The organism is Stenotrophomonas rhizophila (assembly GCF_003751305.1).
In the GTDB taxonomy this organism is placed as follows: domain Bacteria; phylum Pseudomonadota; class Gammaproteobacteria; order Xanthomonadales; family Xanthomonadaceae; genus Stenotrophomonas; species Stenotrophomonas rhizophila_B.
The window spans coordinates 400,054-456,077 of the sequence record NZ_RJKV01000002.1; the positions used below are offsets into that span (position 1 = coordinate 400,054).

The following is a 56,024-nucleotide window of genomic DNA, read 5'->3' on the forward strand; positions in this document are numbered from 1 at the left end:
TTCCCCGGCCGCGCGCGTAAGATATCGGGCCGCAACCCGGTGCCTGTGCCCTCCGCGCGCGACCGTAGTTGCTGTCTGTGACGTCCATGTCTACCGCTTCCTCCACGCCGCGCCTCTCCCGGGAAGTGCGCGCCACCGGTCTGCTCGCGCTGCCGCTGGTTCTGGGCCATGTCTCCACCGGCCTGATCTCCTTCGTCGACAACGTGATCGCCGGTCACCACGGCACCGACACGCTCGCCGCCGTCACCATCGGCACGGCGCTGCTGTGGCTGCCGATGCTGATCCCGATCGGCACCCTGATCTCGCTGACCGCCTCGGTCTCGCAGCTGCACGGTGCTGGCCGCGAGCGCGAGATCGGCCCCCTGTTCCGCCAGGCGTTGTGGCTGGCGCTGGGCCTGGGCCTGATCATGTTCACCTTCCTCACGGTGGTGCCGCCGTTGCTGCCGGCGTTCGGCATCGCGCCGGACATCGTGCCCGGCGCGACCGCGTTCCTGCATGCCGTGCGCTGGCGCGGCCCGGCGCTGACGCTGTACTTCTGCATGCGCTACCTCAGCGAGGGGATGCACTGGACGCTGCCGACGATGCTGCTCGGCTTTGGGGGCCTGCTGGTGCTGGCGCCGCTGGGCTACGTGCTCTGCTACGGCAAGCTCGGCTTCCCCGAGCTGGGCGCCGAAGGCCTGGGCATGGCCTCGGCGATCATGATGTGGCTGCAGGCGCTGTGCTTTGCGGGCTATCTCTGGAAGACCAAGCGTTTCGCCCATCTGCAGCTGTTCGCGCACTTCGAGGCGCCGCGCTGGAGCGCGATCTGGGACCTGCTGCGGACCGGCCTGCCGATCGGCATCACCGTGCTGATGGAAGGTGGGTTGTTCATCGTCACCGCGCTGTTGATCGGGCGCCTGGGTGCGACCGAAGCGGCGTCGCACCAGATCGCCATCAACGTCGCCCAGCTGTGCTTCATGATCCCGATGGGCGTGGCCGAGGCCACCACGGTGCGGGTCGGTCACGCCGTCGGCAGTGGCAACGGGCTGGGCGTGCGCCGCGCGGCGATCGCAGGATTGCTGATCATCCTGGGCACGCAGACCCTGTCCGCGCTGGTGCTGCTGTTCGGCCATGACGCCATCGTTGGCGTTTACACGAACGATCTGGGCGTGGCCGCCCTGGCCTCGACCCTGCTGCTGTATGCGGCCGCGTTCCAGTTCCCGGATGGCGTCCAGGTGCTCTCGGCCGGCGCGCTGCGCGGGCTGAAAGACACCCGCGTGCCGATGTTCATCGCCATGTTCTCGTACTGGGGCCTGGGCATGCCGCTCGGCGCCGGGCTGGGCCTGGGGCTGGGCATGGGCCCGCAGGGCATGTGGCTGGGGCTCATTCTGGGCCTGACCGCCGCCGCCATCCTGATGGCCTGGCGCCTGCGCGTGAGCAGCGCCCGCGCCGGCCTCCCTTCGACACCCTGACTTGTGTCCGATGCCGGCGCGCCCGGCACCGGCTATTCTGGCACCACGGCAAGAAGCCACTTTGGAGTTACCCCCATGAATCAACCCGCGCGTCGCAATCCCGTCGCCAGCTTCTTCATCGGGCTGTGGGATGTGATGAACTTTACCCGCCGGCTCATCCTCAACCTGGTGTTCTTCGGGTTGCTGTTCCTGATCCTGATCGTGTTCATCGTCGCGATGGGCAAGAGCGCGACCTCGAAGACGTCGCTGCAGGACCGCACGACCCTGGTGATCGCACCGGAAGGCCGGCTGGTTGAACAGTTCAGTGCTGATCCGGTCAGCCGCGCGCTGGGCAAGGCGGTGGGCGACAAGAGCGCCGAAGAAATCCAGCTGCGCGATCTGATCCGCGCGCTGGAGGCCGCCAAGACCGACAAGAAGATCGAGCGCGTGGTGCTGGAGCTGGACAAGCTGCAGCCGAGCGGCTTCGCCTCGATGCGCGAAGTGACGGTTGCGCTGCAGGAGCTGCGCGCTGCCGGCAAGCAGGTCGTGGCGTTCAGCGAGAACATGAGCCAGTCGCAGTACCTGCTCGCCTCGCAGGCCAACGAGGTCTACCTCGACCCGATGGGGGGCGTGGTGCTGGAAGGCCTGGGCCGCTACCGCCAGTACTTCCGCACCGGCCTGCAGGACAAGCTGGGCGTGGACGTGCACCTGTTCAAGGTGGGCGAGTACAAGTCGGCCGCCGAGCCGTACGTGCTCGATGCCGCTTCGCCGCAGGCCAAGGAAGCCGATCTGTTCTGGATGAACGATGTGTGGCAGCGCTACCTGGCCGACATCGCCAAGGCACGCAAGTTGGATCCGGCACAGCTGGCCGCCGGCATCGACACCATGCCCGAAGGCATCGCCGCTGCCGGTGGCGACCTGGCCAAGTTCGCCCTGCAGCAGAAGCTGGTGGACGGCCTGAAGACGCGCGAGGAAGTGGATACCCTGCTGACCGAGCGTGGTGTCGCCGATGATGACGCTGACGGTGGTTACCGCAACGTCGATCTGGATGCCTACCTGAGCGTGCTCGATGGCCGTCGTTCGCCGGTCGATTCGCGTCCGCAGGTGGCGGTGATCGTGGCGGCCGGTGAAATCTCCGGTGGCGATCTGCCGGCCGGTCGCATCGGTGGCGAGTCGACCTCGGCGCTGCTGCGTGAAGCACGCGACGACAAGGATGTGAAGGCCGTGGTGCTGCGCGTGAGCTCGCCGGGCGGTGAAGTGTTCGCCTCCGAGCAGATCCGCCGCGAAGTGGTCGCGCTGAAGGAAGCCGGCAAGCCGGTCGTGGTCTCGATGGGCGATCTGGCCGCCTCGGGCGGTTACTGGATCAGCATGAATGCCGATCGCATCTACGCCGACCCGTCCACGATCACCGGTTCGATCGGCATCTTCGGCATGATCCCGAACGTGGCGCGCTCGCTGGACAAGATCGGCGTGCATACCGATGGCGTGGGTACCACCCGCTTCGCCGGCGCGTTCGACATCACCCGCCCGATGGACCCGGCCGTGGGCCAGGTCATCCAGTCGGTGATCAACAAGGGCTACGCCGATTTCACCGGCAAGGTCGCCGCCGCGCGCAACAAGCCGGTGGAAGCGGTTGATGAAGTCGCCCGCGGTCGCGTGTGGAGCGGTGCGCAGGCCAAGGAACGTGGCCTGGTCGATGACTTCGGCGGTCTGAAGGCTGCCGTGGCCGACGCCGCCAGCCGTGCCAAGCTGGGTGCGGATGACAAGTTCCGCGTGCGCTACATCGAGAAGGGCGCGACCCCGTTCGCGCAGTTCCTCAGCGGCTTCGCCGGCAGTCATGCCGGTGCCTGGATGCTGGGCGAATCGGGCATGGCCCGCCTGATGCTGGCCCGTTCGATGCCGGAGCTGGACACCCAGCTGCGCTTCGTCGAAGAGGCTGCACGCGATCCGCGCAACAACGCCGCGCCGGTCAAGACGCTGGTGTACTGCTTCTGCGGTCTGTAAGCGGCATCAGCGGTTCGGTGTGACACAAGAACGCCCGGCCTGTGCCGGGCGTTCTGCTATCTGGTCGCTGGGCTCACGGCCGGGGCGGGGTGTCGCCGCCGGTGGCGCGGTCCACCTCGGCAGCTTGCGCGTCGGCGGTCTTCTGCAACGTATCGCCCACGCTCCTGGCGCGGTCGATCGGCTGCTGGATGGCCTCGCGCAGTTCGGTGGCCTGCGGTTCCGGCGGTGTATCCGGCGCCGGGGGCACCGGGCGGTTGCAGGCGCTCAGCGCGATCATCGCGAGCAGCGGCAGGGCAGTACGGATCGTCATGGCAACCTCCCTCGTTGAGCGGGTAGCGGAGCATCAGTGTCCCACCGCCTCGCGCATCGCGCGTGACGGCGTCCGGCGTGCCGGCCATCGCGCGTTATCCTATCCGGGCCGCACCATGGGTGCCGCATCCCATGGATCACCGCAGGAGAAGCACGTGAGCGCGCAACGTTGGCGACTGGATGGACAGACCGCATTGATCACCGGCGCCAGTGCCGGCATCGGCTTGGCGATCGCGCGCGAACTGCTGGGCTTCGGTGCGGACCTGCTGATCGTCGGCCGCGATGCCGATGCGCTGGAAATGGCCCGCGACGAACTGGCCGATGCCTTCCCGGACCGCGACATCCATGGCCTGGCTGCCGACGTGTCCGACGACGAGGACCGCCGCGACATCCTGGACTGGGTGGAAGACCACAGCGATGGACTGCACATCCTGGTCAACAATGCCGGTGGCAACATCAGCAAGCCGGCCACCGAATACACCGAAGACGAGTGGCGCGGGATTTTCGAGACCAACCTGTTTTCGGCGTTCGAGCTGTCGCGTTATGCGCATCCGCTGCTGGCGCGGCACGCGGCCTCGGCGATCGTCAACGTCGGCAGCGTGTCCGGCCTGATCCACGTGCGCAGCGGCGCGGTGTATGGCATGACCAAGGCCGCGATGCACCAGATGACCCGCAACCTGGCCGTGGAGTGGGCCGAGGACGGAATCCGCGTCAACGCCGTCGCGCCGTGGTACATCCGCACCCGGCGTACGTCCGGGCCGTTGTCTGATCCGGACTACTACGACCAGGTGATCGAGCGGACCCCGATGCGCCGTATCGGCGAACCGGAAGAGGTGGCGGCGGCGGTCGGTTTTCTGTGCCTGCCGGCCTCCAGCTACGTCACCGGTGAGTGCATCGCGGTGGATGGCGGGTTCCTGCGCTACGGGTTCTGAGCCGGCCAGCGACCGGCACTGCCGGTCACGGCACCGGGCAATCGCTGTCGGCCAACACCGCTTCCAGACGCGCGCGCTCGGCGGTCGCCGCGGCCTGGTTGTCCGGGGCCGCGAAGCGCTCGCGGCCCCGCGCATCGCGGAAGCGCTGCTGCCAGCCGCTGCATCGCTGTTCCTCCGCCATCGGCTGGCAGGCGTCGCGCACCACTTCGCAGCTCGCCGCATTGCTCGGCGCATGACTGCCCCCCAGGCCGGTAAGGGCCAGCGATTCGCAGCGAGACGGGGCGGGCTCGCGCTCATGCAGGTAGCGGCCGCCATCGGCGGAGACGCACTGATAGATCTCCGGCAGCGGTGGCCTGGGCGGCCCTGCAGCGTCCTGCACGGCCGTGGAGGGCTCAGGGCGCAGCGCAGCGCTGTCGAGCAGACCACTGGCTTCGTCGCCGTCCTGCGGCAGCGGCGGCATGCTGTATTCGGTGGTGGGGGCGGTCGGCGCATTCCCGGTCACGGCCGGGCCACGCACCGGCGCGCTGATCCGCTGGATGCGCTGTTCGCTGCCAGCGGGGCACGCGACGCTCTGGATGGTCAGGCTGCCGCCGGCATCGGTGCAGCGAAAGAACACCGATTCGTCCGCCGCAGCGGGCAGGCTCACCAGCACCATAAGCAGCAGGGACCGTTTCATGCCCCGCCGCAGTCCTGGTCCAGGCGCGCATCGATCCCGCGCTGCTCGCGGGTCAGCGCGTCGCGCTCGCCCTGCAGCGCACTGTTGTAGCGGCGGATCAGGTCCCAGCGCCGGTCCTTCAACCGCGAACAGACTTCATGAGCGGGCAGCGCATGGCATTCGTCGCGCACCAGCACGTTGCCGGCAGGCATCACCACGCTGTTTTCCACGCCGGGGTACGGATAACCGCCACCTTCCCAGTGCGAGCTGCCACCGCCGATGTTGATGCTGCCGCCGACCCGTGAGCCGCTGCCGCTGACGGAGAGCGAGCCGCCGCTGCTGCGCACCGAACCACTGCCCATCGGCGCGATTGGTGGCAGCGGGCGTGACGGTGGATAGCCGCCCGATGGCGGCCTCGGTCCGGGACGATAGGGCAGATAGGCATTGGTCCAGATCGGGACCCAGCGCGGATTACCTTCGTTGCTGTCGCTGACGTAGGTGTCGCCCTCGCTGGTGCTGCACTCGTACATCGGCTGCGGCGGCTGCACGTGCACGTAGCGCACTTCGCGCTCGGGCGCTCGCGGTGCAGGCGCCGGGTCGGGCCCGCGGTCGCTGCGTACCACGCGCGGGGCGGGATCGCGCGGGCGCTGCAGGTCGCGCACTTCCTGCCGGCCTTCGCGGCACGGTGCGTCCTGCAGCGAGACGGCGCCACTGCTGCCGACGCAGCGATACACGCGCACGTTGTCGCTCTGCGCCGCCGCAGGCACGACAGGGCTCAGCAGTGCGGACAGGAACAAGCACAGGGCAGGGCGCAGGGTCATGCGCTCAGTGTGCGGGTTTGCTCCCCGCCACGCAAAAGCCGGCTCAGCTGCGCAATACCTGGCCGCTGAGCGCATCGCGGATCGGCGTGGGCTGTGCCAGGCCACCGGTCTGGCCATCGATCAGGCCATCGAGCATTGCCAGCAGGCGCGGGTCCAGTTCGGCGCGTGTGCGTGCCGGCGGCTCGCCGGCGAGGTTGGCACTGGTGGAGACCAGGGGGCCTCCCCAAGCGCGGCACAGCGCGGCGACCAGGGGGTGCGCGCTGATGCGCACCGCGATGCCGCTGTGCTCGCCGGTGATCCAGCGCGGCGCACGTTCGCCGGCGGGCAGGATCCAGGTATTGGCGCCGGGCCAGCTGGCCAGCACCGCGCCTTGGCGATCCAGCGGCAGCGCGTCCATCCGTACCCAGCCGTCCAGCTGGGCGGGATCGGCGGCGACCAGGATCATCCCCTTCTCGACCGGCCGTTGTTTGAGCTGCAGCAGCTTCATCACCGCCGCTTCGTGCGCGGGATCGCAGCCCAGGCCCCAGACGGCTTCGGTGGGATAGGCGATCACCCCGCCGGCGCGCAGCGCAGGCAGGGCAGTGTCCACAGTGAGTTCGTTCATGACAGGCGGGCCGGATGCATGGCCCGCATTATCCTCCCGCCGTGGCGGGAGGGGTCAACCAAGGCGATCAGGAGGCCTTTTTGACGGCCTTCTTCACGGCTTTCTTGGCCACCTTTTTGGTTGCCTTCTTTGCCGTGGCCTTCTTGGCGACCTTCTTCACCGCGGCCTTCTTGGTGGCGGTCTTCTTGGTCGCGTCGCCAGTGGCCGCTTTCTTGGCCGGTGCCTTCTTGGCCACGACCTTCTTGGCGGCCTTCTTGCCGAAGCCCTTGCGCACCGGCTTGCCGGTGTCTTCCATCAACTTCTGCACTTCGGCCAGGGTCAACGAGGCGGGCTCACGATCCTTCGGGATCTTGCCGTTCATCTTGCCGTCGCTGATGTACGGGCCGAACCGACCGTTCAGCACCTGGATTTCGCTGCCCTCGAACTCCTTGATGATCCGGTTGCGCGCGATCTCTTCCTTCTCTTCGATCAGGAACACGGCGCGGGCCAGATCGATGGTGTACGGGTCGTCTTCCTTCTTCAGCGAGGCATAGGTGCTGCCACGCTTGGCGAACGGACCGAAGCGACCGATGCCGACGCTGACGTCCTCCTCCTTGTCCTGGCCGAGCGCACGCGGCATCAGGAACAGCTCCAGCGCGTCTTCCAGGGAGATGGTGTGCATCGACTGGCCGGGGCGCAGCGAGGCGAACTTGGGCTTGTCCTCGGCGTCCTCGGCGGTGCTGCCGATCGCCGCGTACGGCCCGAAACGGCCCAGGCGCACGCTGACCGGCTTGCCGGTCTTGGGATCGGTGCCGAGCTCGCGCGCGCCACTGGCCTCGGCGCGGTCGACCGATTCGTTCTTTTCGCCGACCAGCTTGTGGAAGGGTTCCCAGAACCGCGCCATCAGCGGGATCCAGTCTTCCTCGCCACGCGACACCGCATCGAGCTCATCTTCGAGCTTGGCGGTGAAGTCGTAATCCACGTACTGGGTGAAGTGGCTGGACAGGAACTTGGACACTGCACGGCCGACGTCGGACGGGCGGAAGCTGCGGCCTTCCATCTCCACGTACTTGCGGAACAGCAGGGTCTGGATGATCGAAGCGTAGGTCGAGGGGCGGCCGATGCCGTACTCCTCGAGCGCCTTGACCAGTGCCGCTTCGGTGAAGCGCGGCGGCGGCTGGGTGAAGTGCTGTTCGGCCAGGATGCGCTCGAGCGGCACGCGGTCGCCGGGCTTCATCGCCGGCAGCTTGCGGCCTTCATCGTCGTCCTCGGCACTCTTGTTGTCCTTGCCTTCCTCGTACACGGCCAGGAAGCCGGGCACGACCACGGTGGTACCGCTGGCGCGGAACACGTGCTCGCTGCCGGCCGACAGGTCCACGCTGACGGTGTTGAGCGTGGCCGGGATCATCTGGCAGGCGACGGCGCGCTTCCAGATCAGCTCGTACAGCTTGCGCTCGTCGTCGGTGAGGAAGCGCGCCACCTGGGCTGGGGTGCGCAGCGCCGAGGTCGGACGCACGGCTTCGTGCGCTTCCTGGGCGTTCTTGGATTTGGTCTGGTAGGTGTTCGGCTGGTCCGGCAGCGAGCCGATGCCGTAATCGCGTGCGATCACGTCGCGGATTTCAGCCAGCGCATCCTGCGAGAGGTTCACCGAGTCGGTACGCATGTACGAGATCAGGCCGACGGTGCCTTCTTCTTCACCGATCGCCATGCCTTCATACAGCTTCTGCGCGACCTGCATGGTCTTGCGCGTAGTGAAACCGAGCTTGCGCGAGGCTTCCTGCTGCAGCGTGGAGGTGGTGAACGGCGGTGCCGGGCGGCGCTTGCGCTCCTTGCTGACCACATCAGTGACGTGCAGGGCGCCCTGGGCGGCCTGCTGGATGCGCATGCGCGCGGCTTCGGCGGTGTCGCCGTCGGTCACGGTGAACTGTTCGAACTTCTGCCCGTCCAGCTTGATCAGGCGCGCATTGAAGTGCTGCGAGGGATGCGCGCACAGCGCATCGATGCTCCAGTACTCGCGGGCGATGAAGGCTTCGATCTCTTCTTCGCGCTCGACGATCATGCGCAGTGCCGGGCTCTGCACGCGGCCGGCGGACAGACCGCGCTGCACCTTGCGCCACAGCACCGGGGACAGGTTGAAGCCGACCAGGTAGTCCAGCGCGCGGCGCGCCTGCTGGGCATCGACCAGGTCGCCGGCGATCTCGCGCGGGTGGCCCATCGCTTCCTTGATGGCGCGCGGGGTGATCTCGGTGAAGACCACGCGCTGCATCGGCTTGTCCTTGACCAGCCCGCGTTCCTTCAGGATTTCGGCGATGTGCCAGCTGATCGCTTCACCCTCGCGATCCGGATCGGTCGCCAGGAAGATGTCGTCGGCGCCTTTGGCGGCCTTGACGATGGCATCGACGTGCTTTTCGTTCTTCTCGATGAGGTCGTACCGCATCGCGAAGTTGTTGTCGGGGTCGACCGCGCCTTCCTTGGGCACCAGGTCACGCACATGCCCATACGAGGCCAGGACAGTGAAGTCCTTGCCGAGGTATTTGTTGATCGTCTTGGCCTTGGCGGGCGATTCGACGATGAGCAGGTGCTTGGGCATGGCGTCAGGATTCTATGGGCAGGGCCCCGGGGAGGGCCGCTAGGGTGGAGCAAATGGCCGCATTAGTGAAGCGGCGCGGGCGATATACATAAACCGAACGCCCGGGGGTGGGCCGGGCGTTCAGCTTTCTTGCCTATTAGTGGAATCACGCCGGGGCCGCTTGTGTCAAGCGGCCGGGTGTGAGGATTGCCTGGATCAGGACATCGAGGCGATCACGCCGATCATGGCCAGCATCACGCCGAACAGGGCCACCACGGCCAGTGCGGCGATGACCAGGATCACGATGGTGACCGTGCCCAGGCCGCGCTGCTGCAGCTCCGGATGCTCGGTGAAGGCCCACTTGTCGACCACCAGGGTGTCGCACATCATGTCGTGCAGCGCCTGCTTGCGCTCGGTGAAGGCGGCCATGATGAAACCGATCATCAGGATCAGGCTGCTCACGATGGTGGCCAGGTAGCGGCAGAAGGCCCGCAGGAAGCTGATCCGCTCGCCATTGCCGCGCACGACCTTGATGCCGACGGCCATCTTGCCCAGCGTGGCGCCACCGCGCGAGGCGTGGAAGCCGGCGTAATAGCCGATGCTGATCACCATGCTGAGCAGCATCACCACCAGCGTCAGCGCGACCTGGACGCCCTCGTTGCCCGAGCTGACGCCCATCACGTTGATGATCATGCTCAGCGGCAGGGTGACCACGGTCAGCAGGATGTAGTCGATGAAGTAGGCGGCGTAACGTTTCCAGAAGCCGGCATAGACCACCTCCTGGCCACTGACCACGGCGGTGTTGGCATAGCCGGTGGCCGCGGCAGGCGCGGTGTACGGCGAGTAGGTACCACCGCCGGTGCCCGGCAGTGGCGCAGTGCCGTTGTCGATGGCGGTGTAATCGCCGCGCAGGTCGATGCCACTGCCGACCGTGCTGGCCGTACTGGCCAGATGCTGCAGCTGCAGCTCATCGACGGCCTCGGACAGCGGTGCCCACTGCGCGAACCCTTCCCGCCACACCAGCGTGGTCAGGGTGATCTCACCCCGCTGGAAGCGCTGGCGCATGTCGTCTGCGCTCAGCGGTCCCTGACGTTCCTGGCCATCGGCGAAATACCACTCAGTCATTGCTTCAATCCCCTGTTGGGTGCATCCATGGACATCTGTCCGTTATCAGCCGCGGCAATCCTGCGGCAGGTACGTGTCGTCGGGCTCGCCGCTGCATTCCCAGTGCTGCTGCTCACCGTCGTAATCCAGCCACAGCAGCTTGCCGTCCAGCGAGGTGCTGCCGGGTACGGTCAGTTCGGCTTCCACGCCGCAGTGGCCATTGTCGAAACGGCCGATCCGCACGGCGCCGACGGCACCGGCGGCGTAGCTTTCGGCTGGCTGGAAGCCCTCGTCATCGTTGACCGGGCAGCGGCCATGTTCGCTGGCGAACTCGGCCACGGCGGACTTGATCGGGGCCAGCGTGGCGATCGCCTCGGTGGTCTTGCTACGAGCGACATACTCGCGGTATGCCGGTACCGCCAGCACCGCAAGCACGCCGCCGACGATCAGCACCAGCACGGCGAACACAGCCGCGATGATGCCCACGATCGCACAGCCGCTCAGGCCCTTGCGGGGCGGCGGCACGGCGGTAGGGTCGATGCTCGGAGCGGGCGTGATGGGCGCGACGGGCGCGGCAGGCAGTGCCGGCGGGACAGCGGGATCAGGCGTGATCGCCTCCACCGCCTCGGTGGCAGGAGCGATGTCCAGACCGATCTCGGCCGCCACGGATTCCAAGGGCTGCCACTGCGCCATGCCGTCGCGCCACACCAGCGTATCCAGCGCGATGCGGCTGGAACGGTAGAGCGCGATCAACTCGTCAGCAGGCAGCGGACCGCGCTGCTGACTGTTTCCTTCTGCAAAGAACCACTGGTCCACCGGCCCGCTCCTGAATGCGCAAGGCGCTCAGTGTAAGGTCAGTGGAGCGGTTCCGGTTCGTCCACGAACATCTGGGTTTCCATCCAGGCATAGGCGGCTTCGGCACCGGGCTGGTTGAACAGCACCATCAGCACGACCCATTTGAGGTCGTCCAGGTCCAGTTCGTCCTGGTCCAGCGCCATCGCACGGTCCAGCACCAGCTCGCGCTGGCTGGCATCGAGGATGCCGTGCTGCTCCAGGAACATCAAAAAGCCACGGCCTTCCACGTCGAGCTTGTCCAGCTCGGGCCCATGGAAAATCCGTACCGGGCCATTGACGCGGCCCAGCACCACGGCCGGGCGCTGCTCGGCGAGCGCGTCCAGCCAATCGAAGGCCTTGTTGATCTCGGTGGGGCTGAAGCCGGCCTGGATCAGGCCGTTCTGGAGGGAGTCGCGGTCGCGGATGAGATCCGCGTCTTCGCTGAAATAGTGTTCGAACAGGTACAGCAGGACATCCAGAATGCTCTCTTTCATTGCCCCTCGGCCTGCGTCAACGACGCTGTGGAGGTGAAGAAACTAGGGTTTTCGACAGTAGCGACCATAGGCGGCCATTACCTTTCCATCCAGTTCCATGACCAGCAGCATGGCCGACAGCTGAGCCGCCGTCAATCCGCTGCGCTGGATCAAGGAATCCATACCCGTTGGGTCGTCATCCAGGGCTTTCCACAAGCACTGGTAGTCCGGGTCGGTGTAGGAGGGCGCGCGCCCGGGCGCCGGTCGTGCCTGTTCAGTGGGGGCGTCCAGCCGGGTTCGCAAGGCCCCGGCCAGGGTCTGGGCCAGGGCGGTCAGCCCGGCGGTTACCTCGGCCGGTTCTTCCACCAGCGCCGCCCCCTGGCGGATCAGGCGGTGGCAGCCGCGGGCACGCGCGTTGCGGATCGAGCCGGGCAGGGCGAACACCTCCCGCCCGGCCTCGGCGGCGCAGCGGGCGGTGATCAGGGCGCCGGAGCGCTGGGCGGCCTCGATCACCAGGGTGCCCAGGCTGAGCCCGGCAATGATCCGGTTGCGCGCGGGAAAGTGCGCCTGGATGGCCGGCATGCCCGGCGGATATTCGCTCACCACCGCCCCGTTCGCCGCGATGCGGGCATGCAGGGCGGCATGTTGGCGCGGATAGGTCTGCTCCAGGCCGGTGGCCACCACGGCGACGGTCATCCCGCCGGGCACCTGGAGTGCGCCGTCATGGGCCTGCGCGTCCACACCGGTTGCCAGCCCGCTCACCACCGACCAGCCGTCGCGGGCCAGGGCCATGGCAAATGCCTGCGCGTGCTCACGGCCCCCCGCGGTCGGCGAGCGGCTGCCGACCACGGCCACGGCGGGGTGCCAGAGCCGGGCCGGCTCCCCATCCACGAACAGGGCCAGGGGCGGTTCCTCGATCTGGGCCAGCAGGGCCGGGTAGTCGGGATCGGTCAGGCCCAGCAGGTGATGGCGCTGGTCGGCCAGCCACGCCAGTGCGTGCTTCAGGTAAACCACGTCCGGCAGGGCCAGGCGGGCGCACTGGACAGGAGTACAGCCGGCCGCACGCCATGCGCTCGGCCCGGCCCGAAGCGCGGCCCCCGCATCCGGAAACGCCCGCAGCAGGCGCAGGCGGGGTGGCAGGGCACCGCCGGCCAGGACCAGGGTGAGCAGGGCGGTGGACGAGGCAACGCAGGGAATCGGCATCCCGACAGCCTGGGACGCAAACGAGGACGGCGCCCTAGGGCGCCGTCGGAGTGCAACGTCAGATTCTGCCGCGCTTACTGCTTATCGGGATGCAGTGCCGAATAACCGACCTTGACCGGCTTCACACCTTCCATCACCAGCGCGTAGCTGACGTTCTCGAAGGTGCGGAACACCATCGCATGGGCGGCGTACTCGTCCGGCAGGGTGACCCGGCCGGCACCGCTGACCAGCGCATCGTCCATGCGTGACGAGTTCGGGTAGTCCATGCGGTGCGCGACGTGACGACCCTGGCGCCACAGCGAGAACACCGTGCCGTTGTCCACGCCGTTGGCGCTGCCGGCGGAGATCGCGATCACGTCGCGCGGGCCGGCCGAGGTGAAGGTGTCGGCCACGGCCAGCACCCGGACATCCAGATCGGCGGTCTGCGGGGCGGGAACGTGCGGCACGAACTGCAGGTCGTAGGGGCGGGCCTCGACCGGCACCAGCCGGTCGCCGGCGCGGACTTCGCGCCCATCGACCTGGCCCTGCAGCACGACCGAGGTCACCTCGACATCGCCGCTCTGGACGCGGGTCACCGTGCCGACGTTGATCTGGGCCAGCTCGTAGCCCAGCGTCTGGTTGCGCTTGCTCGGCACGATGAAGGTCTTCCAGACGTTGCCGCTGCCAGGCGTGGTGTCGCCACGGGCGTTCAGATCTTCAGTCGGCTTGGGCAGGGCGTACTGCACGGTCGGGCGGACCACGGCGAAACGCTGGCCGACCTGCGCATTCTCCAGGCCCCGCACATAGGCGGTCTGGCCGGTGGTGGCGCGCAGGCGGTTGTCTTCCAGATTGACCACGTAGGGCAGCGACTTGACCTCGTCGACCACGCTGAGCTGCTTCAGGAAGGGCTCGACCTGCTCCAGCGGGACGCCGTTGATCGGGGCCTCCTGGCGCGGGCCGGGCTGGGCCACGACGCGGTCCAGATAGGCCAGGCTGAGCACGTCACCCGGGTAGATCAGGTGTGGATTCTTGACCTGCGGGTTGGCCTGCCAGATCTCCGGCCACAGCCAGGGCTTCTGCAGGAACCGCGCCGAGATGTCCCACAGCGTGTCCCCTTTGCGCACGACATAGGTATCCGGGTGCCCGCCATTCATTTCCACGGCGGTAGCATAGGTAGCGACGGTCAGCATCGCTACGGCGACGACCGTACGAGTTCGTTCAAACATAGATGTGGTGCCTGATTCCCCAACAGGTTCGCGCACTATAGTCCAGAAACCGGGGCGCGGGGCAAGCGTTGGCGATAGAATCGCCCTGTACGCCGCTTCGACCGGCGCCCCCTACCGGTATTTGCCATGGCTCTCCTGCCCATTCTCGAATTTCCCGATCCGCGCCTGCGCACCAAGGCCGCGTTGATGGATGCCGCCGACGTGACCACGCCGGCGTTCCAGACCCTGATCGATGACATGTTCCAGACCATGTACGACGCTCCGGGCATCGGCCTGGCCGCCAGCCAGGTCGACGTGCACAAGCGTTTCATGGTGATCGACGTCAGTGAGGAGAAGGACACCCCGATGGTGTTCATCAACCCGGAGATCGTCGCCAACGAAGGGGGCCAGGTCTATCAGGAAGGCTGCCTGTCGGTGCCGGGCATCTTTGCCGACGTCACCCGCGCCAACCAGATCACCGTGCGCTACCTGGATCGCCACGGCGTGGCCCAGGAACTGACCACCGACGGCGTGCTCGCCGTGTGCGTGCAGCACGAGATGGACCACCTGGACGGCAAGCTGTTCATTGATTACCTCTCGCCGCTCAAGCGCGAGATGGTGCGCAAGAAGCTGGCCAAGCTGCGCAAGCACGTTGCCTGAGGTGATTGCAGCGACCGCCGCGCGGGTTGACCGCGCGACGTGTGCTGTCGCGCGGCGCCGGACATCGGCGCCGTTTTACGTTCTGTTAGTGGGGTCGCCATGAAGATTGTCTTTGCCGGTACGCCGGCGTTCGCCGTGTCCTCGCTGCGTGCCGCAGCCCGCCACCATGAAGTGGTCGCGGTGTACACGCAGCCTGATCGTCCCGCAGGGCGTGGCCGTGGCCTGGCGCCATCGCCGGTCAAGCTGGAAGCGATCGCACGCGGCATCCCGGTGTTCCAGCCGGAAAGCCTCAAGACCCCCGAAGCCCAGCAGCAGCTGCGCGCCCTGCAGCCGGATCTGATGGTGGTGGTGGCCTATGGTCTGATCCTGCCCAAGGCCGTGCTGGCGATCCCGACCCATGGCTGCTGGAACGTGCATGCCTCCCTGTTGCCGCGCTGGCGCGGTGCCGCGCCGATCCAGCGTGCGATCCAGGCCGGCGATTCCGAGACCGGCGTGTGCCTGATGCAGATGGAAGCGGGGCTGGACACCGGCCCGGTGCTGCTCAAGCAGCACATCGCGATCGGCGCCAACGACACCGGCGGTCAGCTGCACGACCGCCTGGCCGCGTTGGGTGAGCAGGTGCTGTCCGATGGCCTGGGCCTGCTGCGTGCCGGCATCAAGCCGATCGCGCAGCCGCAGCCCGAGGCGGGCGTCACCTACGCGCACAAGCTGGACAAGGCCGAAGCCCGCCTGGACTGGTCCGATGATGCCCAGGCGCTGGCCCGTACCGTGCGCGCCTTCAACCCGTGGCCGATCGCCGAGGCGACATTGGCCGGCGAGCGCGTCCGCATCCATGGTGCGATCGCGCTGGAGGACAACCAGGGCAAGGCCCCGGGCACACTGCTGGCCGCCTCGCGCGACGGCATCGACATCGCCTGCGGCCAGGGGGCGCTGCGCCTGCGTGTGCTGCAGCGTGAGGGCGGCAAGGCGATCACCGCCGCCGACTACCTCAATGCCCGTCGTGATCTCGGCGTGGGTGCCTGAGATGACCAACGCGCGTTCCAGCAAGCCTGCAGGCCCCTACACCGCCCATACCGCCCCCGGCGTGCCGACCCGCGTGCTGGCCGCGCGCGTGCTGGCCCAGGTGATCGGCCGCGGCCGTTCGCTCAAGGCCGAACTGGCCACCGCACTGCCGACCCTGGACGACAGCCGCGACCGCGCGCTGCTGGAGGCGCTGTGCTTTGCCGTGCTGCGTCGCCGCGCCGCGTATGACGCCGCACTGGCGCAATGGATGCCGCGGCCACTGAGTGTGCGCGAAGACGAACTGCGCGCGCTGCTGCTGGTCGGCTTCGCCCAGCTCGACGCGCTGGAGCTGCCGGCGCACGCCGCGCTCTCGGCCACGGTCGACGCTGCCCGCGCGATGGGCCGTGATCGCCAGGCCGGCATGGTCAATGCACTGCTGCGCCGCGCCCAGCGCGAAGGCATTCCGCCGCTGCCGGCGCGCGATGCCTTCCCGCTGTGGATGGCTGAGAAGATCGAACAGGATTGGCCGGAGGAGGCCGATGCCGTGTTCAGTGCCAGCCTGCAGGCCGCGCCGCTGTGGCTGCGGGTCAACCGCCAGCACAGCAGCCGCGATGCGATGTTGCAGCAGTTGGAGGCAGCCGGTATCGCGGCCGAGCCATCGAGCATGGGTGCCGACGCGATCTGTCTGCCGGTGCCGGTAGCCGTGTCCGCGCTGCCGGGCTTCGCCGATGGCGCGCTGTCGGTGCAGGATCTGTCTGCCCAGCAGGTGGCCGATGCGCTTGCGCCGCGCCCGGGGTCGCGGGTGCTTGATGCCTGCGCCGCACCGGGCGGCAAGGCCGCACACCTGCTGGAGCGCGATCCCACCCTGCAGCTGCTGGCGTTGGATATCGACGCGCGCCGGCTCAAGCGCATCAGCGAAACGTTCGTGCGTACCGGCGTGGGCCAGCATGCGAAGGTGCTCGCGGGTGACGCGACCGATCCTGCCAGCTGGTGGGACGGGCAGTTGTTCGACACCATCCTGCTCGACGCCCCCTGTTCGGCCACCGGCATCATCCGCCGCCAGCCGGATGTGCTGGCGCATCGCCGCGCGACCGACATCGAGGCACTGATGGCCCTGCAGGCACGCCTGCTGGATGCCTGCTGGACGATGCTTACCCCGGGCGGAACCCTGCTGTATGCGACATGCTCGATCCTGCGCGATGAAAACCAGTTCCAGGTCGAAGCCTTCCTGCAGCGCACCCGTGATGCGGGATTCCTGCCGCTGGGCGAGGCGTATGGCCATGATTCCTGGGCCGGGCGCCAGCGCCTGCCGGGTGAGAACGGTGCTGACGGCTTCTTCTATGCGCGTCTGTTAAAGAAGGGCTGATCCGAACCCGGCTAGAATTCCGCCCCATGCTAAAAAACCGCGCATCCCGAGAGTTCTGGCTGCTTGCCCTGATGGCCCTGCTCGTTCTGGGGGCTGGCCTGGGCATGCGTGATCCGTGGCCGTCCGATGAGCCACGCTTTGCGCTGGTCGCCAAGCAGATGGTGGAGAGCGGCGACTGGCTGTTCCCGCATCGCGGCACCGAGCTGTATTCGGACAAGCCGCCCATGCTGATGTGGTCGCAGGCGACGCTGTACACGCTGATCGGCGATTGGCGCGTGGCGTTCCTGTTGCCCTCGTTGCTGGCCGCGCTGGGGACGCTGGCCTGCGTCTATGATCTCGGCCGCCGCCTGTGGACACGGCGGGTCGGGTTGTACGCGGCGTGGGCGCTGCTGTTCGCGCTGCACTTCACTTTCCAGTCCAAGAAAGCCCAGATCGACCCCCTGGTGGTGTTCTTCATCACCCTGGCCAACTACGGCCTGCTGCGGCACCTGCTCAGTGGGCCGGCGTGGCGATGGTGGTGGCTGGGCTGGTTCGCTGCCGGCCTGGGGGTGATCACCAAGGGCGTGGGGGTGATCGCGCTGCTGATGATCGTGCCGGCCGCGGTGGCATCGCTGCTGGGCTGGCCGCGGGTCAAGCTGCACATCCGCGACTGGCGGTTCTGGGCCGGGCCGCTGGCGTTTCTGCTGGCGATCGCCCTGTGGCTGGTTCCCATGGTGGTGACCGCGCTGGGCAGCGGCTCGACCGAGTACCGCGCCTATCTGGATGACATCCTGTTCCGGCAGACCGCCAAGCGCTATGCGCAATCCTGGGATCACCACCAGCCGTGGTGGTACTTCCTGGGCACGATGCCGTCGATGTGGATCCCGGCCTTCCTGGCGATTCCCTGGGCGATCCCGGCCTGGCGCCGGCGCCTGCAGCGGCGCGATGCGCGCTACCTGCTGCCGTTGGTGTGGTGGCTGCTGATCGTGCTGTTCTTCTCGATCCCCAACGGCAAGCGTGATGTCTACATCCTGCCGGCGTTGCCCATGTTCTGCCTGGCGTTGGCGCCGCTGTTGCCGGGGCTGCTGCGCAAGCGCGCCTTCCAGTGGCTGCTGGGCGGCTTCGTGGCGCTGCTGGCGACCGGCCTGCTGGGCATCGGCATCTCGATGCTGATGGGCCAGCCGGGCTTCGAGCGCAAACTCATCCTCGACCGTGGCATCGATACCGCGGTGACCTCGGGCCTGGGCTGGGTCGCGGTCGCGTTGGGCTGCTGGGCCGTGCTCACCTTGTGCGTGGCCGGGGTGCGGCGCTTCCATCTGGCGGTGGTGGCCACCCTGACCATGGCCTGGGTGGCGTTCGGGCTGATCGGCTATCCCCTGTTCAACGACTCCAGCTCCGCGCGTGGCCTGATGCATCAGGTCGGCGAGCGCATCGGCCCTGATGCCGAGCTCGGTCTGGTGGCCTGGAAAGAACAGAACCTGCTGATGGCGGACCGTAACGCGGCAACCTTCGGCTTCAACCGGCGCTGGGACCGGCAGCTCGCCGATGGCGTTGCCTGGCAGGCGGAACAGCCGCAGCAGCGCTGGCTCCTAGTGCAGGAGGATGCGCTGCTGGCCTGCGTGGACCGTACCAGCGCCGAACTGGCCGGCGTGGCCAACCGTCGGCGTTGGTGGTTGGTAAGGCCGGGTGATATCCATGGCCCGTGCGTGGCCAGTGCCGAGGAACAGGCACGCGAACGCGCGCTGCACCGGATCGATGGCGATGAGTGATTTCTGCAATCCTGCGTGTGGCAATCGAGGTTGGCAATGACGTTCTCCCCCGCATCCGGGCCGGCCGCGCCTGCCTCCCTGCCGCTGCTGCAGGGGCGCGCCGGGGTGGCGCATTGGATCGCCACCGTGGGCCTGTTCTGCATGCCGGCGCTGGTGTTGACGCTGCCGCAGAACCTGCTGCCCTACGGCATCCTGTTGCTGCTGAGCACGCTGCTGGCGCCGGACTACCTGTGGCGCGCGCGTAGCCTGGCCGGGCGGCCGGTGAAGGCCTTGACCTGGCTGGTGGTGGCAGCGATTGCCTTTGCACTGCTCTCGATCTATCTGTTCGAGCAGGGTCTGCGCGATATCGACAACCGCTCGCGGTTCGTGGTGATCCCCTGGATCGCCCTGTGGGTCTGTGCACTGCGGCCGGACATCCGCTGGCTGTGGAGCGGGGCGCTGGCCGGTCTTCTCGGCACCATGGTCCTGTCGATCCTGCAGGTGGCCGGCGGCGCGCCGCGTGCCGACCTCAGTACCAACGCCATCGTACTGGCCGACATCGTGCTGGTGCTCATGGTGCTGGTGGTGTTCTGCCGGCCACACAAACGTTGGACATGGGTGATCGTGGGCATGGTCGCCGGCTGCGTCACCATCGTGCTCAGCGGCAGCCGGGGTGTCTGGTTGGCCCTGCTGGCGTTGCTGGTGGTCATGGCGATGAGCCTGCGCTGGCGTACCGGGCCTGCTCGATTGGGCGTGCTGCTGGCGTTGGTGGCGATCGCCGGTACCTTGACCCTGACCATCCCGAGCCTGCGTGAGCAGGTCCGCCTGACCGAGCTCAAGCATGACGTGGTGCGGATGGAGCGCGGTGACAGCGATTCCTCGGCCGGTGCGCGGCTGGAGCGCCTGCAGGTGGCCTATGACACCTTCCTCGACCATCCGCTGACCGGCGTGGGCATCGGCCATTTCGACAGTGCCATGCAGCGGCTGCCGGTCTGCCGCGACGATCCGGGTGAGCTGCGCTGCCATCTGGGCCATGCGCACAACGATCTGGCCGAGTGGGCCGCGACCCAGGGTGCACCTGGCCTGCTGTTGCTGCTGGCCATCTATGGCGTGCCGCTGTGGGTGTTCACCGGCCTGCACCGGCGCAGCGGCGAGCAGGCCTTCCGTGGTCCGGCGGCCGCCGGAATCATGGTGGTGGTGACCTATGTGCTGTGCGGGATCACCCAGTCGATGTTCGCGCACCAGATCACGGCCAGCTTCTACGTCACCATCGTCGGGCTGCTGGCCGGACTGTCGATCGTTCAGGGCCATACCCGCCGGGTGGAGTTGGCACAGGCCAGGGCTCAGGCGCCTGGCTGATCCCGTGGCGGATCGGTCACCGGCTGCCCGTTCTGCAGCATCCACAGCATGATGGTCTTCTGGCGTACGTAGTTGGCGCGCACATAGGCATACACCAGCCCGTGCCAGCCATCGCGGAAGCCGCCGCGGAACAACAGTCCGCGCCAGAACCGCCACGCCGGGGCAAGGATCAGCTTGGGCAGGGTGGCGCGCTTGCCGCGCGCGAACTCGTGTTCGGCCATCATCCGTGCGTAGCGCTGGGTCTTGAGCAGCTGCTGCTCCAGCGAGCGGTAGGGGTAATGGATCAGATCGCCGGGCAGGGTACCCACCGCGCCATCGACGCTGGCCGCCTCATGGATCTCACGCTTGCCGCGCCAGCCGCCATGGCGGCGGTCGAACAGGCGCAGGACCCGGTCCGGGTAGGCGTTGCCATGCTTCAGGAATTTGCCGAAATACTCGGAAAGCCGTGCGAACCGGTAGCCGTGGTGGCCGGCGAAACCGTTGGCCTGGGCGGACAGGATCGCCTCGCGCAGGGTGTCGCTGATGCGCTCGTCGGCGTCCAGGCACAGCACCCAGTCATGCGCGGCCTGCTCGACGCAGAACGCTTTCTGGCTGCGGAAACCATCGAACGGACGTTGCAGCACCCGCGCCCCGGCGGCGGTCGCGATCGCCACCGTGGCATCGGTGGACTGCGAGTCCACCACGATGATCTCATCGCAGAAGGCCAGCGAGGCCAGACAATCGCCGATGCGGTCGGCTTCATTGAACGCGATAATGCAGGCCGAAATGCGAGGCCGTTCAGTGGGAGCGGTCGAGGAGGACATGATGGCCGAGTACCTGCTGTTTGCGACGGAGCGTTATGCGCTGCCCATTCTCGCCCCTCTGGCGCAGGCGTTGCACGCATCCGGTCAATCGGTGTCGGCCTGGTTCGCCGATGGCGCCGCTGGCGCGTCGCTGCCCGGCGTGCCCAATGCAGGCCTGAAAGACGCGCTGGCACTACGTCCGCGCGCGGTGTTCAGCGCCGCCAACTGGGTGCCGCCGTTCATTGCCGGGGCCAAGGTGCAGGTCTTCCACGGCTTCAACGTGCAGAAGCGCGACAGTGCCCGCGGCCACTTCCGGGTGCGCGGCCTGTTCGATCTGTACTGCACGCAGGGCCCGGCCACGACCACCCCGTTCCGCGAGCTGGCCGCGCGCGAGGGCCACTTCGCCGTGGCCGAGACCGGCTGGCCCAAGCTCGATCCGCTGTTCCGCGATGACGGTGGCCTGAGCGCGGGACTGCGCGTGCCGGCACAGGGCCGCCCGGTGATCCTGTTCGGCTCGACCTTCACCGAGCGGCTGAGCGCCGCGCCGCATCTGTACGAGCAGATCGCGGCCGATATCGCCCGTGGCGAGCACTACTGGCTGCTGACCCTGCACCCCAAGTGCGCCCCGGAGCTGTTCGACCGTTACCGCGCGCTGGCAGGCCCGCATGCGCGCTTCATCGAGCCGGAACAGGTGATGGCCGCGCAGCGCGCCGCCGATGTGCTGGTCTCGGATACGTCCTCGATCGTCTCCGAGTTCATCGTGCAGCACAAACCGGTGGTGACCTTCCGTAACCGGGTTCCGCAGCCGCACATGATCGATTTCGACGATGCCACCCAACTGCCGGCGATGCTGGCCCAGGCGTTGAATCCCACCCCGGCGTTGATGGCCGAAATCCGGCGCTACGCCGATACCATCCATCCGTTCCGCGATGGGTATTCGGCCGAGCGGGTGATCGCGGCGACCGAGGATTTCCTGTCCGGTGAACTCGGCACGCTCAAGCGCAAACCGTTCGGTGCGTGGACGCGTGGTCTGCAGATCCGCAAGGAGCTCGGGTATTGGGGGCCGGCGAAGCGGTAAGACTGCGGTCGCGATTCCTGCCAGATTGCGAGCAGCCGGCCAGCGGCCGGCACTACCGGGATAGTGAGGCTGCGTGGATGCGCTCCTACCAGCGCAGGCGACGCTTCGCCAACGCGCGGCCCAACTGTTGGTACACCGCACGCGCCTCCGCTTCCGGCAGGTACTGCAGCACCAGCGGCGTGCCCATGCCTGCACCCGCGGTATCCAGCCATACGCTGGCGGTGCCCAGCCGGCGGTCCAGCGGCGAGCGGGTCAGGCGCAGCGCCTGCAGCTTGTCCAGTTCGGCAAAGCGCCACCAGCGCTGCCACCAGCCGCCGCGCACGGCGACGTAGTCGTCATCCAGGTGATAGCCGATGCGCGCCATCTGCCGGTGCGCGCGGAACGCCGACCACGGCAGCCAAAGCAGCAACACCGCGCCCCACGGCCCGCCGTACCAGATCGCCGCCGCCGTCAGCAACGGAACGATGCACAGCGCGGCCAGGCACAGCCGCCACCAGCCGCGCATCTGCACCGGCTGCCAGCGCGCTGGCGGCCACTGCAGGTGCGGCAGCAGATGCTGGACCAGCCCATCGCAGACGGCCGGCGTCGCCAGCGGCGCCAGCTCGCGCAGGTCACGCCGCTCACCTTCGCCGGGGTTGCCGGCAGCGATATCGATACGCAGTTGCCGGCGCTGGAACCAGCGCTGCAGCGCACTCTCGCGCAACGTCCAGGCCTGGATCCGGCGCCGCGCCACGCTGGTGCGCATGCGGGTCAGAAGCCCACTGGCCACGGTCAGCCGGCGCTCGTGCTCACTGAGCCGGAAGCCGTAATAGCGCAGCAGCGCGAGCACCACCGACAACACCCGCAGCATCACCCAGAAGCCCACCACGGCGACCACCGCGGCAATGGTCCACAGCCACATCCCGGGGTGCAGGTGGCTGGCATACCCGAAGGCCTGCCGACCGCCGGCCTCGATCACATCGGAGACGCTGCCACGCGGGAACAACTGCACCATCGCGCCCAGCACTGCCACCACCACGACCCAGCCGCGGTTGGACAGCAGGCCGATACGGACCACCTCGCCCGGGTTCAAGGCGAGCAGCACATCCTCGGCCGGTTCGGCCGCAGCGGCGTCGCCCTCGGCCGTGGCCGGCACTGCCTGACCGCGCTGGCGTACCAGGCGCTCCAGTGCCAGCGCCTGATCCAGTTTGAGCACCCGCATTTCCGCTTCGGGGCGATGGCCGCCGGCCGATTCCAGCTTCAGCTCGGCCACGCCGAACAGGCGGTGCAACGGGTTCTGGTGGACCACCACGTTGTGGATGCGGGCGAAGGGGATCTCGCGACGATTGCGCGCGAACACCCCGCTGCGCACGGTGATGGCCGACGCGCCGATCCGATAGCGATAGGTGAGGTACTGCAGCACCGAGTACGCAACCAGCGCCACCACGGCGATCACCGGGCCGAGTGACAGCCACAGCTCATCGCGGTCGCCGCGCTGGCCGAACACCACCAGCGCGATCAGCGGTACCAGGCCCTGACGCAACTGCATCAGCAGCACGAACAGCCATGACCAGGGATGCAGCCGCTGCTCCGGCGCGGCATCAAGCGGCGGCGGGGTACTCACAGTGCGTCGTCGTCCTGGTCCAGCTGGTGCGCAAGGGTGTCGCGCAGGCGCTCGGCATCGGCGCTGTCCAGCCCACTGAGCGTGACCGCACTGAAGCGGCTGCCGGCGGTATGCACGACCAGCGTGCTCAAGCCGGCACTGCGTTCGATCGGGCCACGGCGCAGATCCAGGTGCTGCACGCGCGAGGTCGGTACACGGGTTTCGTTCTGCCAGAGCAGGTCGCGGCGCAAGCCAAGGCCCTGCGCATCCAGCCGCCAATACGTGCGGCGCTGGCGGCGAAACGCGAGGGCCGCACCGATCAGCGCGCCGAGCACGACCATGCCGGTTGCGCCCCACCAGCGTCCCGGCAGATCGAACACCACCCACAGCGCGCCGAGCACGCCACCCAGCAGGAGTGCGCCGGCGATCGCACCACCGAACGCGGCCAGCGAGGCCGAACGCAGGGGCATCGCCTGCCAGTCGGGGGCGGCCGGCAACAGCGGCAAGGGCGGCGGCACGGGAGTGTCGAGAAGTTCGGACAAGGCAAGGCGCTCGGCTGGAAAACGGACCGGGCGCATGCGTACAGGTGCAACCGCCCGTGGCGCAGACGGTAGCAGGTTGCCGTGGGCTATTGCGCGGCCTGGATCAGTGCGTCCACATCGAGCAGGTGGCCGGCGCGTTCGGCCTTGGTGCGCAGGTACTGCTCGTTCTCGGCGGTGATGTCGCCGGTGACCGGCACGCAGTCGACCACGTCAATGCCGGCATTGCGCAGGCGCTGGGCCTTGGTCGGGTTGTTGCTGAGCAGCTGCACACGGCTGACGCCCAGGCCCTGCAGCATCGCCACGGCACTGCCGTAGCGGCGCTCGTCGGCACCGAAGCCAAGCTGTGCATCGGCGTCGATCGTGTCCAGACCGTCGTGCTGGTAACCGTAGGCGCGCATCTTCGCGGCGATACCGGTGCCGCGGCCTTCCTGGTCCAGGTACAGCAGCACGCCGCCGCCGAGGTCCTTGAGCTTGCGCAGGCCGCGCCGCAGCTGGTCGCCGCAGTCGCACTTGAGCGAGCCGAACAGATCACCGGTCAGGCAGGAGGAGTGCACGCGAACCGGCACCACGGCGGACAGATCCGGGGTGCCCACGATGATGGCGACCTGGTCACGCTGGGCCACGCCGCCGCGGAACACCGCGAATTCGGTCATGCCGACCTCGCGCAGCGGCACCGGCGAGCGGGCCACCAGTTCATACGCATGCGCGGCCTGCTCGGCGCCCTGACTCAGGTCGCACAGCGAGACCTGCGCGCAGTCGTCGAAGCGGCGGTCATCGGCGGCCAGCAGCACGCCGACCATCGCCGGCAGCAGCAGGCCGAGGCGGGCGATTTCCACCGCGCCATCGTCCAGCGCTTCGCCACCGGTCCAGCCCGGGGGCATCGCACCGGGGTCGCGCAGGTAGCTGAGCGAGGGCAGGGCATCGAAGTCGATGCCGGCCAGCGGCACGCGCGCGCCCCGATCGGCGCTCACCCCGAGCACACGGGCGCGGGTGGCGGTGAGGAACAGGTAGTGGCGATCTTCCGCGGCCGCGGCAAAGGCGGTGAAGCTGGTGCGGGTACTGCTGTCCAGCGCGATGAAAGCCAGGCGCTGGCCCTGGCCATCGTCGATCACCACCGGACGGCCGGCACGCAGTTCGGCCACCGCGCGCTCGCAACGGATCGCGGCCGGGTCGCCGAACAGGGAAGAAGCAGAGGACATGTCTGGGGCCGTGGGGGACATCGTGGTTTCCACAGTGGGGACGGATCGCGGCGATTCAATCGCACCAGGGGCGCGACGCTGCGTCGCAGTCAGTGCGGATGGTCCTCGGTGGCATAGGGATCGTCTTCACCGCTCTGCGGTGGGCGCAGCGTATAGCGCTTGTAGGTCCACTGATACTGCGCCGGATCGCGCCGGGCGATGCGTTCGATCCCGGCATTGAGGGCGGTGGCCGCGGTGCGCGGGTCCGGATCGGCCACGGCCGTCGGGGTCGCTTCAATATGCAGGGCGAACTCCATGCCCGGGCCGATCCGCTCGCACCAGCCGTACAGCACGGTTGCGCCGGTGCGGTCGGCCAGCCGGTTGACCAGGGTCATGGTCAGCGCCTCCACCCCGAAGAAGGGGGCGAACACCCCGTCGCCGGCCTTGGGCTGCTGGTCGGGCAGGATGCCGGTGGCGCCGCCGTCCTTGAGGACCTTGAACAACTGGCGCACGGCCGGGCCCTCGGCGCGCACCTGCTGCACGTTGTCGCCGCCGCGGACCAGCTGCAGGAAGGCATCGCCCACTTCCTCATCCGGCGCCTTGTAGACGATCGCGATCGGCCCGCGCGAGGCCAGCCACTGGTTGAGCAGCTCCCAGTTGCCGTAATGCGGTGCCGCCACGATCACGCCTTTGCCGGCGGCCAGGGCGGCGTCGTACAGCGCCTCGCCGTGACGCTCGGTCAACCGCGCGAGATTGCGTTCGCGCGGCTGGGTCCACAGGCGCAGGGTCTCGATGGCCTGCAGCGCGGTCGAGCGCAGCACCTCGCGGTGGAGCACGGTGCGCTCGGCCTCGCCCATGTCGGGGTAGGCCAGCTCGAGGTTGCGGCGGGTGACGCGGCTCTCACGGGCATTGAGACGGATCCACAGCCAGGCCAGGACGGAGGCGAAGGCACGCAGCCAGGACCAGGGCAGGCGGGTGAACAGGGCAGCGGCGCGGTAGGCCAGGCGGGCAGTGGTGTGCGGTTTCATCACTGCAAAGTCTAGCCGCTGGCGGCCTGCCTGTCGGCGCGCGGGCACGTTAAGGTAGGCCGCCTTCAGTTGCGGAGCCTTGTCCATGCTTGTCCTGATCCAGCGCGTCAGCGAAGCCAGCGTCCGTGTCGAGGGGGCGGTCATCGGCCAGATCGGCTCCGGCCTGCTGGCCCTGGTGGGCATGGAACCGGGCGACAGCGAGGCCCAGATCGCCCGGATGGCCGATCGCCTGCTTGGTTACCGTGTGTTTGGCGATGAGGCCGGAAAGATGAACCGGTCCCTGCGTGATACCGGTGGCGGATTGCTGCTGGTCAGCCAATTCACCCTGGCGGCCGATACATCCAGTGGGATGCGGCCGGGCTTCAGTAACGCCGCGCCGCCGGCGGAGGCTGAACGCGGATTCAACCGGCTGGTCGATATCTGCAGACAAAAACACGCGCCGGGGGTGGAAACCGGCCAGTTTGGTGCCCATATGGTTGTCAGCCTGGTCAACGATGGTCCCGTGACCTTCCTGCTCAGACCCTAGCCCCCGGGACCACCGCCCGGGAACGCGGGGCGCCGGGCTGGTATAATGCTAGGTTCTATTCCCTCTCCCAGCCGGTGGCGCGAGCACTACATGGCCAACGAACGTCCTGCCCAGCAAAACGACATCAAGCTTCTGATCAGCAAGGGCCTGGAACAGGGCTACCTGACCTACGCCGAAGTCAATGACCATCTGCCCGACGACATCGTCGACCCGGAGCAGATCGAAGATATCATCGGCATGATCAACGGCATGGGCATTGATGTCCATGAAGTTGCGCCCGATGCAGAAACCCTGTTGCTCAACGATGGCAACACCGGCAACCGCGAAGTCGATGACACCGCGGCCGAAGAAGCTGCCGCCGCGCTGAGCGCGCTCGACACCGAAGGTGGCCGCACCACCGACCCGGTGCGCATGTACATGCGCGAAATGGGTACCGTCGAGCTGCTGACCCGCGAAGGCGAAATCGCCATCGCCAAGCGCATCGAAGAAGGTCTGGGCCAGGTCCAGGCCGCACTCGGTACCTTCCCGGTATCGGTGGAATCGCTGCTGGCCGACTACGACGCGCACAAGGAAGGCAAGAAGCGCCTGGCCGAAGTGATCGTCGGCTTCAACGATCTGGTCGAAGAAGTCCCGGCCCCGGCCGTGGCCGAAGACACCAGTGACGACGCTGACGACGACGCCGATGAAGAAGATGACGGCGACGACGTCGAGGAAGAGGCCGGCCCGACCGGTCCGGATCCGGAAGAAGTCGCGCGCCGCATGCAGGCCCTGAGCGATGCGTACACCGCGTTCAAGAAGGCCGCTGCCAAGGGCGACCGCAAGCCGCTGGCCAAGCTGCGCGACGACATGGCCGCCGTGTTCGTGACCCTGAAGCTGCCGTTGCCGCTGACCGATGTGCTGGTCAAGCAGCTGCGCGACGTCATGGCCTCGATCAAGTCCCACGAACGCCGCGTGCTGAACCTGGCGACCGTGACCGCGCGCATGCCGCGCAAGGACTTCATCCGCTCGTGGGAAGGCAACCAGACCAACCTGGAGTGGGTGGAAGACGCACTGAAGCGCAAGCAGAAGTGGTCCTCGGCCCTGCGTGACGTGAAGGATCAGATCATCTCCGAACAGCAGGCGACGATCGACATCGAGAAAACCACCTGGCTGGAACTGGACGAGCTGAAGGAAATCAGCCGCGCCATGGCCTACGGTGAAGCGCGTGCACGCAAGGCCAAGAAGGAAATGGTCGAAGCGAACCTGCGCCTGGTCATCTCGATCGCCAAGAAGTACACCAACCGCGGCCTGCAGTTCCTCGATCTGATCCAGGAAGGCAACATCGGCCTGATGAAGGCCGTGGACAAGTTCGAATACCGCCGTGGTTACAAGTTCTCCACGTATGCGACCTGGTGGATCCGCCAGGCCATCACCCGTTCGATCGCCGATCAGGCGCGCACCATCCGTATTCCGGTGCACATGATCGAAACGATCAACAAGTTGAACCGCATTTCCCGTCAGATGCTCCAGCAGTACGGCCGCGAGGCTACGCCGGAGGAGCTGGCCAAGGAAATGGACATGCCGGAAGACAAGATCCGCAAGGTGATGAAGATCGCCAAGGAGCCGATCTCGATGGAAACCCCGATCGGCGACGACGAGGATTCCCATCTGGGCGACTTCATCGAGGACACCAACGTGGAGTCCCCGATCGAGAACACCACCAACATCAACTTGTCTGAAACCGTGCGTGACGTGCTGGCCGGCCTCACCCCGAGGGAAGCCAAGGTGCTGCGCATGCGCTTCGGCATCGACATGAACACTGACCACACCCTCGAGGAAGTGGGCAAGCAGTTCGACGTCACCCGCGAGCGTATCCGCCAGATCGAAGCGAAGGCGCTGCGCAAGCTGCGTCACCCGAGCCGGTCCGAGCAGCTGCGCAGCTTCCTGGATATCGATTGATCGATACCGGCGCATCGCGTTGAAACCCGACAGACCCCGCGCAAGCGGGGTTTGTTTTTTGGGGCGGGTGGCGCCGCGTGGTGTACTCGAGCCTAGCGGCGGCGCAGCGGATGGAGGGGTGTTCGACGGGGTTGGGATCGCTAAGCTGATTTTGTGATTTCGTTGCGTTTTTCGTAACTTAATTACGGATTTTTTCTCGGTGTTCTGAGGGGTGATGTTATTTCAATCAATGGCTTATATGTTTAATTGGGTTGCGCTTCGCCGAAGATTGGCGTATAGACTCGTAACTTAACTCGTCCCGAAACTCAGGCCATGGCCCGTCCCCGTACCGTCCAGCTCCAGACGCTGTTCGACAACCTGCCTGCTGGCGAGGTCGTCCCAGCTGCCGATCTCGTCGATCGCCTGGGCGTCACCCGGACAACCCTGAGCCGTCTGGTCGCCGAGGCCGGGGACCGCCTGGTGCGACTTGGCCGCACCCGCGCCACGGCCTATGCCGTCCGCCAGCAGACCGCCGCGGGCAGCGAGTGGCCGCTGTTCCGGCTGGGGCCGGACGCCACCCTTGAAGAACTGGGCACGGTCGTGGCACTCACGGGCGAGACCTTCCACGTGGCGACCACCGCCGCACGCCCCAATCTGACCCGTTCGCCAGACGAGACCGTCGATGGCCACTTCCCGGGGCTGCCGTGGTATCTGGACGACCTGCGGCCACAGGGCTTCCTTGGGCGTACGTTCGCGCATCGTCGCGGCCGTGCTCTGGGCGTCCCCGACGACCTCAATCGCTGGCAATTGGGTGACACTCTGCAGGCGCTGGTACGTGCAGGGGGGACTGAAATCGGTGATCTCCTGCTTGGCGGCGACGCCGTGCAGATGGCGTTGCGCGCGCTCGATGCGCCTGGCGATCATGTCCTGGCCGGGCAGCGCGCACGTCGTTATCCCGAGCGCGCCGCAGCGGCACTGGAAGGCGAGGACGTCGGATCGTCGCCGGGTGGCGAGCAACCGAAGTTCACTGCCACGGTGGAGCATGAGGGAGGGCGCTATGCGGCGCTGGTGAAGTTCGCGCAGCCCACCGCAGGCGAGGCCGCCGAACGCTGGGCGGACCTGCTGGTCTGCGAGCACCTCGCCCTGCAGTGCCTGCGCGACGCGGGCGTGCCGGCAGCGGTGTCCGAGATCCTCCAGACCGACACGCATACGTTCCTGGAGGTGCAGCGCTTCGACCGCACCGTCGACGTGCTGGGCCGGCGCGGCTTCGTCTCGCTGTTGGCGCTGTCTTCGGCCTTCGTCGGTGACGTGACCGTGGACTGGGGGACCGCTGCCGACGCGCTGATGACGCAGGGCTGGGTCGATCGCGACGCGCAGGCCGCGATGGGAAGGCTGCACGCGTTCGGCCGGCTGATCGGCAACAGCGACATGCATCAGGGCAATCTGGGTTTCCACCTGGTCGACCGCGGCCCGCTGCCGTTGGCGCCCGCGTATGACATGTTGCCGATGTCACTGGCACCCTCGCGCACAGGGGTGCTGCGTGTGGCTACGCCGCTCGCCTCCATCGCGCCGGAGCGCAGCGGCCAGCTCGCGCACCTGCACTGGGCAGCGCCGCTGGCGGTGGACTACTGGCAGCGCGTGGCGGGCTCGGCGCTGCTGCGCTCGGGCGTACTGCGTGAGCTGGCTGCGGAGAATGCGCGTCGGGTGCAGGCGATGGGGCAGCGTTTTGGCTGATGTGAGGGTTGCAGTGGAAAGCGCCGGCGGGCCTCCACTACACTGTGCGGCCGCAAGGGCCTATAGCTCAACGGTTAGAGCAGAGGACTCATAATCCTTTGGTTCCAGGTTCGAATCCTGGTGGGCCCACCACTCCAAAAGGAGTGCGGCAGTATGTGTATCGCATGCGAGCGCTGAGACTTCGGCGATCCCTCAAGTACTGGTACCGAGCGCTGAAGCCTCGGAGGCGGAGTATGGGCGGCGCATCTACAGCGAGATCAAGATGTGGACAGGCGCAGCATTTGAGCGGCTGACACAGCTGCTGGCGCCCCGCCATTTGAACCAAGAGGCATCGACACGGAGTTGGTCGTTAGCCCAGTGCGCAGGGCGGCCCTGAAGAGGGACACAGGCCTGTCAATACGGGTCACGTATCCGTCATCGTTCGTAGCTTCAACAGAAGACGTTCCAAACGATCTGGTAAGCGTGGCGACGCCGTTGAATCGCACTTCACTAGCCAATGGAGCCAATGGTCCGGCAGTTGAGCGTGGGAAAAATCTATCGGAAACAGGCCTTCAACGCACAATGACTGCTGATAATTTGTGCTCATGGAGTATCTGATCTTGGCAGTTGTAGTACTCGTCATCTTCGCCATCTTTGGCGGGGTGTTCATTTGGATTGCCAGCATCGCCTGTTCCCTCTTGGCGGCCTTGCTCAAGCCGGCGGCTACCGAGCAACCGTGCCGTTGCAGCTGCTCCTGCTCCTGCCGCTCTGAGTCTCTTGAGGTCCACCAATGCCATGCTCGGCGGTCCCGAGTCGAGTAACCCGCATTTATCGGTCGGGGCAAGTATCGAAACTGCCGATCGATGGTTGTACAGGTGCTGTCCGAATTTCCGCATCTGGCCGACTGGTACAAGACTCGTGAAGCAATTCCCGATGGATGACGCCAGTGAAATATTCCGTAGTAGCGTCTATGGCCGAAGACATGAAACACGCCTGTAAAGATCTGGGAAAGGGGCCGTAATGATGTCTGCGCTCGAACAATAAAATAAGAATATACAAAAACAAAACACAGCACATTTTGTTCTTGTTAAGTGCGCGTGAACTATCGTTCCGCCCCGTTTTACGGCGACCAACCGGCGTTGCCGATTTCGCGATGCGGTGTTGCGCGTCGCTCCATCTGCGCGCGCCGTAGTGCCGCGCAGCTTTCCGTCGACCACGAGTCGGTTGGCTTTCAGAGAGGTTGAATCATGAAGCTCTTCATCATCCCGGCAGCCCTGGCCGCGACATTGCTTGTGACCGGTTGTACGACCAGCAGCTGGATCCAGGCAGCCGGTGGCGTGATGCAGGCAAAAGACGACTACGACAAGCAGGCACGCAACCAGCGCATCCGGGATGCCAACGCAGCCGCAGCACGGGCGCGCAAGCACTGAGCATGGCACCTTTGATCAGGTCGCTCGGGGTGGCGTGTAGTGTCTCCTCAGGCCCTTGCGGCTGCATGCCGAGAGTCCGCGATGCCAACGCGCGTCATCGCAGCAGCGATGGCGCCTGGTCAATCCGCCACGCGCCATTCAACGCAAGCACGACCGCGAACTTCCCGCACAGCAGTACGTCGGCTTCATTGTTCTCGCGCACGTAGCGGTCAGCCCCTGGGAGCATCAGGACTTCGACCTCGCCGATGAAGTCATGCCGCTCATGGTGCTGGCCACGCACCATCACGCGATACGGTCCGCGAAGCGTACGCACCACCGGGTGCCGGCCCGCGGCCTGTGTCGCCCCTACAAGATCGATCGCGTTCCCGCGGGGCATCCGCCAGGCGATGCGCTCGGGTTGGCCGAACCACTCCAACGCTTTCACCTCGCGCGTCTGCAGGGCCCGCGTGGGCGGTGTGCGGCGAAGTGCGGCTGCAGCCCGCTGGCTGCGCAGTGCGGTCCACAGCATGCTGCCTACGATGAACAGCCCGGCAACGATCAGGTAAACGAATACCAGGCCGAACCACGGCGAGCTGTTGGGAATGCCCAACAGCATCGCAACAAAGACGAGCAGCATCGCCCATCTGATCCATTCGTTCGAGGTTGTCGGTTCTGCCATGTTCGCTTTCTTCCGCCACACTCCGCGGCGTGCGGAGAGCCGCCTATTCTGACACCGGGCGGCGGGCAGAATTCAGGTGTCGGAACGTTTTCCCACGCGTTTCACGACGACGACTAGCACCGCAGCAATGGCCACGGGCATAAGCATCACTGCGAGAATGACGAGCCAGTGGTAGATGCTGAAACTGCCCATGCGTGATGTCTCCTGATGGTCGGCCCAATCCTACTATCGATACGTGAATCGCGCTCCAGTGGGTTTCGGCGAACCGCTCCTGGCAGACGCCTTTCGTCACCCTGCCATTGGGCAGGTGCCCCCGCGCAGGTGCAGTGCTAAAACATCCAGCAACACCCCGCTCAGGCTCTGGATGATGAAGCAACGCTACTCAACGCTGTCGGCCTGCCTGACGCTTCTGCTGCCCACGGTCGCGTACGCCGGTGTCGACCTCGCCTCGCTCGACAAGGAGATGGTCGGCCCGCGCACCGAGATCCTCGTGCTGGGCAGCATCCACCTGAGCGAGCACGAGGCCTTCGATCGCAAGGCACTGGATCCCCTGCTGGACAGGCTGGCGGCGTTCAAGCCCGGCTTCATCACCATCGAAGCCATCAGTGGTGAGCAGTGCGATCTGGCCAAGCGCCATGCAGCGGTCTACGGTGATGATTACTGCGCCAGCACGGAGACGGCGAAAGCGGCCACGGGATTGGAGGTGCCGGCTGCGATCGTACGGGTCAACACGACGTTGGCGGCGTGGCCGGCTGCCCCCACCGCCGCGCAACGCCGTCAACTCGCGGCGCTGTTCCTCGCCGCTGGCGAGCGGGCGTCTGCCTATGTGCAATGGCTGCAGCTGCCCGCGGCCGAGCGACGGGCAGGTGATGGCCTGGACGACAGCCTGGTCGAACTGCTCAAGCAGCTTGGCACCCGCAAGAACGAGAGCTATCAGATCGCCGCAGTGCTCGCGGCGCGACTCGGCCAGCAGCGTGTGTACGCCATCGATGATCACACCGGTGATAACCACCAGATTGCGGATCGCAAGGCGTTCGGCACGGCGCTCCAGCAGGCGTGGAGCACCTATGGACCTGCGCTGGATGCCATGACCGAACGCGAAGCGGCCTTCATCGCCTCCAACGACGTGCTCGGGCTGTATCGCAGCGTCAACGATCCCGCGGCGCTGCAGGTGCTCGCCGAGTCCAACGTACGCCCGACGCTGGCCGCCGTGTCACCGCAGCACTACCCGCAGATCTGGGTGCAGGGCTGGGAAATCCGCAATCTGCGCATGGTCGCCAACATTCTCGAGGTCGTGCGTGACCACCCCGGTTCCCGGGTCCTCTCCATCGTCGGCGCCTCGCACAAGCCGTGGTTCGACGGTTGGTTGGGGCAGATCTCCGGGGTGGATATGGTGGATGCACAGGACGTACTCAAGGAATAGAGGGCGCCGCTCGTGGCACCCTCCATGCTGCCTCAGAAACGATAGCCTACCTCCGCACCGACGATGCGCGGCCGGTCGATGGGGCCGTAGTAGTTGCCGTCGCGCCCGAACGCCAGGTTGTCGAAGATCAACCCATTGATGCGCCGCTTGTTGGTCAGGTTGTCGACGTACACGCGGGTGCTCCACGGTCCGGTTTCATAGCCGAGCTGCACGCCGAGGATGGCCACAGCCGGTTGATAGGCGCGGTTGCGCTCATCCAGGGCCATGCGCCCGTTGAACGAGGATTCCACGCGGGCGAACAGCCCGGAGCGATGCTGGTAGCGTGCGGCAAGGTAGGCCGTGTACTGCGGGGTGAGTTTGACGTCGTTGCCGGCCAGGCTCTCATTGGCGCCGACGAACAGTTTGCGGTACTCGGCGTCCACGTAGCCGGCGTTGGCGGTCAGCGTCAGGCCCGGCAGGACCTCCAGCGCGCCTTCCAGCTCCACCCCACGCGAGCGGATGGATGCATCCGAGCCGACATAGTCCGAGGAGATCGGCCGGCCGTTGGCATCGGTCGCCAACTGGATTTCCTGCCAATTGTCCGACGTGATGTGGAACACCGCACCACCGATATGCCCGCGCCCGCCGAGCAGGTTCATCTTGAAGCCGAGCTCATGGCTCCACATCATTTCCGATTCGTAGCGCAGCACTTTGTCGTTGACGACGTCACTCTGCGCGGCCGCCAGATTGAAGCCACCCGGAATGTAGCCCTTGGCGGATGCGGCGTAGAACGAGAGCGTGTCGCTGGCGTCGTAGCGCAGTGAGACGCGCGGGAGCGTGGCGGTGAACGTGTGTGCGAGTTCGGCATCGCGGTAGAACACCAGGCCGCCCGGGCCCAGATCGAGCGTGCCTTCACGCTGGCGGGTGGAACGCTTGGCCTGCTCATGGCGCAGGCCGAGGCTAGCGGTCAGTTTCGGCACCGAAGGTGGGGTGTAGCTGGCGGTGCCGAACACGCTGTAGTCCTGCCCATCCGAGCCCTGCAGCGGGGCGAGGTCATAACTGCCGAGGCCACGCAACGGTGGGCCGACCAAGGTGCCGAGGATGGAATCCTTGTGGTGTCGGTAGGTAGAAACGCCGGCGATGTAGGTGAGCGTTTGATCGCTGGGGGAGCTGAAACGCAGTTCGCCGTTCCAGCTGTGCTGCTTGTCGTAGATGCGGCCTGCCAACGCGGGCGTGGCGGTCATATCGAAGTCGTAGCCGGCGGAGGTGTCCTCCTCTTGGCGGTAGGACAGTGCCGCGTCCAGCGTGCCACCGGACAATTGCCATTGCGCGCTGGTCCCGGCCACGGTTTCATTCTTGGTGGTGCGCTTGGGCGCATCGTTGATGTAAGTGAAGTCACCAGTACGACGGCCGCCGTTGAAGAGATCGCCGTAGGTACGGTTATACAGGCCGACATCCAGCGGTAGATATTCGTATTCGAACATCCCGGGTGCACGCGTGCCCAAGTGGTAGGCGATCGCATTGATGGCCAGCGTATCGGTCGGTTCCCAGCGCAGCTTGCCCTGCAGATAGGTTTCCTTGACCTTCCCTTTGACGCCGTTGAAGGGCGTGAGGTTCTTGAGGTGGCTGTCTTCGTCCGAGGCCATGAACGCCACCGAGCCGAACAACCGGTCACTGTGGCCCAGCGCGCCGCCGAGGAAACCATCCACGCTGCTGCCGTGGCCGTTGCCGAACGAGGTGACGCCGACATTGACCTCGCCCTCGGTGGTGGCCGACGGTGTACGCGTGCGCACCAGTACCAGGCCGGATTCGCTGTTTGCCCCGTACAGCGTCCCCTGTGGGCCGCGCAGGATCTCCACCGACTCCACATGGTTCAACACCGCGTTGCTTAACTCGCGGAACGGAATGCCATCGATATAGACCGAGGCCCGGTTGACCAGAAACGGGTTGGACTCGATGCCGCGGATGGAGATGAACATATCGCTGAGCTGACCCATCACGTTGAACTTCACGTTGGGGGCCAGCTTGTCCAGGTCGCGGAACTCGGTGACGTGCGCTTCTTTGAGCGCTTCGCGGTTGAGTACAGTGACCGACATGTCGCTCTTGAGGTACGGGGTATCGCGTTTGCTGCCGGTCACTACGATGCCGTCCAGCTCGGTGGCCTTGGCGGCCGGGGTGGACTGGGCCCGGGCGGGTGCACTGGGCAGCAACTGAAGCGCGGCGAGCACGGCGCCGGCAAGTACAGCGTGTTTCACGAGGAGCCTCTGGGGTGGTGGCGCGCACCACGGTGATGGGGAGGAATCGCCAATGTTATTGTGTAACAATCAGGTGCCGCTGCTCCATTTCCGGAGCGGCCGCTCCAGAACGGGACACCCGATGACCTGCGCCTCTGCCTCACCAACGACTGCCGTGGCTGCACGCGTGGCGGCCGAAAGTGGCGGTCCGCTGGACGCGTGCGTTGGCAATGCCGACGGCTCGGTGCTGATGCTCCGCCATACGTTCGCCGCGGCGCAGGGCGCGATGGGCGAGGGCAGTGCGTTGCGCATCGGGCTGCTCACTGGCGGCGGCGGCGCCCTGTATCAGCGCACGGCGCTCGGACGCATCGCGCAGCCCTGGCGCGCAGGCGCGTTCAATGTGGTGCTGCCGGACTGCCCAGGCGAATTCCGCAGCCCAGCGCTGGCGCTGCTGGGCTTGGCCATCGACGCGCGGCATCTGCAGGGGCACGACGTGCGCTTGGAGCAGCTGCATCGCGCAGCATCGACGCTGCAGGAGGACCCGGTGATCGCCTCGGTGATGGGGGCACTATGGCACTGCGCTGAAGCGCATGCAGGCTCAGCCGCGTTCTTCGAGCACGGTATCGATCTGGTCATGACGCGGCTGGCAGGACTCCCGGTTGCGGCGCCCGCGACGCGACGCGCGTTGTCGCCGGTGCACGTCAAGCGCGTTCAGGCCCTGATCGAGGCCCATCTCGGCGATGACCTTGGCGTTACCCGCATGGCGCAGGAAGTCGGTCAGGAGGCCAGTGGATTCAGTCGCGGCTTCCGGCTGGCGACCGGCATGACGCCCTACGCGTACCTCACCTGGCGCCGGATGGAGGCCGCCAAGCCGAGGCTGCTGGCAGGCCACAGCGTCACCGAGGTCGCCTTGGCGATGGGCTATGCCAACCCTGGCAAGTTCGCGGCGGCGTTCCGAAGGGTGACCGGGCAGGCGCCGTCGCGATGGGCAGGCAATGCCACGCGGTGATCAGGGCTGCGCCGCGCCAGTGTCCAGGCCGCCCACCGGTTCGGTCTCGAACCGCTCGCCGAACCCCGTGATCATCGGCCGCGCTTTCGCGATCGCCGCCTGGACAGACGGCAGTGTCAGCGAGGCACGGTGCAGTTCCTGGCTGTCCCAGACCTCGGTGATCCAGATTGCCTCCGCCGCGGTCGGGTCTCGCGCCACTACGTAGCTGCGGCAGCCCGGCATTGCGCTGGTGCCCTCCAGCAGGATCGCGATGACGGCGTCGCGCTGGCCGGGCGCGGTCAACATCTTGCCGATCAAACCGTACATGGGCGCGTTCCGGGGCAGGGGGGTGCCCGCATCCTGCGCGCCGCCGCCACGGCCGTTCAATGGCCGCCGGTTTGAGGCCCCCGTCGCCCTGCGGTATCCTGCGCGCCCCTCCTGCTCCGGCCGCCGTGTGATGACGCCACCCTGATACCGCGTTGACGACGCGCCGGCCCTTGCGCTGGCTCAGGGAGTGCCTTGTCTTCATCACACAACGCGCCGTGCGCATCGCCGGTGCGTGGAGTCTGTCCATGTCTGTGTCCTATCCGCTGCGCCAGCAATGGCTCGGCAACATCCGCGGTGATCTGCTGTCCGGTGCCGTGGTCGCCCTCGCGCTGATCCCCGAGGCGATCGCCTTTTCCATCATTGCCGGGGTCGACCCCAAGGTCGGCCTGTACGCCTCGTTCTGCATCGCGGTGGTCACCGCCATCGCCGGTGGCCGGCCGGGCATGATCTCCGCGGCCACCGGCGCGATGGCGCTGGTGATGGTCGATCTGGTCCGCGACCACGGCCTGCAGTACCTGTTGGCCGCCACGATCCTGGCCGGACTGCTGCAGATCGTCGCGGGCACGCTCAAGCTCGGTGCACTCATGCGCTTCGTTTCGCGCTCGGTGATCACCGGCTTCGTCAACGCACTGGCCATCCTGATTTTCCTGGCGCAGTTGCCCGAGCTGATCGGGATGCCATGGACGGTGTACGCCGTGTGCGCGGCCGGCCTGGCGATCATCTATCTGCTGCCGCTGCTGACCCGGGCGGTGCCCTCACCGCTGGTGGCGATCGTGGTGCTTACCGGGCTGTCGATCTGGCTTGGCCTGGACATCCGCACCGTCGGCGACATGGGTGCGCTGCCGGACAGCCTGCCCACCTTCCTGCTGCCGGATGTGCCGCTCACCTGGGAGACGCTGCGCATCCTGCTGCCGGTCTCGGCCACGCTGGCGGTAGTCGGTTTGCTGGAGTCGATGATGACCGCGCAGATCGTGGAAGACATGACCGACACCCCCAGCCAGCGCAACCGCGAGTGCGCCGGGCAGGGCCTGGCCAACATCACCGCCGGGCTGTTCGGCGGCATGGGTGGCTGCGCGATGATCGGGCAGTCGGTGATCAACGTGTCCTCCGGCGGGCGTGGCCGGTTGTCCTGTCTGGTGGCGGGTGTGCTGTTGCTGCTGCTGGTGGTCTACGGCGCGGACTGGGTCCGGCAGATTCCGATGGCCGCCCTGGTCGCGGTGATGATCATGGTCAGCATCGGCACCTTCCACTGGCGCTCGTTCGCCGAGTTCCGGCTGCACCCGAAAAGCTCCTCGGTGGTGATGCTGGGCACGGTGGTTGTGACCGTGGCCACCCACGATCTGGCCAAGGGGGTGCTGACCGGGGTGCTGCTGTCGGCGCTGTTCTTTGCCCGCAAGGTGGGCCGGATGCTGGACATCGCCCAAGCCGACACGGCCGACGGTACCCGTGTCTACAGAGTCAGCGGGCAGGTGTTCTTCGCCTCGGCCGGGCAGTTCGCGGCGGCCTTCGATCTGCTGCACGTGCCCGCGCGCGTGGTGATCGATCTGACCGAGGCGCACTTCTGGGACCTCAGCGCGGTCGGTGCGCTGGAGCGGGTGACCGGCAAACTGCGTGCACGCGGAGCGCAGGTGGAGGTGGTCGGGCTCAACGCGGCCAGCCAGACACTGGTGGAGCGGCTGGGGCGGGGCGATGCCTCTGCCGGCGGACACTGAACACGGTCAGAAAGCCGTGCTAAACATCGCGGGCCTATCGCCGTTATCCAACTGAGTCCCTTCTCTGGGCGGGCACCGTCGCGGTGCCTGCAGGCGGCAACTTCACAGGGCGGGACGGTGGCATCGATCCCCGATCTCCGCCGGCCGCGCCGTGATTTCACCGCGCGCGTGCCGGCCCGCAATGGACTGCGTGTTTCCGTGGCGGCGCATGTCTGCGTCCGCCGGTATGCCCTTTTTCCGGAACCGCCCCCATGCCCGTGTCCCGCCCCACCGCGTCCAAGCGCCCCGGCAGCATCGCCAACCGACTGATGCTGGGTACGGCGTTGATCGCCATGCTCTGCTTCGGTGTCACCGCCGCGATCAGCTATCGGGAAGCCAGCGCGTCGCTGGTCGATGCCTCCCGCCACACCATGCAGAGCGAGGCCCAGGCGGAAGCCCTGCGGGTGAGCGGTGATCTGTCCAGCGCCTTCGCCACCAGCCAGGCGCTCGCACAGAATCTGCTCGTCCAGCGCGCTGCGGGAACGCTGTCACGGGCGACGGTGTCTGCGGTGATCCACCAGCAGGTGCAGGTGCACCCGGAATGGGTGGGCTTTGGCACGTTGTGGGAACCCGACGCCTTCGATGGCAAGGATGCCGAGTTCGTCGGCGCCGAGGCACACGATGACACCGGCCGATTCATGAGCTACTGGGCCTGGCACGACGGTGCGCCGATGCAGGATGCGCTCACCGGCTATGACGTGCCCGGCGATGGCGACTGGTATCTCAAGCCGAAGGCGCTCAAGCGGCAGACCGTGGCCGAACCGTACACCTATGAAGTCGGCGGCCAGAAAGTGCTGATGACCACGCTCTCCACCCCGGTGATCGATGAGGGGACGTTCGTTGGTGCGGTGACGGTGGATTTCGCGCTGGCCGCATTGCAGAAGCACCTGGCCGCGTTGCGCCCGATGGGCGAAGGCCATGTCGAACTGATCTCGCCCGGTGGCATCGTGCTGGCCGCGCAGGACCCGCAGGAAATCGGCAAGCGCCGCGACGACGCCCTGACCGCGGCGATGCTGGCAGCGGTCAAGGCAGACAAGCCCTTCGATGCCTTCGAGCCGGATGCGGCAGGTAATGTGAAAACCTACGTTCCGCTGCGCATCGGCGGCAGCCAGGAGCATTTCGCGCTGGGCGTGGTCGTGCCGCATGCGCTGATCACCGCGCAGGCGCGCGCGCTGCTGTGGATCATCCTGGCCGTTGGCCTGGGCGCGGCACTGGTGCTCAGTGGCAGCGTGTACGTGTTGCTGCGCCGGCAGGCGATCCGCCCGCTGGCCGATGCGGTCCGTCTCTCGGCCGACGTCGCCGAGGGTCGTCTGGATACGCCGCTGCCGCCCGCGCGCAATGACGAGGTCGGCCGACTGCTCGAATCGATGCAGCGTATGCGCAGCCAGCTGCGCGCAGTGATGGCCGCACAGGGTGAGATGGCCCAGCGCCACGAGGCGGGCGAGCTGAGCTACCGCATGGACGCCCATACCTTCCCGGGCGAGTACGGCAAGATGGTGGAAGACACCAACCAGCTGGTGGGCGCCAATATCGCGGTCACGCGTCGTCTGGTCGAGGTGATGCAGCGCTATGCGGTCGGTGACCTGAGCCAGGACATGGATCGTCTGCCCGGTGAGCAGGCCGCCTTCACCGCCGCGATGGATACCACCAAGGCCAACCTGCGCGCGATCAATACCCAGATCGGCGATCTCGCCGGTGCCGCGGCAATGGGCGATTTCAGCCAGCGTGGCGACGTGGTGCGCTTCGATCACGACTTCCGCGCGATGGTCGAAAACCTCAACACCATGATGCAGGTCAGCGACGACAACCTGCAGCAGATCTCCGCGCTGCTGCGGGCGATCGCCGCCGGCGATCTCACCGCGCGCATGCAGGGCGATTTCCACGGCGTGTTCGCGCGGATGCGTGATGATGCCAACACCACCGTGGTGCAGCTGACCGACATCGTCGGCCGCATCCAGCAGGCCACCGGCAGCATCAACCTCGCTGCCGGTGAGATTGCCGCAGGCAACAGCGACCTGTCGCGCCGTACCGAACAACAGGCCGCCAGCCTGGAAGAAACCGCCGCCTCGATGGAGGAACTGACCTCCACCGTGCGTCAGAACGCGGACCATGCCGTGCAGGCGAACCAGCTCGCCGCGGGCGCAGCCGATGTGGCGTCGAAGGGTGGTGAGGTGGTCGGCAAGGTGGTGACCACCATGGCCGGGATCGAGGCGTCCTCCAAGCGCATCGCCGAGATCATCTCGGTGATCGACGGCATCGCGTTCCAGACCAACATCCTGGCATTGAACGCAGCGGTCGAAGCGGCGCGTGCGGGCGAGCAGGGCCGTGGTTTCGCGGTGGTCGCCACGGAAGTGCGCGCACTGGCGCAGCGCTCGGCGGGCGCGGCGAAGGAGATCAAGGGGCTGATCGACGATTCGGTCACCCAGGTGAGCGCGGGCTCCGCGCTGGTCCACACCGCCGGCCGCACCATGGAAGAGATCGTCACCGGCGTGCGCCGGGTCAACGACATCATGGCCGAGATCTCGGCGGCGTCGAAGGAGCAGTCGGCCGGTATCGAGCAGGTCAACCAGACCATCACCCAGATGGACGAAACGACGCAGCAGAATGCCGCACTGGTCGAGGAGGCCACGGCGGCTGCGCGCGCGATGGAAGAGCAGGCGCAGCAGCTGGGCACGGCGGTGGCGATCTTCCGGCTGCAGGCCCATCCGGGCACGCCGGCCGCGCCGGTGCGTCGTAGTGCGCCTGCGCGCGGTACCTCGCGCGTACCGGTGGCGGCGGTGGCGAGTGAGGAGTGGCAGACGTTCTGAGGCCGGATCCTGCCGATTACTCCCGTTGGTCGGCGCGCTCCATCGCGGTGGTACGTCGGGCGTTGATGTAAGCCAGCAGGCGGTGCCCGGCGCGTATGCCGGGTACTTCAATGAAGCGATAGCCAAGCTGTGCCAATGGAATGGCGATGCCAAGCGTCAGCGCTGCGCAGGCAAGATAGGCCAGATCCGGTTGGGGTACTGACGTCTGGATACGTCGGAACACCGGTATGAGCAGCGCAATGACGATGGGATGGGCCAGATAAAGCGAGTAGCTGACCTGGCCGAGGTACGTTGTAGCGCGGTTGACCACCGCCGACAGCGGGAACAATGACATGCCAAGAAGCAACACGGCATAGGTGGCGCCGAACAGACCCCAGCCGATAGCCGGGGATAGAGCTGCGCGTGCACTGGCGAGCGTCAGCCCGATCAGCACAGTGCCACCGATGACCAGCAGCCCCATGCCGCAGCGCCGAGCCTTGCTCGGCTGCATCACGTGAAGTGCCTTGAAGGCGTGATAGGCAAGAATGCCGTAGAGGAACACAGGCAAGTGGCGCAGCAGGCCGTAGTCGCCAGTCGCCGCCAACCCTGGTGCGCCAAGCATGCCCGTGACCGCAAGCAGGCTGATGATGGTGCCCAGAAGCGCCGCCACGCTGGCTCGCGTCAGGGTGTGGATAAAATGGAAAAGTAGTGGAAATACTGCATAGAAGAGCATTTCTACACCAATGGCCCAGCTGGCCCAGACGATCCCGGCTTCCCATCCGTCAAACAGGTTGAACGTGAACGTCACATTGGCCAGGATTTCAGTCGCAGAGTGACCAGCGTGGCTGCCACGGCCATCGCGCCAGATCGAGAAAGCCAGCAGCACGAAGAACAACGGCGCGATACGAAACACCCGATGCAGGTAAAAGCTCAGCAGCGGTCGGGGCGTCGCGGCGTGGCGCGGCATTGTGTATGCCAGCGAGAACGCGCTGATGACGAAAAAGAGCGCGACGCCGGTACCACCCATTGCCAGGATCGCGCCCAGTACTGGGCCTGTCGCCAGTGCAGGTGATGGCATTGCCATTACATGGAAGATGACCACATAGACGGCAGCAAGCCCACGCAGGGCATCGAGGAACGCGAGTCGGTTTGACGGAGCCATGACGGTCCTTGTCCAGGCAGGTGGCAACCCTCCTTTCGGCAGGAGGTCTACATGCGGGCGGGAGATGAACTCCGTGCATGCTATCACCCGCATAAGGCGCTGCCAGAGTGCGGGCTTCTCAGTTTGCTTGCCCGGTGAGGGCATCAACGACAGGCTCGATTCGTTTCAATGGGGGAGTGCGGCGGTCTCATTGAAGCAGCGCCGCCCGAGCCGCAGCGCCAGGTGGACCAGTACGATCAACACCGGCACCTCCACCAAGGGCCCGATCACGGCAGCAAATGCGACCGGTGAGCCCAGCCCGAAGGCGGCGATCGCCACGGCGATGGCCAGTTCGAAGTTGTTGCCCGTTGCGGTGAAGGCGATGGCGGTGGTGCGCGGATAGTCGCGTGCGATCCAGCGGCCCATGAAGAAGCTCAGCAGGAACTGCACGAAGAAGTAGATCGTCAGTGGGATGGCGATACGTACCGCATCCATGGGAATGCGCACCAGATCGCCGCCCTTGAGGCTGAACATCGCCACGATGGTGAGCAGCAGTGCGACCAAGGTGACCGGGCTGATGGCGGGCAGGAAGCGCGTTTCGTACCAGTCAGCCCCGCGCACGCGCAGCAGCAGGCGTCGCCCCAGATAGCCCGCCGCAAAGGGGATGCCCAGATACACCAGCACCGCGCCGGCAATGGTCCAGGTGCTGACATCAATCACGCTGCGCTGCAATCCGAACAGCGGCGGCAACACGGTCAGAAACAGCCACGCATAGACGCTGAAGAAGGCGATCTGGAACAGGGAGTTGAACGCGACCAGGCCTGCCACGTACTGGTTGTCGCCGCGCGCGAGCTGGTTCCAGACCAGCACCATCGCGATGCAACGGGCCAGACCAATCAGGATCAGCCCGGTCATGTACTCCGGCCGGTCGTGCAGGAACACCGCGGCCAGCGCGAACATCAGCACCGGTCCCACCACCCAGTTCTGCAGCAGCGACAGCGCCAGCACGCGCTTGTCGGCGAAGACGGCGGGCAGCGCCTCGTACTTCACCTTGGCCAGTGGCGGGTACATCATCAGGATCAGACCTGCTGCGATCGGCAGGTTGGTACCGCCGATGGTCATCGCGTCCAGCGCGGCGGGCAGGCCATCGAAGACGGTGCCCAGTACCACGCCGAGCGCCATCGCCGCGAAGATCCACAGGGTAAGCCAGCGGTCCAGAAAGGACAGGCGGGAGGTGGCACGTGTCGTCATCGCGATGGGCCCGGCAGTCAACGGATCAGCACGACGGCGCGCATTGGCCGGTGGGACCGCAGTCCGTCTCGCCGGCACAGCAGTTCTCGGTGAGGTAGCTGATGAGGCCATTCATCGCCTTGAAGTCGGCGCGGTAGCAGATGCTGCGCCCGCGCGACTCGGCGCTGACCAGGCCCGCCGCGCTCAGTTCCTTGAGGTGGAAGGACAGCGTGGCACCGGGAAGGCCGAGGTCGGCGGCTATCTCTCCGGCCAACCGCCCCCCCCGGCCGGCCTGGACCAGCAGGCGGAAAACGCTCAGGCGGGTGTTATGACCGAGGGCGGCAAGGGCGTGGGTTGCGGTGTCGTGTTCCATGTTTCTAGAATAGTCGAACAATAAATCCGGAGCAACCTCATGTCCTTGCTGCCCAACCCGATGCGCACCCACGCATGAAGGCCGTGATCTACCACAACCCGGACTGCGCGACCTCGCGCAATGTGCTCGCGCTGATGCGCCATGCCGGCGTGGCGCCGGAGGTGGTGGAGTACCTGCGCACCCCGCCGGATCGTGAGCGTTTGATCGCACTGATCGCCGCCGCAGGCCTGCAGGTTCGCGATGCGCTTCGCCAGAAAGGCACCCCGTACGCCGCGCTGGGCCTGGCCGATCCAACGCTGGAGGACACCCAGCTGCTGGATGCGATGCTGGCCCATCCGATCCTGATCAACCGGCCCTTCGTGCAGACCGAACTGGGGGTGCGCTTGGCGCGACCCTCGGAGACCGTGCTGGAGATCCTGCCGCCGGTGCAGGCGCCGTTCCGCAAAGAAGATGGGGAGGTGGTGATCGACGCCCACGGTCGGCACGGCACAAAAAAGCCCGGTCGATGACCGGGCTTCTTCATCCAGGCGTGCGCAGTGCTTACCAGCGCATGCCCGCGAAGGGGTTCCAACTGGTGTCGCCCTTCACTTTTTCCAGGTAGTACGAGTAATTGGTGGTGAGCGCGATCAGCACCGACCAGGCCATGCCGATCGCCCGGCCGACCACGTCCGGCAGGAACGCCAGGATCACCATCAGCACGAGGGTGATGCCCAGAATGGTGAGCGCCTTGCGCCACATACCCAGGATCAGCAGGTAGATCCAGCTGAAGAACAGCGCGAAGAAGTTGAAGTTGATCTTGATCCTCTGGCCGAACGTCAACGTCTTGAATGCGGCCTTGAAGCCAGGCGAATTGGGGGCGCCGTGCTGTTCGAAGAAGTTGAAGCGGAACTGCCACTTGGGGCTGAGGGGGGAAGCAGTGTTGGAATCCATATCCGAATCGTTGTTTGAAAACGATTACATGATAGCGGGGCGACCTGGAAAAGCGCCACTTTTTCGGTGCATCCCACCCCCTCCAGCAGGTACGGCGGGCGCCGTCACACATTCGTCCCGCTTTTCCGATAGGGTGCGCAATCCGCGCGGCCGGAAGCCCCGCGGGCAATGCGACGTCAACGAGATGCCCTTCCATGTCCAGTGATGTAATGACCCCCGAGCGCCCCCCGGCAGGACCGCAGATTGCGCCGTGCCCGGTGGCCACCCAGGCGCAACATCTGCTTGCCCACCTGCAGTTCTCGCAGGTGAGCGCGCGCGCCCTGTCGCGCCTGCCGGTTGATGCCGACCTGGCCATCGCCGCGCCTACCGTCTGAGTGGATGCACCTTGCCAGGCCCTCCGTCTGGCGACCTGCTTGCCCTACCTGCTGCCTCGATTCCGGGGCGGCTCGGCCATGCGCGGCCGACTGGCGAACTGCGCAACGCCGGCATCTGCTGTGCCGGGGACAGGGGTAAGACATCCCTTCTCTGGACTGTCGTGTCCGATGACGATCATCTGTAAGATGAATGGGGAGAGGCCCATGGCACAGGCCCTGCGCCTCCGTGGTCCTGCGACGCTGCCCACTTGGCTCGATCCAAAAGCTGAATGCGGAGAAATCACCGGTGAAACCTTCGCACCCACCTTACATTTCGCGCCATAGACTGAGCCGCATTTTTCGTCTCAAGTCGGTTGGAGAGTTCGTGGGTTCCGGTAGTCACAGACAACAGCGGCGTGCCGGTGATCGGCCCGCACCGACAGGACGAATGCGTGCCCTCCGGCGCGTCGCGCTCAGGACGCCCCTTTCCGCATCTTGCATCTCCGGCCTGGCACGCCCTGCACAGGGACATCGCGCATGAGTACCCAGACCCTCCACGCCCGACTGGATGCCGGTCGGGCGACGTTGCCGGCCGAGTCGCCGTTGCCGATGCCCGAGCAGTCCCTGCGTGAAGGCCAACTACAGGTCCGGCGTCAGCGCACCGCGCCGCGGATGATCGGGCTGCGCCGCTTCTACATCCTGGGTGGCACCGCCGCGATGACCGCCGCCGCCAGCCGGATGATGTGGAAGGTGCTGGCCGTCAACGGCATCAGCGTGCTTGAAGCCTGCCTGCTGGTCTTGTTCGTGGGCCTGTTCGCCTGGATCGCGCTGTCCTTCGCCGGGGCCGTGGCCGGCTTTCTGACCGCGGTGTTCGATCGTGGCTACAAGCTGGGGATCGATCCGGACGCGCCGCTGCCGACCGTGCACACCCGCACCGCGCTGCTGATGCCCACCTACAACGAGGACCCGCGTCGGCTGTTGGCCGGCCTGCAGGCGATCTATGAGTCGGTCGCCGAGACCGGCCAGCTCGAGAACTTCGATTTCTACGTGCTCAGTGACACCCGGCGAGACGACATCGGGCAGGCCGAGGAAGAAGCCTTCCATGCGCTCTGCGATGCGGTCGGCGGCCATGACCGCATCTTCTACCGTCGCCGCGGCGACAACAGTGGGCGCAAGGCCGGCAACATCGCTGATTGGGTCCGCCGTTTCGGCGGTGCCTACCCGCAGATGCTGATCCTGGACGCCGACAGCCTGATGACCGGCGACACCATCGTGCGCCTGGTCGCGGGCATGGAACACAACCCGGATGTCGGTCTGATCCAGACCCTGCCGGCGGTGGTCGGTGGGCGCACCCTGTTTGCCCGCATGCAGCAGTTCGGCGGGCGCGTATACGGCCCGGTGATCGGCCGTGGCGTGGCGTGGTGGCATGGCGCGGAGAGCAACTACTGGGGTCACAACGCGATCATCCGCACCCAGGCATTCGCCGAGCAGGCCGGCCTGCCGCTGCTGCCGGGCAAGGAGCCGTTTGGTGGCCATGTGCTCAGCCACGATTTCGTCGAAGCCGCGTTGATGCGCCGTGGCGGCTGGGCCACCCACATGGTGCCGTACCTCAAAGGCAGCTACGAGGAAGGCCCGCCCACGCTCACCGACCTGCTGGTCCGCGATCGCCGCTGGTGCCAGGGCAATCTTCAGCACGCCAAGATCGTCGGCTCAAAAGGCCTGCACTGGGTCAGCCGCATGCACATGCTGGTCGGCATCGGGCATTACTTCACCGCGCCGATGTGGGCGATGCTGATGCTGATCGGCATCGCGATTCCCCTGTTCCAGGGCGGCATCGACCTCAATGAAGTGCTGCATCTCTCGCCCGGCGTGTACTGGCGCCACCAGGACGAGACCCAGGTGATCCGCATGTTCGCGATCACCATGGTGGTGCTGCTCTCGCCCAAGGTGCTGGGTTATCTGGCGATGTTGCTGGAGCCGGTCGAGCGCCGTGGCTGCGGCGGCACGATCCGCGCGTTCATCTCGATGCTGCTGGAGACCATCCTCGCGGCACTGATGGCGCCGGTGGTGATGTACGTGCAGTCGCGCGGTGTGGCCGAAGTGCTGGCCGGCAGGGACTCGGGCTGGGATGCGCAGCAGCGCGACGATGGCGGTGTGTCCTGGTCGGCATTGGCGCGTGGCTATGGGGGCTTGAGCGTGTTCGGATTGTTCATGGGCGCGCTGGCCTACGCGGTTTCCCCCTCGCTGGCCGCGTGGATGGCCCCGGTGGTGATCGGCATGGTGCTGGCGATTCCGGTGGTGGGCTTCACCTCTTCGCGCACCGCTGGCGTCTGGATGCACCGGCTGGGCCTGATGGAGATCCCCGAAGAATCGGCGCCGCCCAAGGTGCTGGTGCGTGCGGCCGAACTGCGCCGCGCCGCCGCCGAGGCACATCCCGCCGGCTGATCACGTCACTCCAGGCATCGCCCCCATTGCGGTGGGGCGCGGTCATAATGCGGCTTGAACGTACTGGAGCCGCCTGATGCTGGATACCGTGGAAAACGAAACCGGCGCCGACCCGCAGTGGTCGGTGCTGTGGCTGCATGGCCTGGGTGCCGATGGCCATGACTTCGCCCCGATCGTGCCCGAACTGGTCCGTCCGCACTGGCCGGCGATCCGCTTCGTGTTCCCGCATGCCCCGGTGCAGCCGATCACGATCAACAACGGTGTCCCGATGCGCGCCTGGTACGACATCGTCAGCGCGGACTTCCGTTCGCGCGCCGACAGCGCCGGTGTGGACGCCTCCATCGTGGAACTGGAGCTGCTGATCGAACGCGAGGTCGCCCGTGGTATTCCGCCCGAACGGATCCTGCTGGCCGGTTTCTCCCAGGGTGGGGCGGTGATCCTGAGCGCGCTGCTGCGTCGTACGCGTCCGTTGGCCGGGCTGATCGCGCTGTCGACCTATCTGCCGGATCCGGCCAAGGCGGCGGCTTCCCGTGTGGCCGGTGCGATCAGCGTGCCGGTGTTCATGGCCCATGGCACGCAGGATCCGGTGATCCCGGTGGCGATCGCGCGGGACACCGCGCAGACCCTGGAAACCCTCGGCCTGCCGGTGGAGTGGCACACCTATACGATGGCCCACCAGGTATGTGCGGAAGAAATGCACGCGCTGGGCGAGTGGCTCGAGGCGCGCTTCGCCGCCTGACGCCATGAACGACCCGCGCCAGCAGTCCTGGTTGCCCGAGCTGTGTCGCCTGCCGCGACTGGCGGCGATGCTGGGGTTGGCCGAGCTGGTGGTGGTGGTGGTGGCGCTGGCACCCGATGGCAGCCGTCACTGGACGCTGTCGGACTTCCTGTCCGCCAGCGGCTTCGCGCTCTGGCTGGCGCTGGCGGTAACGGTCAGCCTGTGCAGTCTGCGTGCGGTGCTCTCGCGGCTGCCGGAACTGCCGGGCATGGTGCTGGTGGTGGTGATGACCGGGCTGATCGCCGGTGCCTGCGCGGCGATCGTGCACGCGCTGTATGGCGTGCTCGGTGGCAGCAGCTTCGCCCAGGCGGTCGGCTTCTGGCGTTTTACTCTCGGCAGCGCGGCGATGACCGCCTTGATCACGGCGCTGGCGTTGCGCTACTTCTACGTCAGTGATCGTGGCAGCGCACAGATGCTGGCCAACGCGCGCGCCCAGGCCGACGCGCTGCAGGCACGGATCCGCCCGCACTTTCTCTTCAACAGCATGAACCTGATCGCCAGCCTGTTGCGCCGCGATCCGGACGTGGCCGAGCGCGCGGTGCTCGATCTGTCCGACCTGTTCCGCGCCGCGCTTGGTGCCGGCGATGGCGATTCCACGCTGCAGGCCGAGTGTGAACTGGCCGAGCGCTACCTCTCGATCGAGTCGCTGCGCCTGGGGGACCGCTTGAAAGTGATCTGGCTGCGCGACGAACCGCTGCCCTGGTCGTTGCCGATGCCGCGGCTGGTACTGCAGCCGCTGGTCGAAAATGCCGTGCTGCATGGCATCTCGCGGGTGCCCGCGGGCGGTACGATCGTGCTGGCACTGTCCAGTGACGGGACCAATCTGCACATCCGCGTGCGCAACCCTGCACCGGATCCGGCCACGCGCGGCCTGCCGCTCCTGCAGGGCGCCGGGCATGCACAACGCAACATCGCCCATCGCCTGGCCTGGCGCTTCGGCCCGGCCGCGCGGATGACGGGGGCGTGGGCCGACGGCTACTATGCTTGCGAAATCACGGTCCCGGTCCAGTGAGGAAACTGTCTTGAAGGTGGTGATCGCCGACGACGAACCGCTGGCCCGCGAGCGGCTGCGCGCCCTGCTGGCCGATCAGGCCGGTATCGAGGTCGTGGCCGAGGCGGAGAACGGGGAACAGGCCCTGCATGCCTGCGCCGAGCTGCAGCCGGACCTGGTCCTGCTCGATATCGCGATGCCCGGCCTGGATGGACTGGAGGCGGCCCGCCACCTGGCCACCTTCGAGCCGCGTCCGGCCGTGGTGTTCTGCACCGCCTATGACGCCCATGCGCTGTCCGCGTTCGAGGCGGCGGCCATCGATTACCTGATGAAGCCAGTGCGCCCCGAGCGCCTGGCCGCCGCACTGGAGCGGGCCCGCACCTTCCTCGCCGGTCGCAGCGGTCCACCGACGGCCGCCAGCCAACAGGCGCGCACGCTGCTGTGCGCACGCCTGCGGGGCAGCCTGCGCTTGATCCCGGTCGAGGACATCCACTACCTGCAGGCCGAAGAAAAGTACGTGGTCGTGCATCATGCCCGCGGCGAGGACCTGCTGGAAGAATCGCTGAAGTCGCTGGAAGAGGAGTTCGGCAACCGCTTCGTGCGTATCCACCGCAATTGCCTGGTGGCCCGCCATGAACTGGTGGAGCTGCGACGAAATGGCGCAGGCCAGGTCCAGGCGGTGCTGCGCCACGGGCACGCGCCGCTGGAAGTCAGCCGCCGTTGCGTGGCCAGCCTGAAGCAGGACCTCAAGCATCTTTGAGTGTGGGTGTGCCGGACCGTTGGTCGATACGCCCCTGTGCGTCGATAATGGCGCCATGAAGACCCTGCGCATCGCCACCCGAAAGAGCCCGCTTGCCCTGTGGCAGAGCGAATACGTCGCCGATCGCCTGCGTGAGGCGCATCCGGGGCTGGAGGTGGTGCTGATCCCGATGAGCACGCGCGGCGACGAGGTGCTGGACCGCTCGCTGGCGGCGATCGGTGGCAAGGGCTTGTTCCTCAAGGAACTGGAGCTGGCGATGCTGCGCGGTGACGCGGATTGCGCCGTGCATTCGCTCAAGGATGTGCCGATGGAACTGGATGCGCCATTCGCGCTGCCGGCGATGCTCCCCCGGCATGATCCTGCCGATGGCTTCATCTCCAATCTGTATGCCTCGCTGGACGCGCTGCCGATCGGTGCACGCGTCGGTACTTCGTCACTGCGCCGCCAGGCCCAGCTTCGCGCGCTGCGTCCGGATCTGGAGCTGTCGGACCTGCGCGGCAACGTCAACACGCGGCTGGCCAAGCTCGACAACGGTGGCTACGACGCCATCGTGCTGGCCGTGGCCGGGCTGGAACGCCTCGGCCTGGGCAACCGCATCGTGGCGCGCCTGGCCGCGCCGGCGTGGTTGCCGGCACCGGCGCAGGGCGCGGTCACGGTGGAATGCAATGGCGACGATGCCGGTGTGATGGCGCTGTTCGCTGCGCTCGACCATGCCGACACGCGCGCCTGCGTGGAAGCCGAGCGCGCCATGAACCGCGCGCTGCATGGCAGCTGCCACGTGCCGGTCGCCGGCTTTGCGCAATGGGAAGGCGAGAATCTGTTCCTGCAGGGCCTGGTCGGCGGTGTCGCCGATGGTCGCATCGTGCGCGCTGAGGCGCGTGGCCCGGCCAGTGATCCGGAGACGCTGGGCCAGCGCGTGGCGCGCGGCCTGCTCGATGCCGGTGCCGGGGAACTGCTGGGCGTCTGAATCGAGGGTAGTGCCGGCCGCTGGCCGGCACTGCATCGCGTGGTGGGCGCGGTGCGCCCGCCCGATTACTTGAACTTGTAGACCACGTTCATGGTGGTCAGCGTGTCGGTCTTGCGCTTGTCTTCGGCGACGTCGCTGTTGTGACGTGCCTGCCAGCCGGCCTTCAGCGCCAGATGTTCGTTCATGCTCACCGACACGCCGAAATCGTTCTGCGCGAAGGTGTTGTACGAGCCCGACTCGACCAGCAGCGTGTTCACCAGATCGGTGTTCGGGGTCAGCGTGTACTTGAGATCGAACAGGCCGCGGCCGATCAGGCCGGTACGGGTCGCGTCGTCTTCGGTGTTGTGGGTACGGCGCACACCGGGACCGATCTGCGCGTCCATGTAGAAGCGCTCACCGTCGATGATCCGGGTGCCGTAACCCAGACCGAACGAGCTCTGGCGGTCGTAGGTGGCGAAATCGTCGCGCTCGTAACGCACCGTGGCGGTGATCTGGCGGTGCTCGCCCAGCTGCAGCGCGCTGCCGGCACTGCCGGTGTAGCGGTTGGCGGTGGTGTTGCGGCGGCGGATGGTGGTGCCGTCGTCTTCGGTATCGGTGTATTCCGAGCGCGAGCGCAGGCCGAACAGGTCCATGCTGTGCACCCAGTCATCGTCGGTGTAGCGCAGGCGCAGACGACCGTTGAAGCTCTCGGTATTGCTGTTGCCGCGGGCCGAGGCAAAGCCCAGTTCACCGCCACTGCCGCTCCAGGGGGAGGTCATCGCTGCCAGTTCGGCAGCGTCCTGTGCATAAACCGCCGGGGCGCAGAGCAGCAGGGGAACAAGCAACGAAACGCGCAGGGACATCAACGGTTCTCCGTGATCGGACAAGGGGGAGGGACAACAAGGGGGGGATGATACTTGATGCGTTCTGCGTCACATTCGGCGGCGAGCCCCGGCTTTAGGACCCGTTCGGCCTGGATCCCTGTTCAGGGAACATCGATACGCAGCGAGGCGTCGTCGAAGCGCGAGTAGGTGACGGTGATGCGGAACGGTTGACCGTTCGTCTCGCCCTTGCGCTCGATCTGCACCGGCAGGCCCTGCGCATTGACCCAGTACAGCAGGCCGTCGGGGGCCGCAGTGGCGTGGCGCACCTCGTATTTATGCGCGCGCTGGCCACCGGCGCGGTCCTCGCCAAGATCGCGCACCGTCAGCTGCGCTGGCTCCAGATCGTCCGGCAGCGGGTTGCGCCACTGCGCCAGCATGCCTTCGGGCACCGGAATCTGGCGCACTTCGCCGGCACGCTGCAGGAAGAAGGTGCCGCCGATGATCGTCTGCGGGCCATCGTCGGTGATCAGCCGATAGCGGTCCGGCGCCACGTAGTCCATCTGCGCCTCCAGGGCGCGCGGGCCCTGCATCTTCATCACCGCGTGGAAGCTGCGCAGCTGGCCGAAGCGCTGGCTGGCCGCCAGCACGGTGGCCACCGGATCGGCGGCCGGTGTCGTCGCCGTCGCGGCAGGTACCGCAGCCACGGGCGTTTCACTGCGTCCGCAGCCACTGAGCAGCAGGGCGGCGGCGGACAGGGCAAGGGCGGGCAACAGGCGCATGACGGGCGGCAGCAGGCGGTGGGGGCCCCACGATAGCCGAAGATGCAGCCGAAGCCGCCACAACGACGGCGACTCGGACATAATCGGGTCATGGACCGATATGAACGCATCAACGCCCTGCATCGCCTGCTCAAGTCCGCCCGTTACCCGGTAACGGTGGCGGCCCTGCAGGAAAAACTGGAGTGTTCCCGCGCGACTGTCTACCGCGACCTGGCCTTCCTGCGCGATGCGCTGATGGCGCCGGTGGAAGGCGACGGCGAGGCGGGCTTCCGCTACCAGGCCGACGAAAGCGACCGCTTCGAGCTGCCGGGCCTGTGGCTCAGCTCGGAAGAACTGCACGCGCTGCTGGCCTCCCAGCACCTGCTCTCGCGCACGGGGGGCGGCGTGCTCTCCTCCGTGCTGGCCCCGCTGCAGCAGCGCATCGAAGGCCTGCTGGCCGCGCAGGCCGGCGTCTCCAGCTGGCCGGTCGACCGGGTCCGGGTGATTCCGCACCGCGGCCGCAAGTTCGATGAAGCCAGCTTCCGCGCGGTCGCCTCGGCGGTACTGGAGCGCAAGCAGCTGGCCTTTGAGTACCGGGCCCGCTCCACCGATGAGGCGACTCAGCGCACCGTGTCGCCACAGCGCATGACCCATTACCGCGACAACTGGTACCTCGATGCCTGGGATCACGGCCGCGAAGGCCTGCGCAGCTTCGCGGTGGATCGCATCTACAAGGCACGCGTGATCGATACCACCGCCCGTGATGTGGATGAGACCGAGCTGGACGAGCAGCTGGGCGCCAGCTACGGCATCTTCTCTGGGCCGCCCAAGGGCTGGGCCACCATCGTGTTCAGTGCCAAGGCCGCACGCTGGGTGGCCGATGAGCATTGGCATTCCAAGCAGCAGGGCCGTTTCCTGCCCGATGGCCGCTATGAGCTGAAACTGCCTTACAGCGTCTCGCGCGAACTGCTGATGGACGTGCTGCACTACGGCTCGGACGCGGAAATCGTGGAGCCGGTGATGCTGCGCGAACAGGCCAAGGCGCTGCTGGCACTGGCGCTGACCAGCTACGAGTAAGCCGGCCGGGCCGGCATCGGCTCATGCCGTGGGGTCATATGCCCCGGATTCCGCAAGGGCCGGGGCGTGCGGTATCGTGGGGCGTTGCTGCCCTTACGGATCCCGCTGCCCCCATGAAAAAGTACCTGCTGCTCCCGTTGCTTGCCGCTTCGCTGGCTCTGGCCGCCTGCGGCAAGCCGGCCAATGATTCCAAGAAGCTGGTGGTTGCCGCCACCGCGGTGCCGCACGCCGAGATCCTCGCGGTGGTCAAGCCGATCCTGGAAAAGGAAGGCCTGACCCTGGACGTGCGCGTCTTCAATGACTACGTGCAGCCCAACGACCAGCTGGTGCAGAAGCAGGTTGACGTGAACTACTTCCAGACCGAGCCCTATCTGGACGCCTACAACCGGGACCGCAAGACCGACCTGGTCAAGGTGATCGGCGTGCATATCGAGCCCTTCGGTGCGTACTCGCGTCGTTTCAAATCACTGGATGCCCTGCCCAACGGTGCCGACGTGGTGATCCCCAACGACCCGAGCAACAACAGCCGCGCGCTGATCCTGCTGCACAAGGCTGGCGTGATCACGCTCAAGGACCCGACCAATGCGTTGGCGACCCAGCGTGACATCATCGCCAACCCGAAGCAGCTCAAGTTCCGCGAGCTGGACTCGGCGATGCTGCCGCGCGTGCTGGACCAGGTGGATCTGGCCCTGATCAACACCAACTACGCGCTGGATGCCGGGCTCAACCCGACCCAGGATGCACTGGCGATCGAAAGCAAGGATTCGCCGTACGTGAACTTCCTCGTCGCGCGTCCGGACAACAAGGACGATGCCCGCGTGCAGCAGCTGGCCAAGGCCCTGACCGGCCCGGAAGTGAAGGCTTTCATCGCCGAGAAGTACAAGGGCGCGGTCCTCCCGGCATTCTGACCGGCACCCACGGTAGAGCCACGGCATGCGTGGCTGGCCGCGCCCGCGCGGCAATGATCGCCGACGCGGGCCTCACCCCACGCGGAACCCCATCGTCGCCTCCACCGCCTGCTGCCAGCCGCTGTAAAGCGCCTCGCGCTGATCCACCGGCATCTGCGGGGTGAAGCGGCGGTCCACCGCCCATTGCTCGGCGATCTCCGCCCGGCTGCGCCAGAAGCCGGTGGCCAGCCCGGCCAGGTAGGCCGCGCCGAGCGCGGTGGTTTCGGCCACCTGCGGGCGCAGCACCGGCACGCCCAGGATGTCGCTCTGGAACTGCGCCATGAAGTCGTTGGCGATCGCGCCACCATCGGCGCGCAGCTCCTTCAGTTCGATC

52 protein-coding genes and 1 tRNA gene (1 of these 53 running past the window's edge) are annotated in these 56,024 nt (G+C 66.7%); 27 read left to right on the forward strand and 26 right to left on the reverse strand.

The window, feature by feature from the left end; translation table 11 throughout:
• Positions 1-86: 86 nt before the first annotated feature.
• The gene (locus EDF74_RS10350) at positions 87-1,451 is read left to right on the forward strand and encodes an MATE family efflux transporter (RefSeq protein WP_428999151.1); all 1,365 of its coding nucleotides are present in this window, start codon (positions 87-89) and stop codon (positions 1,449-1,451) included.
• A gap of 75 nt (positions 1,452-1,526) precedes the next feature.
• Positions 1,527-3,434 (forward strand): signal peptide peptidase SppA, encoded by a 1,908-nt coding sequence (sppA, locus tag EDF74_RS10355; protein ID WP_123730052.1) that lies wholly within the window; start codon positions 1,527-1,529, stop codon positions 3,432-3,434.
• A 73-nt stretch (positions 3,435-3,507) separates the two neighbouring features.
• On the opposite strand, the gene EDF74_RS10360 is transcribed toward sppA, so the two are convergent.
• Entirely contained in the window at positions 3,508-3,744 is a 237-nt protein-coding gene (locus tag EDF74_RS10360) for a hypothetical protein (protein ID WP_123730053.1), read from the reverse strand.
• Between the two features lie 154 nt (positions 3,745-3,898).
• Between EDF74_RS10360 and EDF74_RS10365 the strand changes: the two genes are divergently transcribed.
• Positions 3,899-4,675 (forward strand): SDR family oxidoreductase, encoded by a 777-nt coding sequence (locus tag EDF74_RS10365; RefSeq protein ID WP_123730054.1) that lies wholly within the window; start codon positions 3,899-3,901, stop codon positions 4,673-4,675.
• A 25-nt stretch (positions 4,676-4,700) separates the two neighbouring features.
• On the opposite strand, the gene EDF74_RS10370 is transcribed toward EDF74_RS10365, so the two are convergent.
• The 9 genes from EDF74_RS10370 to EDF74_RS10410 all read right to left on the reverse strand — a co-directional run bounded on the left by EDF74_RS10370 (position 4,701) and on the right by EDF74_RS10410 (position 14,122).
• A complete protein-coding gene (locus tag EDF74_RS10370) occupies positions 4,701-5,351 on the reverse strand; it encodes a hypothetical protein (protein ID WP_123730055.1) in 651 nt (216 codons plus the stop codon).
• Positions 5,348-6,145, reverse strand: coding sequence for a DUF4124 domain-containing protein (locus EDF74_RS10375; RefSeq protein WP_428999170.1), 798 nt, complete (start codon positions 6,143-6,145; stop codon positions 5,348-5,350). The genes EDF74_RS10370 and EDF74_RS10375 overlap by 4 nt, the downstream gene beginning before the upstream one ends.
• A 49-nt stretch (positions 6,146-6,194) precedes the next feature.
• Entirely contained in the window at positions 6,195-6,755 is a 561-nt protein-coding gene (locus tag EDF74_RS10380; RefSeq protein WP_123730057.1) for a Sua5/YciO/YrdC/YwlC family protein, read from the reverse strand.
• A 67-nt stretch (positions 6,756-6,822) separates the two neighbouring features.
• Positions 6,823-9,324 (reverse strand): DNA topoisomerase I, encoded by a 2,502-nt coding sequence (locus EDF74_RS10385; RefSeq protein WP_123730058.1) that lies wholly within the window; start codon positions 9,322-9,324, stop codon positions 6,823-6,825.
• Between the two features lie 195 nt (positions 9,325-9,519).
• Positions 9,520-10,428 (reverse strand): RDD family protein, encoded by a 909-nt coding sequence (locus tag EDF74_RS10390; RefSeq protein ID WP_123730059.1) that lies wholly within the window; start codon positions 10,426-10,428, stop codon positions 9,520-9,522.
• 45 nt (positions 10,429-10,473) lie between these two features.
• Positions 10,474-11,223 (reverse strand): pilin, encoded by a 750-nt coding sequence (locus EDF74_RS10395; RefSeq protein WP_123730060.1) that lies wholly within the window; start codon positions 11,221-11,223, stop codon positions 10,474-10,476.
• A 38-nt stretch (positions 11,224-11,261) separates the two neighbouring features.
• Positions 11,262-11,735, reverse strand: a complete 474-nt coding sequence (locus tag EDF74_RS10400; RefSeq protein ID WP_088433666.1) for a DUF494 family protein — start codon at positions 11,733-11,735, stop codon at positions 11,262-11,264.
• A 42-nt stretch (positions 11,736-11,777) separates the two neighbouring features.
• On the reverse strand, positions 11,778-12,917 hold the full coding sequence (gene dprA, locus EDF74_RS10405) for a DNA-processing protein DprA (protein WP_123730061.1): 1,140 nt from the start codon (positions 12,915-12,917) through the stop codon (positions 11,778-11,780).
• A 74-nt stretch (positions 12,918-12,991) separates the two neighbouring features.
• A complete protein-coding gene (locus EDF74_RS10410) occupies positions 12,992-14,122 on the reverse strand; it encodes a LysM peptidoglycan-binding domain-containing protein (protein ID WP_123730062.1) in 1,131 nt (376 codons plus the stop codon).
• A gap of 126 nt (positions 14,123-14,248) precedes the next feature.
• On the opposite strand from EDF74_RS10410, the gene def reads away from it, so the two are divergent.
• The 5 genes from def to EDF74_RS10435 all read left to right on the forward strand — a co-directional run bounded on the left by def (position 14,249) and on the right by EDF74_RS10435 (position 20,215).
• Positions 14,249-14,761 (forward strand): peptide deformylase, encoded by a 513-nt coding sequence (gene def, locus EDF74_RS10415; protein WP_123730063.1) that lies wholly within the window; start codon positions 14,249-14,251, stop codon positions 14,759-14,761.
• A gap of 99 nt (positions 14,762-14,860) precedes the next feature.
• Complete coding sequence (fmt, locus tag EDF74_RS10420; protein ID WP_123730064.1) at positions 14,861-15,784, forward strand: methionyl-tRNA formyltransferase; 924 nt, start codon at positions 14,861-14,863, stop codon at positions 15,782-15,784.
• Between the two features lies 1 nt (position 15,785).
• A complete protein-coding gene (gene rsmB, locus EDF74_RS10425; RefSeq protein WP_123730851.1) occupies positions 15,786-17,129 on the forward strand; it encodes a 16S rRNA (cytosine(967)-C(5))-methyltransferase RsmB in 1,344 nt (447 codons plus the stop codon).
• Positions 17,130-17,155: 26 nt separating this feature from the next.
• Positions 17,156-18,877, forward strand: a complete 1,722-nt coding sequence (locus EDF74_RS10430) for an ArnT family glycosyltransferase (protein ID WP_123730065.1) — start codon at positions 17,156-17,158, stop codon at positions 18,875-18,877.
• A gap of 36 nt (positions 18,878-18,913) precedes the next feature.
• The gene (locus EDF74_RS10435; RefSeq protein ID WP_123730066.1) at positions 18,914-20,215 is read left to right on the forward strand and encodes an O-antigen ligase family protein; all 1,302 of its coding nucleotides are present in this window, start codon (positions 18,914-18,916) and stop codon (positions 20,213-20,215) included.
• Here the strand turns inward: EDF74_RS10435 and EDF74_RS10440 are convergent.
• A complete protein-coding gene (locus EDF74_RS10440; protein WP_123730067.1) occupies positions 20,200-21,018 on the reverse strand; it encodes a glycosyltransferase family 2 protein in 819 nt (272 codons plus the stop codon). The genes EDF74_RS10435 and EDF74_RS10440 overlap by 16 nt on opposite strands.
• Between EDF74_RS10440 and EDF74_RS10445 the strand changes: the two genes are divergently transcribed.
• Positions 21,017-22,075, forward strand: a complete 1,059-nt coding sequence (locus EDF74_RS10445; protein WP_123730068.1) for a CDP-glycerol glycerophosphotransferase family protein — start codon at positions 21,017-21,019, stop codon at positions 22,073-22,075. The two genes, EDF74_RS10440 and EDF74_RS10445, sit on opposite strands and share 2 nt — an antisense overlap.
• Before the next feature lie 85 nt (positions 22,076-22,160).
• Here EDF74_RS10445 and EDF74_RS10450 read toward each other — a convergent pair whose 3' ends face one another.
• The 4 genes from EDF74_RS10450 to EDF74_RS10465 form a co-directional block, all read right to left on the reverse strand.
• A complete protein-coding gene (locus EDF74_RS10450; protein ID WP_123730069.1) occupies positions 22,161-23,678 on the reverse strand; it encodes a PH domain-containing protein in 1,518 nt (505 codons plus the stop codon).
• Positions 23,675-24,127, reverse strand: a complete 453-nt coding sequence (locus EDF74_RS10455) for a PH domain-containing protein (RefSeq protein WP_123730852.1) — start codon at positions 24,125-24,127, stop codon at positions 23,675-23,677. The genes EDF74_RS10450 and EDF74_RS10455 overlap by 4 nt, the downstream gene beginning before the upstream one ends.
• Positions 24,128-24,285: 158 nt before the next feature.
• Positions 24,286-25,398 carry a GTP cyclohydrolase II RibA gene (gene ribA, locus EDF74_RS10460; protein ID WP_123730070.1) on the reverse strand — a complete coding sequence of 371 codons (1,113 nt, stop codon included), beginning with the start codon at positions 25,396-25,398 and terminating at the stop codon, positions 24,286-24,288.
• An 89-nt stretch (positions 25,399-25,487) separates the two neighbouring features.
• Positions 25,488-26,405 carry a lauroyl acyltransferase gene (locus EDF74_RS10465; protein WP_123730071.1) on the reverse strand — a complete coding sequence of 306 codons (918 nt, stop codon included), beginning with the start codon at positions 26,403-26,405 and terminating at the stop codon, positions 25,488-25,490.
• An 85-nt stretch (positions 26,406-26,490) separates the two neighbouring features.
• On the opposite strand from EDF74_RS10465, the gene dtd reads away from it, so the two are divergent.
• The 4 genes from dtd (at position 26,491) to EDF74_RS10485 (ending at position 30,714) form a co-directional block, all read left to right on the forward strand.
• A complete protein-coding gene (gene dtd, locus EDF74_RS10470; RefSeq protein ID WP_123730072.1) occupies positions 26,491-26,931 on the forward strand; it encodes a D-aminoacyl-tRNA deacylase in 441 nt (146 codons plus the stop codon).
• Between the two features lie 90 nt (positions 26,932-27,021).
• Positions 27,022-28,869 (forward strand): RNA polymerase sigma factor RpoD, encoded by a 1,848-nt coding sequence (gene rpoD / locus EDF74_RS10475; RefSeq protein ID WP_123730073.1) that lies wholly within the window; start codon positions 27,022-27,024, stop codon positions 28,867-28,869.
• 312 nt (positions 28,870-29,181) lie between these two features.
• Positions 29,182-30,582 carry a type II toxin-antitoxin system HipA family toxin YjjJ gene (yjjJ, locus tag EDF74_RS10480; protein WP_123730074.1) on the forward strand — a complete coding sequence of 467 codons (1,401 nt, stop codon included), beginning with the start codon at positions 29,182-29,184 and terminating at the stop codon, positions 30,580-30,582.
• A 56-nt stretch (positions 30,583-30,638) separates the two neighbouring features.
• A tRNA-Ile gene (locus EDF74_RS10485) sits at positions 30,639-30,714 on the forward strand.
• 419 nt (positions 30,715-31,133) lie between these two features.
• Here EDF74_RS10485 and EDF74_RS18115 read toward each other — a convergent pair.
• Positions 31,134-31,358 carry a hypothetical protein gene (locus EDF74_RS18115; RefSeq protein ID WP_148045941.1) on the reverse strand — a complete coding sequence of 75 codons (225 nt, stop codon included), beginning with the start codon at positions 31,356-31,358 and terminating at the stop codon, positions 31,134-31,136.
• Between the two features lie 450 nt (positions 31,359-31,808).
• Here EDF74_RS18115 and EDF74_RS10495 point away from each other — a divergent pair, with 450 nt between their 5' ends.
• Positions 31,809-31,991 carry a hypothetical protein gene (locus tag EDF74_RS10495; protein WP_123730076.1) on the forward strand — a complete coding sequence of 61 codons (183 nt, stop codon included), beginning with the start codon at positions 31,809-31,811 and terminating at the stop codon, positions 31,989-31,991.
• Between the two features lie 94 nt (positions 31,992-32,085).
• Here the strand turns inward: EDF74_RS10495 and EDF74_RS10500 are convergent, their stop codons facing one another.
• The gene (locus EDF74_RS10500; RefSeq protein ID WP_148045942.1) at positions 32,086-32,649 is read right to left on the reverse strand and encodes an intracellular growth attenuator family protein; all 564 of its coding nucleotides are present in this window, start codon (positions 32,647-32,649) and stop codon (positions 32,086-32,088) included.
• 367 nt (positions 32,650-33,016) lie between these two features.
• Here EDF74_RS10500 and EDF74_RS10505 point away from each other — a divergent pair, with 367 nt between their 5' ends.
• On the forward strand, positions 33,017-34,072 hold the full coding sequence (locus EDF74_RS10505) for a DUF5694 domain-containing protein (RefSeq protein WP_123730078.1): 1,056 nt from the start codon (positions 33,017-33,019) through the stop codon (positions 34,070-34,072).
• Positions 34,073-34,104: 32 nt separating this feature from the next.
• Here the strand turns inward: EDF74_RS10505 and EDF74_RS10510 are convergent, their stop codons facing one another.
• The gene (locus EDF74_RS10510; RefSeq protein ID WP_123730079.1) at positions 34,105-36,306 is read right to left on the reverse strand and encodes a TonB-dependent receptor; all 2,202 of its coding nucleotides are present in this window, start codon (positions 36,304-36,306) and stop codon (positions 34,105-34,107) included.
• 154 nt (positions 36,307-36,460) lie between these two features.
• Between EDF74_RS10510 and EDF74_RS10515 the strand changes: the two genes are divergently transcribed.
• The gene (locus EDF74_RS10515; RefSeq protein ID WP_184997204.1) at positions 36,461-37,294 is read left to right on the forward strand and encodes a helix-turn-helix transcriptional regulator; all 834 of its coding nucleotides are present in this window, start codon (positions 36,461-36,463) and stop codon (positions 37,292-37,294) included.
• Here EDF74_RS10515 and EDF74_RS10520 read toward each other — a convergent pair whose 3' ends face one another.
• Positions 37,295-37,600, reverse strand: a complete 306-nt coding sequence (locus EDF74_RS10520; protein ID WP_123730081.1) for a putative quinol monooxygenase — start codon at positions 37,598-37,600, stop codon at positions 37,295-37,297.
• Positions 37,601-37,845: 245 nt separating this feature from the next.
• Between EDF74_RS10520 and EDF74_RS10525 the strand changes: the two genes are divergently transcribed.
• Complete coding sequence (locus EDF74_RS10525) at positions 37,846-39,312, forward strand: SulP family inorganic anion transporter (protein ID WP_123730082.1); 1,467 nt, start codon at positions 37,846-37,848, stop codon at positions 39,310-39,312.
• 251 nt (positions 39,313-39,563) lie between these two features.
• Complete coding sequence (locus EDF74_RS18390) at positions 39,564-42,158, forward strand: methyl-accepting chemotaxis protein (protein WP_123730083.1); 2,595 nt, start codon at positions 39,564-39,566, stop codon at positions 42,156-42,158.
• Between the two features lie 16 nt (positions 42,159-42,174).
• Here EDF74_RS18390 and EDF74_RS10535 read toward each other — a convergent pair whose 3' ends face one another.
• The 3 genes from EDF74_RS10535 to EDF74_RS10545 all read right to left on the reverse strand — a co-directional run bounded on the left by EDF74_RS10535 (position 42,175) and on the right by EDF74_RS10545 (position 44,881).
• The gene (locus EDF74_RS10535) at positions 42,175-43,299 is read right to left on the reverse strand and encodes an acyltransferase family protein (protein WP_123730084.1); all 1,125 of its coding nucleotides are present in this window, start codon (positions 43,297-43,299) and stop codon (positions 42,175-42,177) included.
• 165 nt (positions 43,300-43,464) lie between these two features.
• Positions 43,465-44,529, reverse strand: coding sequence for an ACR3 family arsenite efflux transporter (arsB, locus tag EDF74_RS10540; protein WP_123730085.1), 1,065 nt, complete (start codon positions 44,527-44,529; stop codon positions 43,465-43,467).
• Between the two features lie 25 nt (positions 44,530-44,554).
• Positions 44,555-44,881, reverse strand: a complete 327-nt coding sequence (locus EDF74_RS10545) for an ArsR/SmtB family transcription factor (protein WP_123730086.1) — start codon at positions 44,879-44,881, stop codon at positions 44,555-44,557.
• Between the two features lie 74 nt (positions 44,882-44,955).
• Here EDF74_RS10545 and arsC point away from each other — a divergent pair, with 74 nt between their 5' ends.
• Positions 44,956-45,390, forward strand: coding sequence for an arsenate reductase (glutaredoxin) (gene arsC / locus EDF74_RS10550; RefSeq protein WP_123730087.1), 435 nt, complete (start codon positions 44,956-44,958; stop codon positions 45,388-45,390).
• 31 nt (positions 45,391-45,421) lie between these two features.
• On the opposite strand, the gene EDF74_RS10555 is transcribed toward arsC, so the two are convergent.
• Positions 45,422-45,811 carry a DUF2628 domain-containing protein gene (locus EDF74_RS10555; RefSeq protein ID WP_123730088.1) on the reverse strand — a complete coding sequence of 130 codons (390 nt, stop codon included), beginning with the start codon at positions 45,809-45,811 and terminating at the stop codon, positions 45,422-45,424.
• 194 nt (positions 45,812-46,005) lie between these two features.
• On the opposite strand from EDF74_RS10555, the gene EDF74_RS18120 reads away from it, so the two are divergent.
• The 6 genes from EDF74_RS18120 to hemC all read left to right on the forward strand — a co-directional run bounded on the left by EDF74_RS18120 (position 46,006) and on the right by hemC (position 52,105).
• On the forward strand, positions 46,006-46,185 hold the full coding sequence (locus EDF74_RS18120) for a hypothetical protein (RefSeq protein ID WP_148045943.1): 180 nt from the start codon (positions 46,006-46,008) through the stop codon (positions 46,183-46,185).
• Between the two features lie 516 nt (positions 46,186-46,701).
• Entirely contained in the window at positions 46,702-48,609 is a 1,908-nt protein-coding gene (mdoH, locus tag EDF74_RS10560; RefSeq protein WP_123730089.1) for a glucans biosynthesis glucosyltransferase MdoH, read from the forward strand.
• 73 nt (positions 48,610-48,682) lie between these two features.
• Positions 48,683-49,348: an alpha/beta hydrolase gene (locus tag EDF74_RS10565; RefSeq protein ID WP_184997286.1), complete on the forward strand. Its 666-nt coding sequence runs from the start codon at positions 48,683-48,685 to the stop codon at positions 49,346-49,348.
• A 4-nt stretch (positions 49,349-49,352) separates the two neighbouring features.
• Positions 49,353-50,399, forward strand: a complete 1,047-nt coding sequence (locus tag EDF74_RS10570) for a sensor histidine kinase (RefSeq protein ID WP_123730091.1) — start codon at positions 49,353-49,355, stop codon at positions 50,397-50,399.
• A 10-nt stretch (positions 50,400-50,409) separates the two neighbouring features.
• Positions 50,410-51,138, forward strand: a complete 729-nt coding sequence (locus tag EDF74_RS10575; RefSeq protein WP_123730092.1) for a LytR/AlgR family response regulator transcription factor — start codon at positions 50,410-50,412, stop codon at positions 51,136-51,138.
• 55 nt (positions 51,139-51,193) lie between these two features.
• The gene (hemC, locus tag EDF74_RS10580) at positions 51,194-52,105 is read left to right on the forward strand and encodes a hydroxymethylbilane synthase (protein WP_123730093.1); all 912 of its coding nucleotides are present in this window, start codon (positions 51,194-51,196) and stop codon (positions 52,103-52,105) included.
• A gap of 65 nt (positions 52,106-52,170) precedes the next feature.
• On the opposite strand, the gene EDF74_RS10585 is transcribed toward hemC, so the two are convergent.
• Both EDF74_RS10585 and EDF74_RS10590 read right to left on the reverse strand, forming a co-directional pair.
• Positions 52,171-52,947: a DUF481 domain-containing protein gene (locus tag EDF74_RS10585; RefSeq protein ID WP_123730094.1), complete on the reverse strand. Its 777-nt coding sequence runs from the start codon at positions 52,945-52,947 to the stop codon at positions 52,171-52,173.
• Positions 52,948-53,069: 122 nt separating this feature from the next.
• On the reverse strand, positions 53,070-53,687 hold the full coding sequence (locus tag EDF74_RS10590; RefSeq protein ID WP_123730095.1) for a hypothetical protein: 618 nt from the start codon (positions 53,685-53,687) through the stop codon (positions 53,070-53,072).
• A 90-nt stretch (positions 53,688-53,777) separates the two neighbouring features.
• Here EDF74_RS10590 and EDF74_RS10595 point away from each other — a divergent pair, with 90 nt between their 5' ends.
• Positions 53,778-54,743 carry a helix-turn-helix transcriptional regulator gene (locus EDF74_RS10595; RefSeq protein WP_123730096.1) on the forward strand — a complete coding sequence of 322 codons (966 nt, stop codon included), beginning with the start codon at positions 53,778-53,780 and terminating at the stop codon, positions 54,741-54,743.
• Between the two features lie 113 nt (positions 54,744-54,856).
• Entirely contained in the window at positions 54,857-55,651 is a 795-nt protein-coding gene (locus tag EDF74_RS10600; RefSeq protein WP_121040102.1) for a MetQ/NlpA family ABC transporter substrate-binding protein, read from the forward strand.
• Positions 55,652-55,723: 72 nt separating this feature from the next.
• On the opposite strand, the gene glpK is transcribed toward EDF74_RS10600, so the two are convergent.
• Positions 55,724-56,024 carry the 3' portion of a glycerol kinase GlpK gene (gene glpK / locus EDF74_RS10605; RefSeq protein ID WP_123730097.1) on the reverse strand. Its footprint extends 1,199 nt past the window's final position, so only the last 301 of its 1,500 coding nucleotides appear in the window; the start codon falls outside the window, past its right edge; its stop codon occupies positions 55,724-55,726.

Excerpts from the sequence above, each read along its gene's own strand:
- EDF74_RS10350 (WP_428999151.1), top strand. The coding sequence starts at position 87 with ATGTCTACCGCTTCCTCCACGCCGCGCCTCTCCCGGGAAGTGCGCGCC.
- sppA (WP_123730052.1), top strand. The coding sequence starts at position 1,527 with ATGAATCAACCCGCGCGTCGCAATCCCGTCGCCAGCTTCTTCATCGGG.
- EDF74_RS10360 (WP_123730053.1), bottom strand. The coding sequence starts at position 3,744 with ATGACGATCCGTACTGCCCTGCCGCTGCTCGCGATGATCGCGCTGAGC.
- EDF74_RS10370 (WP_123730055.1), bottom strand. The coding sequence starts at position 5,351 with ATGAAACGGTCCCTGCTGCTTATGGTGCTGGTGAGCCTGCCCGCTGCG.
- EDF74_RS10380 (WP_123730057.1), bottom strand. The coding sequence starts at position 6,755 with ATGAACGAACTCACTGTGGACACTGCCCTGCCTGCGCTGCGCGCCGGC.
- EDF74_RS10385 (WP_123730058.1), bottom strand. The coding sequence starts at position 9,324 with ATGCCCAAGCACCTGCTCATCGTCGAATCGCCCGCCAAGGCCAAGACG.
- EDF74_RS10390 (WP_123730059.1), bottom strand. The coding sequence starts at position 10,428 with ATGACTGAGTGGTATTTCGCCGATGGCCAGGAACGTCAGGGACCGCTG.
- EDF74_RS10400 (WP_088433666.1), bottom strand. The coding sequence starts at position 11,735 with ATGAAAGAGAGCATTCTGGATGTCCTGCTGTACCTGTTCGAACACTAT.
- dprA (WP_123730061.1), bottom strand. The coding sequence starts at position 12,917 with ATGCCGATTCCCTGCGTTGCCTCGTCCACCGCCCTGCTCACCCTGGTC.
- EDF74_RS10410 (WP_123730062.1), bottom strand. The coding sequence starts at position 14,122 with ATGTTTGAACGAACTCGTACGGTCGTCGCCGTAGCGATGCTGACCGTC.
- def (WP_123730063.1), top strand. The coding sequence starts at position 14,249 with ATGGCTCTCCTGCCCATTCTCGAATTTCCCGATCCGCGCCTGCGCACC.
- fmt (WP_123730064.1), top strand. The coding sequence starts at position 14,861 with ATGAAGATTGTCTTTGCCGGTACGCCGGCGTTCGCCGTGTCCTCGCTG.
- rsmB (WP_123730851.1), top strand. The coding sequence starts at position 15,786 with ATGACCAACGCGCGTTCCAGCAAGCCTGCAGGCCCCTACACCGCCCAT.
- EDF74_RS10430 (WP_123730065.1), top strand. The coding sequence starts at position 17,156 with ATGCTAAAAAACCGCGCATCCCGAGAGTTCTGGCTGCTTGCCCTGATG.
- EDF74_RS10435 (WP_123730066.1), top strand. The coding sequence starts at position 18,914 with ATGACGTTCTCCCCCGCATCCGGGCCGGCCGCGCCTGCCTCCCTGCCG.
- EDF74_RS10445 (WP_123730068.1), top strand. The coding sequence starts at position 21,017 with ATGATGGCCGAGTACCTGCTGTTTGCGACGGAGCGTTATGCGCTGCCC.
- EDF74_RS10440 (WP_123730067.1), bottom strand. The coding sequence starts at position 21,018 with ATGTCCTCCTCGACCGCTCCCACTGAACGGCCTCGCATTTCGGCCTGC.
- EDF74_RS10455 (WP_123730852.1), bottom strand. The coding sequence starts at position 24,127 with ATGCCCCTGCGTTCGGCCTCGCTGGCCGCGTTCGGTGGTGCGATCGCC.
- ribA (WP_123730070.1), bottom strand. The coding sequence starts at position 25,398 with ATGTCCTCTGCTTCTTCCCTGTTCGGCGACCCGGCCGCGATCCGTTGC.
- EDF74_RS10465 (WP_123730071.1), bottom strand. The coding sequence starts at position 26,405 with ATGAAACCGCACACCACTGCCCGCCTGGCCTACCGCGCCGCTGCCCTG.
- dtd (WP_123730072.1), top strand. The coding sequence starts at position 26,491 with ATGCTTGTCCTGATCCAGCGCGTCAGCGAAGCCAGCGTCCGTGTCGAG.
- rpoD (WP_123730073.1), top strand. The coding sequence starts at position 27,022 with ATGGCCAACGAACGTCCTGCCCAGCAAAACGACATCAAGCTTCTGATC.
- yjjJ (WP_123730074.1), top strand. The coding sequence starts at position 29,182 with ATGGCCCGTCCCCGTACCGTCCAGCTCCAGACGCTGTTCGACAACCTG.
- EDF74_RS18115 (WP_148045941.1), bottom strand. The coding sequence starts at position 31,358 with ATGGCATTGGTGGACCTCAAGAGACTCAGAGCGGCAGGAGCAGGAGCA.
- EDF74_RS10495 (WP_123730076.1), top strand. The coding sequence starts at position 31,809 with ATGAAGCTCTTCATCATCCCGGCAGCCCTGGCCGCGACATTGCTTGTG.
- EDF74_RS10500 (WP_148045942.1), bottom strand. The coding sequence starts at position 32,649 with ATGGCAGAACCGACAACCTCGAACGAATGGATCAGATGGGCGATGCTG.
- EDF74_RS10505 (WP_123730078.1), top strand. The coding sequence starts at position 33,017 with ATGAAGCAACGCTACTCAACGCTGTCGGCCTGCCTGACGCTTCTGCTG.
- EDF74_RS10520 (WP_123730081.1), bottom strand. The coding sequence starts at position 37,600 with ATGTACGGTTTGATCGGCAAGATGTTGACCGCGCCCGGCCAGCGCGAC.
- EDF74_RS10525 (WP_123730082.1), top strand. The coding sequence starts at position 37,846 with ATGTCTGTGTCCTATCCGCTGCGCCAGCAATGGCTCGGCAACATCCGC.
- EDF74_RS18390 (WP_123730083.1), top strand. The coding sequence starts at position 39,564 with ATGCCCGTGTCCCGCCCCACCGCGTCCAAGCGCCCCGGCAGCATCGCC.
- EDF74_RS10535 (WP_123730084.1), bottom strand. The coding sequence starts at position 43,299 with ATGGCTCCGTCAAACCGACTCGCGTTCCTCGATGCCCTGCGTGGGCTT.
- arsB (WP_123730085.1), bottom strand. The coding sequence starts at position 44,529 with ATGACGACACGTGCCACCTCCCGCCTGTCCTTTCTGGACCGCTGGCTT.
- EDF74_RS10545 (WP_123730086.1), bottom strand. The coding sequence starts at position 44,881 with ATGGAACACGACACCGCAACCCACGCCCTTGCCGCCCTCGGTCATAAC.
- arsC (WP_123730087.1), top strand. The coding sequence starts at position 44,956 with ATGAAGGCCGTGATCTACCACAACCCGGACTGCGCGACCTCGCGCAAT.
- EDF74_RS10555 (WP_123730088.1), bottom strand. The coding sequence starts at position 45,811 with ATGGATTCCAACACTGCTTCCCCCCTCAGCCCCAAGTGGCAGTTCCGC.
- EDF74_RS18120 (WP_148045943.1), top strand. The coding sequence starts at position 46,006 with ATGTCCAGTGATGTAATGACCCCCGAGCGCCCCCCGGCAGGACCGCAG.
- mdoH (WP_123730089.1), top strand. The coding sequence starts at position 46,702 with ATGAGTACCCAGACCCTCCACGCCCGACTGGATGCCGGTCGGGCGACG.
- EDF74_RS10570 (WP_123730091.1), top strand. The coding sequence starts at position 49,353 with ATGAACGACCCGCGCCAGCAGTCCTGGTTGCCCGAGCTGTGTCGCCTG.
- hemC (WP_123730093.1), top strand. The coding sequence starts at position 51,194 with ATGAAGACCCTGCGCATCGCCACCCGAAAGAGCCCGCTTGCCCTGTGG.
- EDF74_RS10585 (WP_123730094.1), bottom strand. The coding sequence starts at position 52,947 with ATGTCCCTGCGCGTTTCGTTGCTTGTTCCCCTGCTGCTCTGCGCCCCG.
- EDF74_RS10590 (WP_123730095.1), bottom strand. The coding sequence starts at position 53,687 with ATGCGCCTGTTGCCCGCCCTTGCCCTGTCCGCCGCCGCCCTGCTGCTC.
- EDF74_RS10595 (WP_123730096.1), top strand. The coding sequence starts at position 53,778 with ATGGACCGATATGAACGCATCAACGCCCTGCATCGCCTGCTCAAGTCC.
- EDF74_RS10600 (WP_121040102.1), top strand. The coding sequence starts at position 54,857 with ATGAAAAAGTACCTGCTGCTCCCGTTGCTTGCCGCTTCGCTGGCTCTG.